Origin of the sequence: Amycolatopsis sp. NPDC050768, assembly GCF_040654155.1 — a bacterium.
In the GTDB taxonomy this organism is placed as follows: Bacteria; Actinomycetota; Actinomycetes; order Mycobacteriales; family Pseudonocardiaceae; genus Amycolatopsis.
Window position 1 is genome coordinate 1 of the sequence record NZ_JBFAHL010000009.1, and the last position, 55,351, is coordinate 55,351.

55 protein-coding genes, 1 tRNA gene and 2 pseudogenes (1 of these 58 cut by a window edge) are annotated in these 55,351 nt (G+C 69.3%); 16 read left to right on the top strand and 42 right to left on the bottom strand.

Features of this window, described 5'->3' with window-relative positions; genetic code table 11:
- Positions 1-396 precede the first annotated feature (396 nt).
- The 4 genes and pseudogenes from AB0H62_RS25605 to AB0H62_RS25620 form a co-directional block, all read right to left on the bottom strand.
- Entirely contained in the window at positions 397-1,494 is a 1,098-nt protein-coding gene (locus AB0H62_RS25605; protein ID WP_360588642.1) for a hypothetical protein, read from the bottom strand.
- A 684-nt stretch (positions 1,495-2,178) separates the two neighbouring features.
- Positions 2,179-2,562, bottom strand: a pseudogene (locus AB0H62_RS25610) (hypothetical protein); the annotation flags it as partial.
- Positions 2,563-2,651: 89 nt separating this feature from the next.
- Positions 2,652-2,728: transfer RNA gene (locus AB0H62_RS25615), tRNA-Leu, on the bottom strand.
- A gap of 31 nt (positions 2,729-2,759) precedes the next feature.
- Positions 2,760-3,368 carry a TetR family transcriptional regulator gene (locus AB0H62_RS25620; protein WP_220244257.1) on the bottom strand — a complete coding sequence of 203 codons (609 nt, stop codon included), beginning with the start codon at positions 3,366-3,368 and terminating at the stop codon, positions 2,760-2,762.
- 50 nt (positions 3,369-3,418) lie between these two features.
- On the opposite strand from AB0H62_RS25620, the gene AB0H62_RS25625 reads away from it, so the two are divergent.
- Positions 3,419-5,185, top strand: coding sequence for a multicopper oxidase domain-containing protein (locus AB0H62_RS25625; RefSeq protein WP_220244258.1), 1,767 nt, complete (start codon positions 3,419-3,421; stop codon positions 5,183-5,185).
- 60 nt (positions 5,186-5,245) lie between these two features.
- Here AB0H62_RS25625 and AB0H62_RS25630 read toward each other — a convergent pair whose 3' ends face one another.
- The 3 genes from AB0H62_RS25630 to AB0H62_RS25640 form a co-directional block, all read right to left on the bottom strand.
- Positions 5,246-6,571, bottom strand: a complete 1,326-nt coding sequence (locus tag AB0H62_RS25630) for an NAD(P)/FAD-dependent oxidoreductase (RefSeq protein WP_220244259.1) — start codon at positions 6,569-6,571, stop codon at positions 5,246-5,248.
- A gap of 84 nt (positions 6,572-6,655) precedes the next feature.
- Positions 6,656-7,342, bottom strand: a complete 687-nt coding sequence (locus AB0H62_RS25635) for a uracil-DNA glycosylase (RefSeq protein WP_220244260.1) — start codon at positions 7,340-7,342, stop codon at positions 6,656-6,658.
- Entirely contained in the window at positions 7,342-7,998 is a 657-nt protein-coding gene (locus AB0H62_RS25640) for an endonuclease V (protein WP_220244261.1), read from the bottom strand. The genes AB0H62_RS25635 and AB0H62_RS25640 overlap by 1 nt, the downstream gene beginning before the upstream one ends.
- Before the next feature lie 50 nt (positions 7,999-8,048).
- Between AB0H62_RS25640 and AB0H62_RS25645 the strand changes: the two genes are divergently transcribed.
- Entirely contained in the window at positions 8,049-9,533 is a 1,485-nt protein-coding gene (locus tag AB0H62_RS25645; protein WP_220244262.1) for a peptidase S10, read from the top strand.
- A 28-nt stretch (positions 9,534-9,561) separates the two neighbouring features.
- On the opposite strand, the gene AB0H62_RS25650 is transcribed toward AB0H62_RS25645, so the two are convergent.
- The 10 genes from AB0H62_RS25650 to AB0H62_RS25695 form a co-directional block, all read right to left on the bottom strand.
- Entirely contained in the window at positions 9,562-10,425 is an 864-nt protein-coding gene (locus tag AB0H62_RS25650; protein ID WP_360588646.1) for an LLM class flavin-dependent oxidoreductase, read from the bottom strand.
- 43 nt (positions 10,426-10,468) lie between these two features.
- Entirely contained in the window at positions 10,469-11,401 is a 933-nt protein-coding gene (locus AB0H62_RS25655; RefSeq protein ID WP_360588648.1) for a hypothetical protein, read from the bottom strand.
- Positions 11,402-11,582: 181 nt separating this feature from the next.
- Entirely contained in the window at positions 11,583-13,283 is a 1,701-nt protein-coding gene (locus AB0H62_RS25660) for a S8 family serine peptidase (protein WP_360588650.1), read from the bottom strand.
- Between the two features lie 89 nt (positions 13,284-13,372).
- Entirely contained in the window at positions 13,373-14,371 is a 999-nt protein-coding gene (locus AB0H62_RS25665) for a dipeptide ABC transporter ATP-binding protein (RefSeq protein ID WP_220244265.1), read from the bottom strand.
- On the bottom strand, positions 14,364-15,365 hold the full coding sequence (locus AB0H62_RS25670) for an ABC transporter ATP-binding protein (RefSeq protein WP_220244266.1): 1,002 nt from the start codon (positions 15,363-15,365) through the stop codon (positions 14,364-14,366). The genes AB0H62_RS25665 and AB0H62_RS25670 overlap by 8 nt, the downstream gene beginning before the upstream one ends.
- Before the next feature lie 6 nt (positions 15,366-15,371).
- Positions 15,372-16,325 carry an ABC transporter permease gene (locus AB0H62_RS25675; RefSeq protein ID WP_220244267.1) on the bottom strand — a complete coding sequence of 318 codons (954 nt, stop codon included), beginning with the start codon at positions 16,323-16,325 and terminating at the stop codon, positions 15,372-15,374.
- Positions 16,318-17,244, bottom strand: coding sequence for an ABC transporter permease (locus AB0H62_RS25680; RefSeq protein ID WP_220244268.1), 927 nt, complete (start codon positions 17,242-17,244; stop codon positions 16,318-16,320). The genes AB0H62_RS25675 and AB0H62_RS25680 overlap by 8 nt, the downstream gene beginning before the upstream one ends.
- A gap of 95 nt (positions 17,245-17,339) precedes the next feature.
- Positions 17,340-18,962 carry an ABC transporter substrate-binding protein gene (locus tag AB0H62_RS25685; protein WP_220244269.1) on the bottom strand — a complete coding sequence of 541 codons (1,623 nt, stop codon included), beginning with the start codon at positions 18,960-18,962 and terminating at the stop codon, positions 17,340-17,342.
- Positions 18,963-19,128: 166 nt separating this feature from the next.
- Positions 19,129-20,082 carry a Ppx/GppA phosphatase family protein gene (locus AB0H62_RS25690; RefSeq protein ID WP_360588654.1) on the bottom strand — a complete coding sequence of 318 codons (954 nt, stop codon included), beginning with the start codon at positions 20,080-20,082 and terminating at the stop codon, positions 19,129-19,131.
- Positions 20,083-20,106: 24 nt separating this feature from the next.
- Positions 20,107-21,171, bottom strand: a complete 1,065-nt coding sequence (locus AB0H62_RS25695; protein WP_360589041.1) for a lytic murein transglycosylase — start codon at positions 21,169-21,171, stop codon at positions 20,107-20,109.
- 333 nt (positions 21,172-21,504) lie between these two features.
- On the opposite strand from AB0H62_RS25695, the gene AB0H62_RS25700 reads away from it, so the two are divergent.
- Positions 21,505-22,113: a hypothetical protein gene (locus tag AB0H62_RS25700; RefSeq protein WP_360588656.1), complete on the top strand. Its 609-nt coding sequence runs from the start codon at positions 21,505-21,507 to the stop codon at positions 22,111-22,113.
- Between the two features lie 405 nt (positions 22,114-22,518).
- Here AB0H62_RS25700 and AB0H62_RS25705 read toward each other — a convergent pair whose 3' ends face one another.
- The 6 genes from AB0H62_RS25705 to AB0H62_RS25730 form a co-directional block, all read right to left on the bottom strand.
- Complete coding sequence (locus AB0H62_RS25705; protein ID WP_360588658.1) at positions 22,519-23,052, bottom strand: DUF501 domain-containing protein; 534 nt, start codon at positions 23,050-23,052, stop codon at positions 22,519-22,521.
- A gap of 277 nt (positions 23,053-23,329) precedes the next feature.
- A complete protein-coding gene (locus AB0H62_RS25710; RefSeq protein WP_360588660.1) occupies positions 23,330-23,608 on the bottom strand; it encodes a helix-turn-helix transcriptional regulator in 279 nt (92 codons plus the stop codon).
- Positions 23,608-24,099: a DUF2975 domain-containing protein gene (locus tag AB0H62_RS25715; RefSeq protein ID WP_360588662.1), complete on the bottom strand. Its 492-nt coding sequence runs from the start codon at positions 24,097-24,099 to the stop codon at positions 23,608-23,610. Before AB0H62_RS25715 ends, AB0H62_RS25710 begins: the two co-directional genes overlap by 1 nt.
- Before the next feature lie 121 nt (positions 24,100-24,220).
- Positions 24,221-24,583, bottom strand: a complete 363-nt coding sequence (locus tag AB0H62_RS25720; protein ID WP_220244275.1) for a septum formation initiator family protein — start codon at positions 24,581-24,583, stop codon at positions 24,221-24,223.
- 230 nt (positions 24,584-24,813) lie between these two features.
- Positions 24,814-26,100 carry a phosphopyruvate hydratase gene (eno, locus tag AB0H62_RS25725; RefSeq protein WP_220244276.1) on the bottom strand — a complete coding sequence of 429 codons (1,287 nt, stop codon included), beginning with the start codon at positions 26,098-26,100 and terminating at the stop codon, positions 24,814-24,816.
- 99 nt (positions 26,101-26,199) lie between these two features.
- Positions 26,200-26,670: a VOC family protein gene (locus AB0H62_RS25730; protein WP_220244277.1), complete on the bottom strand. Its 471-nt coding sequence runs from the start codon at positions 26,668-26,670 to the stop codon at positions 26,200-26,202.
- Between the two features lie 72 nt (positions 26,671-26,742).
- Here AB0H62_RS25730 and AB0H62_RS25735 point away from each other — a divergent pair, with 72 nt between their 5' ends.
- A complete protein-coding gene (locus tag AB0H62_RS25735) occupies positions 26,743-27,144 on the top strand; it encodes a tetratricopeptide repeat protein (RefSeq protein WP_220244278.1) in 402 nt (133 codons plus the stop codon).
- Between the two features lie 179 nt (positions 27,145-27,323).
- On the top strand, positions 27,324-27,524 hold the full coding sequence (locus tag AB0H62_RS25740) for a hypothetical protein (protein ID WP_220244279.1): 201 nt from the start codon (positions 27,324-27,326) through the stop codon (positions 27,522-27,524).
- Between the two features lie 196 nt (positions 27,525-27,720).
- Here the strand turns inward: AB0H62_RS25740 and AB0H62_RS25745 are convergent, their stop codons facing one another.
- The gene (locus AB0H62_RS25745; protein ID WP_255638456.1) at positions 27,721-28,506 is read right to left on the bottom strand and encodes a murein transglycosylase; all 786 of its coding nucleotides are present in this window, start codon (positions 28,504-28,506) and stop codon (positions 27,721-27,723) included.
- A 353-nt stretch (positions 28,507-28,859) separates the two neighbouring features.
- Between AB0H62_RS25745 and efeU the strand changes: the two genes are divergently transcribed.
- The 5 genes from efeU (at position 28,860) to pip (ending at position 33,731) form a co-directional block, all read left to right on the top strand.
- Positions 28,860-29,708: an iron uptake transporter permease EfeU gene (efeU, locus tag AB0H62_RS25750; RefSeq protein ID WP_220244280.1), complete on the top strand. Its 849-nt coding sequence runs from the start codon at positions 28,860-28,862 to the stop codon at positions 29,706-29,708.
- Positions 29,705-30,856 carry an iron uptake system protein EfeO gene (gene efeO / locus AB0H62_RS25755; RefSeq protein ID WP_220244281.1) on the top strand — a complete coding sequence of 384 codons (1,152 nt, stop codon included), beginning with the start codon at positions 29,705-29,707 and terminating at the stop codon, positions 30,854-30,856. The genes efeU and efeO overlap by 4 nt, the downstream gene beginning before the upstream one ends.
- Positions 30,853-32,109, top strand: a complete 1,257-nt coding sequence (gene efeB / locus AB0H62_RS25760; protein WP_360588666.1) for an iron uptake transporter deferrochelatase/peroxidase subunit — start codon at positions 30,853-30,855, stop codon at positions 32,107-32,109. The genes efeO and efeB overlap by 4 nt, the downstream gene beginning before the upstream one ends.
- A gap of 34 nt (positions 32,110-32,143) precedes the next feature.
- A complete protein-coding gene (locus AB0H62_RS25765; protein ID WP_220244283.1) occupies positions 32,144-32,554 on the top strand; it encodes a PPOX class F420-dependent oxidoreductase in 411 nt (136 codons plus the stop codon).
- A 199-nt stretch (positions 32,555-32,753) separates the two neighbouring features.
- On the top strand, positions 32,754-33,731 hold the full coding sequence (gene pip, locus AB0H62_RS25770; RefSeq protein ID WP_360588668.1) for a prolyl aminopeptidase: 978 nt from the start codon (positions 32,754-32,756) through the stop codon (positions 33,729-33,731).
- A gap of 63 nt (positions 33,732-33,794) precedes the next feature.
- Here pip and AB0H62_RS25775 read toward each other — a convergent pair whose 3' ends face one another.
- From AB0H62_RS25775 to AB0H62_RS25800, 6 genes are all read right to left on the bottom strand, one after another.
- On the bottom strand, positions 33,795-34,340 hold the full coding sequence (locus AB0H62_RS25775; RefSeq protein ID WP_360588670.1) for a hypothetical protein: 546 nt from the start codon (positions 34,338-34,340) through the stop codon (positions 33,795-33,797).
- A 5-nt stretch (positions 34,341-34,345) separates the two neighbouring features.
- Positions 34,346-35,671: a hypothetical protein gene (locus tag AB0H62_RS25780; protein WP_360588672.1), complete on the bottom strand. Its 1,326-nt coding sequence runs from the start codon at positions 35,669-35,671 to the stop codon at positions 34,346-34,348.
- Positions 35,668-36,471 carry an ABC transporter ATP-binding protein gene (locus AB0H62_RS25785; protein ID WP_220247124.1) on the bottom strand — a complete coding sequence of 268 codons (804 nt, stop codon included), beginning with the start codon at positions 36,469-36,471 and terminating at the stop codon, positions 35,668-35,670. Before AB0H62_RS25785 ends, AB0H62_RS25780 begins: the two co-directional genes overlap by 4 nt.
- A gap of 21 nt (positions 36,472-36,492) precedes the next feature.
- On the bottom strand, positions 36,493-37,269 hold the full coding sequence (locus AB0H62_RS25790; protein WP_220244286.1) for a zf-HC2 domain-containing protein: 777 nt from the start codon (positions 37,267-37,269) through the stop codon (positions 36,493-36,495).
- Positions 37,266-37,847, bottom strand: a complete 582-nt coding sequence (locus AB0H62_RS25795) for an RNA polymerase sigma factor (RefSeq protein WP_220244287.1) — start codon at positions 37,845-37,847, stop codon at positions 37,266-37,268. The genes AB0H62_RS25790 and AB0H62_RS25795 overlap by 4 nt, the downstream gene beginning before the upstream one ends.
- Before the next feature lie 165 nt (positions 37,848-38,012).
- Complete coding sequence (locus AB0H62_RS25800; protein WP_360589043.1) at positions 38,013-38,582, bottom strand: helix-turn-helix domain-containing protein; 570 nt, start codon at positions 38,580-38,582, stop codon at positions 38,013-38,015.
- Positions 38,583-38,771: 189 nt separating this feature from the next.
- On the opposite strand from AB0H62_RS25800, the gene AB0H62_RS25805 reads away from it, so the two are divergent.
- Positions 38,772-39,707 carry a zinc-binding dehydrogenase gene (locus AB0H62_RS25805; RefSeq protein ID WP_360588674.1) on the top strand — a complete coding sequence of 312 codons (936 nt, stop codon included), beginning with the start codon at positions 38,772-38,774 and terminating at the stop codon, positions 39,705-39,707.
- On the opposite strand, the gene trpC is transcribed toward AB0H62_RS25805, so the two are convergent.
- From trpC to AB0H62_RS25820, 3 genes are all read right to left on the bottom strand, one after another.
- A complete protein-coding gene (trpC, locus tag AB0H62_RS25810) occupies positions 39,704-40,480 on the bottom strand; it encodes an indole-3-glycerol phosphate synthase TrpC (RefSeq protein WP_354864020.1) in 777 nt (258 codons plus the stop codon). The two genes, AB0H62_RS25805 and trpC, sit on opposite strands and share 4 nt — an antisense overlap.
- 172 nt (positions 40,481-40,652) lie before the next feature.
- Positions 40,653-41,567 carry a MazG family protein gene (locus AB0H62_RS25815; protein ID WP_360588677.1) on the bottom strand — a complete coding sequence of 305 codons (915 nt, stop codon included), beginning with the start codon at positions 41,565-41,567 and terminating at the stop codon, positions 40,653-40,655.
- Between the two features lie 8 nt (positions 41,568-41,575).
- Positions 41,576-42,604 carry a hypothetical protein gene (locus AB0H62_RS25820; RefSeq protein WP_360588679.1) on the bottom strand — a complete coding sequence of 343 codons (1,029 nt, stop codon included), beginning with the start codon at positions 42,602-42,604 and terminating at the stop codon, positions 41,576-41,578.
- Positions 42,605-42,680: 76 nt separating this feature from the next.
- On the opposite strand from AB0H62_RS25820, the gene AB0H62_RS25825 reads away from it, so the two are divergent.
- Entirely contained in the window at positions 42,681-43,094 is a 414-nt protein-coding gene (locus tag AB0H62_RS25825) for a hypothetical protein (RefSeq protein ID WP_360588681.1), read from the top strand.
- Here AB0H62_RS25825 and AB0H62_RS25830 read toward each other — a convergent pair.
- From AB0H62_RS25830 to AB0H62_RS25855, 6 genes and pseudogenes are all read right to left on the bottom strand, one after another.
- Entirely contained in the window at positions 43,078-43,242 is a 165-nt protein-coding gene (locus AB0H62_RS25830) for a DUF397 domain-containing protein (protein WP_360588683.1), read from the bottom strand. The two genes, AB0H62_RS25825 and AB0H62_RS25830, sit on opposite strands and share 17 nt — an antisense overlap.
- Positions 43,196-44,110, bottom strand: coding sequence for a helix-turn-helix transcriptional regulator (locus AB0H62_RS25835; RefSeq protein WP_360588685.1), 915 nt, complete (start codon positions 44,108-44,110; stop codon positions 43,196-43,198). The genes AB0H62_RS25830 and AB0H62_RS25835 overlap by 47 nt, the downstream gene beginning before the upstream one ends.
- Positions 44,111-44,202: 92 nt before the next feature.
- On the bottom strand, positions 44,203-47,766 hold the full coding sequence (gene mfd, locus AB0H62_RS25840) for a transcription-repair coupling factor (RefSeq protein WP_360589045.1): 3,564 nt from the start codon (positions 47,764-47,766) through the stop codon (positions 44,203-44,205).
- 11 nt (positions 47,767-47,777) lie between these two features.
- A pseudogene (locus AB0H62_RS25845) lies at positions 47,778-47,888 on the bottom strand (FAD-dependent monooxygenase); the annotation flags it as partial.
- 33 nt (positions 47,889-47,921) lie between these two features.
- The gene (locus AB0H62_RS25850) at positions 47,922-48,494 is read right to left on the bottom strand and encodes a DUF3558 family protein (RefSeq protein ID WP_360588687.1); all 573 of its coding nucleotides are present in this window, start codon (positions 48,492-48,494) and stop codon (positions 47,922-47,924) included.
- Positions 48,495-49,129: 635 nt separating this feature from the next.
- Complete coding sequence (locus AB0H62_RS25855; RefSeq protein ID WP_360588689.1) at positions 49,130-50,047, bottom strand: LLM class flavin-dependent oxidoreductase; 918 nt, start codon at positions 50,045-50,047, stop codon at positions 49,130-49,132.
- A 77-nt stretch (positions 50,048-50,124) separates the two neighbouring features.
- On the opposite strand from AB0H62_RS25855, the gene AB0H62_RS25860 reads away from it, so the two are divergent.
- Positions 50,125-50,928: a helix-turn-helix transcriptional regulator gene (locus tag AB0H62_RS25860; RefSeq protein ID WP_360588691.1), complete on the top strand. Its 804-nt coding sequence runs from the start codon at positions 50,125-50,127 to the stop codon at positions 50,926-50,928.
- On the opposite strand, the gene AB0H62_RS25865 is transcribed toward AB0H62_RS25860, so the two are convergent.
- Positions 50,870-51,376 (bottom strand): DedA family protein, encoded by a 507-nt coding sequence (locus AB0H62_RS25865; protein ID WP_360588693.1) that lies wholly within the window; start codon positions 51,374-51,376, stop codon positions 50,870-50,872. The genes AB0H62_RS25860 and AB0H62_RS25865 overlap by 59 nt on opposite strands.
- Complete coding sequence (locus tag AB0H62_RS25870; RefSeq protein ID WP_360588695.1) at positions 51,348-51,950, bottom strand: methyltransferase domain-containing protein; 603 nt, start codon at positions 51,948-51,950, stop codon at positions 51,348-51,350. The genes AB0H62_RS25865 and AB0H62_RS25870 overlap by 29 nt, the downstream gene beginning before the upstream one ends.
- Before the next feature lie 147 nt (positions 51,951-52,097).
- Between AB0H62_RS25870 and AB0H62_RS25875 the strand changes: the two genes are divergently transcribed.
- From AB0H62_RS25875 to AB0H62_RS25885, 3 genes are read left to right on the top strand one after another with little or no spacing between them, the layout of a single operon-like run.
- Positions 52,098-53,225: a histidine kinase gene (locus AB0H62_RS25875; RefSeq protein ID WP_266118432.1), complete on the top strand. Its 1,128-nt coding sequence runs from the start codon at positions 52,098-52,100 to the stop codon at positions 53,223-53,225.
- Positions 53,222-53,869, top strand: coding sequence for a response regulator transcription factor (locus AB0H62_RS25880; RefSeq protein ID WP_354863994.1), 648 nt, complete (start codon positions 53,222-53,224; stop codon positions 53,867-53,869). Before AB0H62_RS25875 ends, AB0H62_RS25880 begins: the two co-directional genes overlap by 4 nt.
- A 37-nt stretch (positions 53,870-53,906) precedes the next feature.
- Positions 53,907-55,088 (top strand): PQQ-dependent sugar dehydrogenase, encoded by a 1,182-nt coding sequence (locus AB0H62_RS25885; RefSeq protein WP_360588697.1) that lies wholly within the window; start codon positions 53,907-53,909, stop codon positions 55,086-55,088.
- Here AB0H62_RS25885 and AB0H62_RS25890 read toward each other — a convergent pair.
- Positions 55,085-55,351, bottom strand: the 3' portion of a protein-coding gene (locus tag AB0H62_RS25890) for an SDR family oxidoreductase (protein WP_220244301.1). The gene runs 453 nt beyond the window's last position; the window shows 267 of its 720 coding nt (coding positions 454-720); the start codon falls outside the window, past its right edge; the stop codon is at positions 55,085-55,087. The genes AB0H62_RS25885 and AB0H62_RS25890 overlap by 4 nt on opposite strands.

Here is a 55,351-nt window from a genome sequence, read left to right on the forward strand (position 1 = left end):
GCCGCCGCCAAGAAGTAGCACCGCGAGCCTGCTGACCGAGCTGCCGGCTCGTTGACAACGGACCCCCCGTTCGTCAACGAACCGGCATCAGCCGGACGCGCCGTCACCCATCGCCAACGACCCGCCACCGCCGAGGGATCACGTGCCTCAACCTCAAAGACGAAACCGGCATGACCAACGTGATCGCCTTGGTCGAGCTGTTTCACCGGAGCAGGAGGGTTCTGCAGAACCATGCCGCCGTCGTCGTCCGCGGTATCGCCCAATCGGCCAGGGCACCGTGTCCCTCGTGGCTAACCAGGTCACACCGCTCGATCTGAAGGCTCTGGCGATGAAGTCCAGGGGCTTTCGGTAAGCCGGCAATTGGGTGGCGAGACTTGGCACACAGTGTGAAGGCTCTCAGCCCGGCGGGGTGGCGGCGGTCCCGGTCTCCTCCGCCGGGGTGATGGTCTCTCGTGGTTTCTTGCCACCCTTACGTTTGTCCGCGCGCCACCACAGCACATTGCCCCAGGAGAAGAAGATCACGAGCGCGGCACAGACCACGACGTAGATTCCGAGGACGATGAGCGGCAGCGTGATGCTGTTGCCGTGGAAATACAGCGTGTTGCGGACCAGGTAGAGGCCATTTCTCGGCGGCAGCACGACCCCGATGTCCTGCCAGAACGGCGGCAGGTACGCGACCCCGTTGCCGCCGCCGGTTGAGGGATTGCCGAAGAAGACGACGATGACGACCGTCACCAGCGTGCCGAGCGGACCTATCAGACTCTGCAACGTCGCAGCGAGTAGCGCGACCGCGAAACAGATCAACGCGAACTCCGGCCACAGCTTCCAGAAGTTGCTGCCCACATCGGGATAAGCCCGCAGGATCGGGCCGGCGATCAGGTCGACGACCAGACCGACGACGATCGAGTAGCCGAGCAGTACCGTGACGCGGCGGTGGGCCGCCGCCGTCTTGGTGCGTTGCATCGCAAACGTGGACCCGAGGTAGCCGGCCACCAGCAGAACGAACAGGGCCAGGCCGGGAACAACCCCCTCCGGGTCCTCCGGCGGGAGCGTGTTGATCGGCTTCGCTTGCAGCTTCACACCCTCCTGCCGGGCAGCCTCCAGGTATGCCTGCGGCATCACGAACGGAGCCCACAGGCTCGCCGCGACGTTGATGATCAACGTGTTGGTTTGCGGGACAAATCCGCCGTAGATCTCGGCGTTATTCGCCGCGTTCTCCAGGTCGGCCTGGTTCGCGTACTGGTGGATGTCCAGGCTGACATTCTTCTGCACGTCCGTGGTCAACGATGACGACCCCGTGACCCCCCAAGGCACGTTGTGAGCGACGACCCCATGGTTCGCCGAAATGTAGGTCGTCGCCATGATCGTCGCCAAGACGAGGGCGATGAGGAGGCCGATCAACAACCGTCCCCACTGCGGTGCCTTCGAGTCCTTGACTTCGTCTGATTTCCCGTCCGCCTGCGGGCCGACCCCATCCGGCTGCTCCGACGCCACCAGCTTGCCTCCTCCCGAGGTGAACGACTCCGGCCTGCGTCGTCGGTCGGCTCAAACAGACCGGGTAGCGCGGATGGGCTGACCGCCGGCGTGGGTGAGACGTAGTCCCTCGTGTATCGGAGCCGGTCTCGTCGCAATGAGAATCACCTGATGAAGGTGAGCCGGGCGCCACGTCGCCCTCTGTGAACGGCGAGGTTCACAGGGTTGTGACAGCTGAATGACAATGGGGGGTGACAGCCTTTCCCTCACCGGCAAGTCCTCTCACCCGGTCTACAGCGTGGCAGCGAGATCAACGTGGCGAGGGCCGGTACAGGACAGGCATACAGGGTTCATTGCGCCTCCGGCAGCACCACCTCGGAACGCACTGTCGCGCAGAGCGACCGCGCGGCCGTAGCCCCCACCCCAACTGCTTTCGCAACGTCTCCGTAGAAATTGGACGCCGGTGCGTTGTCCAATGCTCGGCGTTCAGGACGCGGGCTTAGTTCCAGCTTTGCGTCATCAGGCTGAACACGGTGAAGTGACTTTGCGCCGCTTGACACGCTTGGGGCAACAACCGTTTCAATCGGCGGTTTCGGCGTGTGCACGGCAGGCACCTCGGCGGCAGCGGTGGTGGTCCCCGTCTGGCGCGATGATCGCAGCCTCGACTTTCGTCTTCGCCCATTCCTCGACGTCCTGGAGGCCCCCAAGCAAGCCCGGGCCCACTTCCGCCCAGCCGATGAGCAGCAGCGGTCCGACCGCGTCGAATGCCGCCTTGTCCCCTTGACCCGAGCAGACGGGATCGGCGACGTTCAGCGCACGGGTCACAGCGCTGGCCGCGAGCAGCAAACGCCGGGCTGGCTGCACAACACGGTCGGGAGCACAGTGAAGAGCGAGGTGCCGGGTGCCCACCAGCAACCCGAGGACCGTCAGGTCGACCGCCGGAGCAACGAGTGGAGCGACGTACGAGGGGACTCCGATCCGAAGAGCCAACGCCAGGACGTTTCCGAAGCCGAAAAGAAAAGTCAGCCCGATCACGATGCCCATCACCGTGGTCACGAACCCGGTCACGCCCGACGAGGTGCCCAGCATGGCCTCCCGCGCATCGACGAGAGGTCGTATGTGTCTTCGATGACCAGTGTGCCGGTCAGAGGGGGTTCACCACGTGATGATGGTCTGCGTGGTGCCCCCGACGGGGTTCGAACCCGCACTGGGTCGATTTTAAGTCGACTGCCTCTGCCAATTGGGCTACGGGGGCACGAACACCTTAGCGGGACCCCCGCGGCCCGTCAGATGCGCGGCGTGTGATCCGCCACAGCGGACGCCGGCGACAGCCCCGAAGCGCCCGATGGCGACAGCGCGTCCATCAGCAGGTCCAGATACCGCCGCCACCCCTCCGAAGCGCCGGCGGGGAACGACGGCAACGTCCCCACCAGCATCAACACCAGCCGCGGGACGTCGTCCGCCACCAGGTCCGCGCGGAACACGCCCGAGGCCTGGCCGGCGGCCACCAGGGCAGCCACCGGCGAGAAGAAGCGCCAAGCCAGATCCATCGTCAACGCACCCACGTTGTTGGCCGCGGCGAACAGCGGCTGCTCAACCGCCGCCAAACCCACCGCGGCTTCCAACGCGAGATAAACACCGTCGCGCGGAGCCGCGGAAGCAGCCCGCGACAGCACCGGCACGATCACCTCGTCGAACCGCGCCTCCAGCACCGCCCGCACCAGGTCCTGCTTGTGCGGGAACCGCCGGTACAACGTCGCGACCCCGACGCCGGCCGCGGCGGCGATCTCCTCCATCGGCACGGTGACGCCGCCGGCGGCGAAGACCGAGTAGGCCGCGTCGACGATGCGGCGGGCGTTGCGGGCGGCGTCAGCACGCAGCGGCTGCGGGGGCATGCCCTACACTACCAACTGATAGCTCACTATCACTTGGACAGGAACCTCCCATGGCAGAAGGCATCTCCCGTCGACGGCTGTTCAAAGCGACCGCAGCCACGGCAGCCACAGCAGCCACCGCGGCCATCCCGGCGACTGCGGCCCGAGCGCAAACCGACGTAGACCTCCGCACCTTCCCCTCGCCCGACCTCCCGCCCTACGTCGACGAGCTCCCGATCCCGCAGACCATCCGCGGCGACCACCGCCTCGCCATGGCCGAGTCCACCCACCGCTTCCACCGCGACCTCGCCCCCGCGCCCACCTGGTCCTACGGCGGCGCCGAATACCTCGGGCCCACCATCGAGGCCCACGCGAACCAGCGCCTCGAGCTGACGTTCGACAACAAGCTCGGCCGGCACCTCTTCGCGGAAGACGTCGACCCCACGCTCGACGGTGCGTCCGAGGAAAGCCGCGTCAAACCCCACACTTCGGTCCACCTGCACGGCGCCGTCACGCCGCCCGAGATCGACGGCCACCCGATGGACGTCTTCCTCCCCGGCGAGCACCGCACCTACCGCCACGAAAACCGCCAGCCCGCCGCCGGCCTCTGGTACCACGACCACGGCATGGGCCTCACGCGCCTGAACGTCCACGCGGGACTCGCGGGCATGTACCTCCTGCGCGACGAAGGCGACACCGGCGACCGCACCAACGCGTGGCACCTGCCCAGCGGCGAGTTCGAACTACCGCTGATCCTGGCCGATCGCCGCTTCCACGCCGACGGCTCGCTCAACTACCGCACCCTGACCCTCGTCCCGCAGGGTCACTGGGACGGCGGCCAGATCGGCGACCGCATGACGGTCAACGGCAAGGTGTCGCCGTACACGAACGTCGCCCGCGGCCAGTACCGGTTCCGGGTGCTCAACGCGTCGAACTTCCGCGCCTACCACTTGTTCTTCCGCGACCGCCGCCCGTTCCACGTGATCGGCAACGACGCCGGCCTGCTCGACACGCCCGTCGTCACCACCGACGTCCGCCTCACGCCCGGCGAGCGCGCCGACCTCGTGGTCGACTTCTCGGACCTCGAAAAGGGCGAACACGTCGACCTCATCAACGACCAACGCGAAGCCGCGCTCATCGCCCTCGTCACGGGCGCGCAGCCGCTGCCCGACGTCGTGCGTTTCACCAGCACTGGCGCGAAAGGTCACCAGCAGGCGCTGCCGACTCGCCTGCGCGTCACGAAAAAACCGTCGGCGCCCGACCGCCGCCGCGTCGTCACGCTCACCCAGGACCTCAAGCTCACGCGCTGGCCGCCGGTCGGCATGTCGCTCAACAACCTGTGCTTCGAGGACGATCCGATCGCCATGCCGCGCCAGGGAACCACGGAGCTGTGGGAGGTCGTGAACCTCACCATCGAGGACCACCCCGTGCACCTGCACCTGGTGAACCTGCACCTGCTCAACCGACAGATGTTCGACCCGGTCGCCTATTCACTAGCGAACCCGCGCCCGCCGATGCACACGGAGTGGGCGCCGCCGCCGGATGACTTCCTCCTCGGCGCACCCCAGCCGCCCGCGCCGTGGGAGGCGGGGCCGAAGGACACCGTGAACTGCCCGCAGAACACCGTCACGCGCTTCCTCGTGCACTTCCCGACGGCCGACGAGCTCGGCTTCGACCCGGACGCGACGTTCACCCCGGCCCGGCACGCGATGTCCGGCATGACCATGGCCGAGCACGACATGGACATGGACATGGACCTCCAGGGCTACGTCTGGCACTGCCACATCCTCGACCACGAAGACGACTGCATGATGGCGCGCTACCGCCTCGTCCAGTAACCGAAAACGCGAGAAGCCGGACCTCCCGACAGGAGGTCCGGCTTCAGCGGAGGAACGAACTCAGCCCTTCGAAACCCGGGCGAACTCTTCCTTCGGGTTGTTGATCTGCCCGAGCGAGATCACCTCACGGCGGAACAGGCCGCCGAGCATCCAGTCGAACAGGATGCGGGTCTTGCGGTTCCACGTCGGCATCGCCTTGAGGTGGTACGCGCGGTGGAAGAGCCAGGCCGGGAAGCCCTTGATCCTCAGGTTCAGCGCGTCGGCGACACCCTTGTGCAGGCCGAGGCTAGCGACCGCACCGAGGTTCTTGTGGAAGTAGTCCTTCGGCTGGCCACCGCGCAGGACCTTGATGATGTTCTTGGCCAGCAGCGTCGCCTGGCGCACGGCGTGCTGCGCGTTGGGCGGGCACGTGGCCGTCGGGTCCTGCTCGGTACGCGAGAGGTCGGGGATCGCGGCGTTGTCGCCCGCCGTCCACACCTCGGGGTGGCCGACGACCTGCATCGCGGCGGTGGCCTCGACGCGGCCGCGCTTGTCGAGCGGAAGGTCGGAGTCGGCGAGCACCGGGTTGGCCTTCACACCGGCCGTCCAGATGAGCGTATCGGTGTCGAACTCGGTGCCGTCCGAGAGCACGACGTGGCCGTTTTCGAACGACTTCGCCGCCGTCGACAGGTAGACCTCGATGCCGCGCTTCTCCAGCTGCTGCACCGTGTACACACCGAGCGTCTCGCGGACCTCGGGCAGGATCCGCCCGGCGGCCTCGACGAGCACCCAGCGGATGTCTGCGGGCTTGATGTTCGGGTAGTAGTTCTCCACCGCGAACCGGGTCATGTCCTCGAGCTCGGCCAGCGCCTCGATGCCGGCGAAGCCGCCGCCGACGACCGTGAAGGTCAGCAGGCGCTTGCGCAGCTCGGGGTCGAGCGTGCTCGCCGCCTCGTCGAGCTTGGTCATGATGTGGTTGCGCAGGTAGATGGCCTCGCCGATGGTCTTGAAGGCGATGCCCTGCTCCGCCAGGCCCGGGATCGGGAGGATGCGGGCGACGGCGCCGAGCGCGACCACGAGCACGTCGTAGTTCAGCGTCTCGATGTGGCCGTCGGCGGCCTCGACCGTGACGGCCTTGCGCTCGTTCTCGATCTTCGTCACGCGCGCGGTGAGCACGTGGCAGCGCTTGAGCACGCGGCGCAGGGGCACCACCACGTGACGGGGTTCGATCGCGCCGGCCGCAGCCTCGGGCAGGAAGGGCGCGTAGGTCATGTGCGGCTGAGGGTCAACGACGGTCACGGAGGCCTCGTTGGCGCGCAGCATCTTCTGGAGCCCGTACGCCGTGTACAGGCCGACGTAACCACCACCGAGGATGAGGATCCGAGTCGGTTCCGACTTAGCAGCCATGTCTCCATAGTCGCACTTGCCGAGCCGTATCGCTCGGGTACCCCGCCCTGCTGTGACCAGCGTCGCCATGCAGGCGGTAACGATTCAGAAGAGGCCGGCGGCCCTGGCCGCGGAGGCGAACACGTCACACACCATCGCGTGAGTCACACGGCCCGTCTGGACATTACGGGGTGACACGTGGTAGCAGCCGTGCAGCTGTAAGTCACCGAGCTCGACGACGGCCCCGTGGCCGAACGCCGGCCGCGGCGACGGCACCGGCCGGCCCGCCTCGGCGAGCACCGGCAGCAGCGCCTGCCAGCCGAACGCGCCGAGCACCACGACGGCCTTCAAGGTCGGGTGCAGGAGCCTCAGCTCGTCGGCGAGCCAGTGGCGGCAGGTGTCGCGCTCGGCCGGCGTCGGCTTGTTCTCGGGCGGCGCGCAGCGGACGGGTGAGACGAGGCGGGTGCCGCGCAGGGTGAGGCCGTCGTGCTTGTCAGTGGACGTGGGCTGCGACACCAGCCCCACCTCGTGCAGCACGCGGAACAGGAAGTCACCCGACGGGTCGCCGGTGAACATCCGCCCGGTGCGGTTGCCGCCGTGCGCCGAGGGCGCGAGCCCGACCACGGCCAGCGCCGCGTCCGCCGGCCCGAAGCCGGGCACGGGCTTGGCCCAGTACTCGTCGTCGAGGTAGGCGGCCCGCTTGGTGAGCGCCACGTTTTCGCGCCACGCCACCAGCCGCGGGCACGCGCGGCACCCGGTGACGGCGGCGTCGAGCTCCGCGAGCGTGTCCATCAGCGGCCGGCCAGAGCCGCGCGGCACAGGTGGTCGGCCGCGCGCGTCGTCTCGGGCAGGCGGTAGCGCGGGGTCAACGCGAGCGTCAGCCGGCAGGCGTGGTCGAGGCTGATCAGGTGGCCCGCGGACACGTAAACCGGTTTCACACCGGGCCTCGTGCGCACGACGGCGCCGAGCTGCTCGTCGCCGTCCAGCAGCGGCGCGGTGTCGCCGCGTTCCGGGCCGGGCTCCGCGTGCGTGCCGACGAGCCGCGTCTTGCCGACGCCGAAGGCCGGGATCCCCGTGAGCACGCCGAGGTGGCACGCGAGCCCGAAGCGCCGCGGGTGGGCGAGGCCGTGGCCGTCGCATGCGAATACCTCGGGCGGGTGCGTGAGCGCCGCGATGGCGTCGAGCAGCGGCGGCAGCTCGCGGAAGGCGAACAGGCCCGGCTCGTACGGGAAGGTGACCTCGCCCGTGATCACGCGTTCCTCGACCACGCGCAGGTCGTCGAGGGCCAGCGTGACCGCGGCCGCGGCGATGCGCGTGCCGGCCGGGTCGTAGGCGACGTCGAGGCCGGTCACCGTCGCCGGCGCCGGGCAGGCGTCGGTGAGGTCCACGCGGCCGCGGAGCGCGTCCTGGACCTCGCGGGCCTCGGGAATCGTGACGGGCCAGCGCATTCCGCCAGCTTTCCACAGCCGTCCCCAGCCCGGTTGGCTAAGTTGGGTCCATGTCGGACACCACCGAAGAGACCCCCGAAAAGCCGGCCACGGCGGAGAAGCCGCCGGAGCCCGTCGACGACCTCGTGACCACGCACCACACGCTCACGGTCAAACGCCGCAAACTGGCCTACACCGCTCAGGCCGGGCGCGTGGTGCTGCGCCAAGAGGTGCTGAAGGACGGCAAGTCGGAGGGCCACAAGCCCAAGGCCGAGGTGTTCCTCACCGCCTACACGCTCGACGACGCCGAGCCGGGCTCGCGCCCGGTCACGTTCGCGTTCAACGGCGGCCCCGGCTCGTCCAGCATCTGGCTGCACATGGGCCTGCTGGGCCCGCGGCGGGTGCTCTCGGGTGACGTCGACGACCTGGTCGCGCCCCCGTACGGCCTCGACGACAACAGCGAGACCCTGCTTCAGCACAGCGACCTCGTGTTCATCGACCCGGTCTCCACGGGCTACTCGCGCGTGACCGAGGGCGGCGAGTCGAAGGACTACACCGGGTTCCAGGAGGACATCGACTCGGTCGCCGAGATCATCCGGCTGTGGGTCTCGCGCAACGGACGCTGGCTGTCGCCGAAGTTCCTCGCCGGCGAGTCGTACGGCACGCTGCGCGCGGCCGCGCTGGCCGGGCACCTGCAGGACCGCTACGGCCTGTACCTCAACGGCCTGCTGCTCATCTCGTCCGTGCTCGACATGGGCACGCTGCGCTTCCACGAGGGCAACGACCTGCCGTACTCGCTCTACGTGCCAACCTACGCGGCCATCGCGCACTACCACGGCTTCCACGGCGACCGCCCCCTCGACGACGTCCTGGCCGACGCCGAGGACTTCGCGGCCAAGGAACTGCCGTGGGCCCTGGCGCGCGGTGCGCGGCTGTCCACTCAGGACCGCGCGGAGACCGTGGCCACGCTGGCTTCACTGACGGGGCTGTCGGAGTCCTATGTGGACCGAGTCAACCTGCGGATCGAGCACGTGCGCTTCTTCACGGAGCTCCTGCGCGACCGCGGCCTGCTCGTCGGGCGCATGGACGGCCGGTTCACCACGTGGGAGGTCGACGGCGGCCGCGAGCACATGAGCGACGACGCGTCGATCTCGCGCATCATCGGCGCGTACTCGGCCGGCTTCAACCACTACATCCGCGACGAGCTCGAGTACAAGAACGACCTGCCGTACGAGATCCTGTCCGGCGATGTCTTCAAGGCGTGGTCGTACAAGGACTTCGAAGGCCGGTTCGTGTCCGTTGTGGACTCCGTGAGCGCCGCCATGCGGGCGAACCCGCACCTGAAGGTCCACGTCGCGTTCGGTCATTACGACGGCGCCACGGCATACTTCGCGAGTGAGCACGTGCTCGCCCACCTGCAGATCCCGGACGACCTGCGCGACAACATCGAGACGGCCTACTACCCGGCCGGACACATGATGTACGTGCACGAACCGACGCGGATCCAGCAGTCGAAGGATCTGGGGAAGTTCGTGAAGTCGGCTTCGAACCGGTGATTCTTTCGAGTCGTTCGGGTCTTTCGGTCTAGAGGACGAGGTCGGCCAGCCGGTCGACCTCGTCCGGATCGGCCACGGTCGGCGTGAACGTGAGCTCGTTGAGCCCGGCTGCCTCGAAGTCCCGCACGATCGCCCTGATCTTCTCCGGCGTCCGCACGGCTCCGTCGGCGATCGTGTCGGCGTGGTCTCCGGCGTAGGCGTAGTAGGAGCGCAGGTACTCGTCGCCGCTCTCGGGTTGTGCCGCCGAGAAGTACGCCAACCCGAGCAACCGCGGCTCGCCGACCCGGCCGGCTTCCGCCCACGCGTCGCGGATTTCCCTGACCGTCGGCTCCGCCCGCGCCGGCCCACCACCGGCGCCGGTCCACCCGGCCGCGTGCTCGACTGTCCGCCGCACTGCCCGCTTGCTGTGCCCACCGATCAGGATCGGAATCCCCGGCGGCTCCGGCACCACGGCCCTCTTCTCGCCCGGAAAATCGCCGTCGGCCACGGCTTCACCACGCCACGCCTGCTTGAGGTAGCTCAACTGCCGGTCGAACGCCGCCCCGCGCCCGGCGAAATCCCGCTCCGCCGGCAGGTAGTCCGACTCGCGCGCACCCACGCCGAGCCCGAGCGTCAGCCGCCCTTCCGACAACGACGCCACGGTGCCGGCCACTTTCGCCAGGACCGCGTCCGGGTACGTCGGCCCCAGCACGGCGTTGGTGACCAGCCCGATCCCGCTCGTCGCCCCGGCCACGCCGGCCAGCGCCGTCAACGAGTCCAGCGACGGGTACGCCACCCGCCCGATCGTGGACACGAAGGCAAACCCGCGCTCCTCCGCCCGGCGTGCCCACTCGAGCACCAACGGTCCACTCGTGCCGGGCACCGTGTTGGGAATTCCGATACCGATCCGCATGTCGCCAGTGTGCAACCCCGGGCCGTCTGCCGCAGCGCTCGGCTCACGGCACGAAAGCCGCGCCGACGCTCTGGTTGTTGGCCTCGATGAGGAACGAGTTGTGCGCCGCGTTGGCCGTGACCCTGGTGTACACCACGAAGTCGCGCGAACACGTCGCGACGATCGGAACGTTCGTCACCCAGGTGTTGATCTTGAAGTGGTGGACGGTGTTCGTCACGGTCACGCCTGCGAGGGGACCGTTGGTGGTGGTGTTGCAGGGATTGCCGTTCGCGTCGAGCTGGTTCACCACGAGCTGCGTGCCCACCAGCGAGTTCGCGCCGTCCATCCGCGCACCCGCCGAGCGTTGGCACAGACCGTTGTTGGCGTTGTAGCAGACGGTGATGTTCACATCGCCGATCGCCTGCACGACCGTCGCCCCGGCGGGCGCGGTGAACGACACGGAGTTCGCGGTCGCCGCGGAGTTCACCAGCACCTTGCCGTTGAACGTCTGCTTCACGGCGGCGATGGGCCCGTCGACGTCCTGTAGGTACGAGGAGGCGAGCACCGAGATGTGGCCGCTGACGTTCGCCGCGTGGTTCACGAACTGCGCATACACCGCACAGGTGAGCGCGCTGTCCGCCGGCGCGGTCACGAACCCGCGGGTGAGCAACGTCTTCGCGGTGTTCGCGAGCACGTTCTGCCCGCTCACCAGCTGCGCCGCGTTCACGGTCTGCCCCGGCCGCCGGCAGTACACGAGGTGCGAAACCTCTGTGACCTGCGCGGCGTCGTCCACGTTCAGCTTGCTGCTGACGTACCGCGTCTCCCCGGCCGGCACGGTGACCGCCGCCCCGAGCGCCCGCGTGTGCTTCCCCGCGGCCGGCGTACTGGACGGATCACTCGCGTACCCGCCGGGCGCGGAAATCGGCACGGTCGTCGCGGCGTTCGCCGCCCCGGCCCCGGCCAGGAGCCCCGCCACGACCATCCCGGCCACGGCCACCTTGGCCCACCCACCACAACGCACAGCCCCCACCCCCAAGGCGCGGCACTCGACGCGCCGCCCCCATCGTTGGGCGCGCCGGTTTGCGGTGTCAATGCCCCTATTCGCGATTCACCACTTGGCGCGAAACGGCCCTGTGCCAAGGCCGAAAACCTTGACACAGGGCCGTCAACCGCGAGAACTACTGCTTCACGTACTTGGCCCCATGCGTCACAGCCGCATAGGCATCCACCGCACCATGCCCGTAAAACGCGTTGAACGAAGCATTCCCCGTACAAGTGGCCGTGAACGACGCGTCCCGGCCCTCGTCCAGGTAGTCCACCGTCCGCGGCACCGGGCAGGCGACCTGGGAAGCCGTCCCCTCCAAAACGCGCTGCACCGCATCCGGGTCCATGCCGAAGCCGGAACCCGACTTCTTCCCGTACTCGGAAACAATCAACGCCGCCACGCCGGCAGCGTGCGGCGTCGCCATCGAAGTCCCCTGCAGCCACTGGTAGTACCCGACCCGGCCGTCACGAGCGACGGCCTTCTGCACACCCGCGGCGACCCCGGCCGGAGTCACGTTGCCGGCCTCGTCGACGTTCCCCTCGGCCACAGCCACATTGCGCGGGTAAGCCGACAGGATCTCGTTCTCCACCTTCTGGAACCAAGGCGTCCCGAAGCCGTCCCGGAAATACCCACCGGGCGCGGAAACCGAGATCTGCTCGGTCCCGTAATTGGAGTAGTCCGCCTTCGCCTGCGAGGGCCCGAAAGCACCCACACCGATCGTGTGCGGGCCTTCCGCCGGGAGGTTGAAGCAGGACGCGTTGTCGATCTGACGCGGGTGCGCCGAGGTGCTCGGGTAGTCCGGGCTGGTCGCGTCGGGCAACGGCGCGCCGAGGTCCGTGTGCTCGTTGCCGAGCGCGACGACCATCGAAACGCCCTTGCGGTGCGCGTAGTTCAGCGCCCGCGTGGTGGCCTCGATGACGGTGCGCTGCTCGGCCTGCTCCTCGGCGGAGTCGGCCGGGTTCGCGCGGCAGTTGTAGAGCCACGGGTCGGTGTAGAAGCTCATGTTCACCACGTCGATGCCCGCGTCACCGGCGTAGGTCAACGCGTCGACAGTCGACTGCAGGAAGAAGAAGCCCGAGTCCTGGCCGGCGCGGATGTTCACCAGCGAGACGCCCGGCGCGACGCCCGAGACGCCGAAGCCGTTCACCGCCGCACCGATCGTGCCGGCGACGTGGGTGCCGTGGCCGTTGTCGTCGTGGTCCACGGGGTCGACGCAGCCGCGGTACTCGCACGGACCGTCCACCACCGCGCCGTTCACATCCGCGACGATGTCCCGCGTGAAGTTGCGCGAGTCGGCGCGGTCGAAGTTCGGCGCGATGTCCGGGTGACTGGCGTCGATGCCGGTGTCGATGATGCCGACCTTCACGCGCTTGTCACCGGGCTGCACGGTGCGCGCGAGGTCCGACCGGGTGGACTTCAGGCCCCAGAGCTCGTCGTCCAGCGGGTCTGTACCAGAAGCACCACGCTTGGCACCGGAAGCCTTCCCCCGGCCCTCCTTCTCGACCGCGTCGTGCTTCACCTTCTTGCCGTCCCGCGGCGCCGAGCCGATCGCCTTCGACCGGGCCGCGCCGAACACCGCGCTGCTGGAAGACACCCGCGCCACGAAGCCCGAAGCCGGCGCCGAAGCCGTGATCAGCCCGACGGCGTCGTTCCGGGCCACCACCGTCCCGCCGGCGGCCTCGACCGCGGCCACGGCGGCGCCGACGTCCGAACGCGCCAGCACCGTGAACTCCGTGACCGGGCCGGACACCCCCGCCGACGCGACCGGCACGAAGGAAGCCGCACCGAGCAGGGGTACCGCCAACACGGCGAGAAGCAGTCTGGGTCTTTTCACGAGTCCTCCTCCAACGCGAAAACCGACAATGCAACGTACATACCGGACACACGTCGCAGCAATCGTCAGGAGGAGGAACCCGACTAAAGTCAGGGCACCACGGACCGGGCTTCCGCGAAGTGACACGCCGAGAGGTGCCCGTCGGTGCGCGGCGAGAGCTCGGGCACCTCCGTGGCGCAGATGTCCTGCGCCTTCCAGCACCGCGTGCGGAACCGGCAGCCCGACGGCGGGTCGAGCGGGCTCGGCGGGTCGCCCTCGAGCCGGATGATCTGCCGCTGCCCGCGCACCTCCGGGTCGGCCACGGGCACGGCCGAGAGCAGCGCCTGCGTGTACGGGTGCGAGGGCCGCTCGTAGATCTCGTCCTCGGTGCCGATCTCCACGATCTTGCCCAGGTACATCACGGCCACGCGCGTGGCGAGGTGGCGCACCACGGACAGGTCGTGCGCGATGAACACGTACGACAGCCCGAACTCCGTCTGCAGGTCGCCGAGCAGGTTCATCACCTGCGCCTGGATGGAGACGTCCAAAGCGGACACCGGCTCGTCGCAGATGATCACCTTCGGCCGCAGCGCGAGTGCCCGCGCGATGCCGATGCGCTGGCGCTGCCCGCCCGAGAACTGGTGCGGGTAACGGTTGAGGTGCTCGGGGTTGAGCCCCACCACGTCCAGCAGCTCGCGCACCTTCTGCGCGCGCGAACCCTTCGGCGCCACCTCGGTGTGGATCTCGAACGGCTCGCCGATGATGTCGCCGACCGTCATCCGCGGGTTCAGCGACGTGTACGGGTCCTGCAGCACGATCTGGATCTGGCGCCGCAGCCGCCGCAGCTCACCGCCGCTCAGCTTGAAGATGTCGCGGCCCTCGAACGTCGCCCCGCCCGCGGTCGGCTCCTCCAGGCGCATCAGCACCTGCGCGAGCGTCGACTTGCCGCAGCCCGACTCGCCCACCACGCCGAGCGTCTCGCCCGGCGCCAGGTCGAACGAGACGCCGTCGACGGCCTTGACGTGCCCGACGGTGCGCTTGAACAGCACGCCCTGGCGCACCGGGAAGTGCTTCACCAGCTCCTGCACGCTGAGAATCGGCTCAGACACGGCTTTCCACCACCTCTTCGGCGAAGTGACACGCACTGACCCGGCCGAACCCGAGACTGTGCAACGACGGCCGTTCCTCCGAACAGCGTTGCTCCGCCCGCTTGCACCGCGGGTGGAACGGACAGCCCGAAGGGATGTGGAGCAGGCTCGGCGGCAGCCCCTTGATCGTCTCCAGCGTCTGGCCCTTGAGATCCAGGCGCGGCAACGAGTCCATCAGCGCCGCCGTGTACGGGTGGCCAGGTGACTTGAACAGCTCGCGCACGTCGGCCTGCTCCACGATCCGGCCCGCGTACATCACGGCGATCCGGTCGGCGACCTCCGCGACCACGCCCAGGTCGTGGGTGATGAGGACCAGCCCCATCTGCCGTTCGCGCTGGATCTCGCCCAGCAGGTCCATGATCTGGGCCTGCACGGTCACGTCGAGCGCCGTGGTCGGCTCGTCCGCGATCAGCAGCACGGGGTCGAGTGCCAGCGACATCGCGATCATCGCGCGCTGGCGCATGCCGCCCGAGAACTGGTGCGGGTAGTCCTTCACGCGCCGCGCGGCGGCCGGGATTCGCACCAGGTCCAGCAGCTCGATCGCGCGCTTGCGGGCGTCCTGTTTGGACATCCCCTGGCGCACGCGCAGCTGTTCTTCGATCTGGAACCCCACGGTGAACACGGGGTTCAGCGCCGAAAGCGCGTCCTGGAAGATCATCGCGATCTCGGTGCCGCGCAGCTCGCGCCGCCGCTCGGGCGTGGCCGTTAGCAGGTCCTCGCCGCGGTAGCGGATCGAACCGCCGGTGATCACCCCCGGCGGCATGTCGAGGATGCCCATGATGGTCTGCGCGGTCACGCTCTTGCCGGAGCCGGATTCACCCAGCACCGCAAGGGTTTCGCCGGCGTGCACGGAGTAGCTCACGCCGTTGAGCACGTTGGCGACGCCGTCGGACGTGCGGAACTCCACCTGGAGGTCTTCGACCTCGAGCAGCAGTTCGTTCTGTGTATCGGTCATCGGCCGCTACCTCGACTTCGGGTCGAGCGCGTCGCGGATCCCGTCACCGAGCATCACGAACGCGAGCACGGTGATGGTGACGAACGCACCGGGGAACAAGAGCATGTGCGGGTCGGCCCGGAAGTAGTCGCGCGAGTCGCTGATCATCACGCCCCACGAGATCACCGGCGGCCGCACGCCGATGCCGAGGTACGCGAGCGTCGCCTCGGCGCCGATGGCCGCGCCGAGCGCGATGGTGGCGTAGACCAGCACCGGCGCGAGCGTGTTGGGCAGCAGGTGCCGGAACACGATGCGCGGCGTGCTGGCGCCGAGCGCACGAGCGGCCTTCACGTAGTCGAGCTGCTTCGCGACCAGCGTCGCCGAGCGCATGATGCGCATGGCGACCGGCCAGGTCAGCACCGCGATGGAGCAGACCACCTGCACGATGATCGTCACGGCGCCAGGGTTGGAGCCGGGCGCGTTGAACGTCGTGAGAATGACGATCGCGCCGAGCACGAACGGCAGGCCGGCGAAGATGTCGCCGAGCCGCGAGAGCAGGCTGTCGATCAGGCGGCCGTAGTAGCCGGCGAGGATGCCGACCAGCGAGCCGAAGACGACCGTCAGGATCGTCGCGAACACGCCGACCAGCAGCGACGCGCGAGCGCCGTAGATGGTGCGGGTATAGACGTCGTAACCCTGGTTGTCGTAGCCGAACCAGGCGTCGGACGACGGGCCCTGGTTGGCCTTCGTCAGGTCGCCCATCCCGGGGTCACCGTGCGCGAACAGGCCCGGCGCGACCGCGATGAGCACGATGAACACGATGATCACCGCGGAGATCACGAACGCCGGCTTGCGGCGCAGCTGGCGCCAGGCGTCACCCCACAGGCTGCGGGGCTTCTTCGCCTCGGTCGCGGAGTCGTCGATGCGCGACAGCTCCGCCGCGTCGACAGCCGTGCCCCCGACGAGGTTGGGGTCAGTCATAGCGGATCCTCGGGTCGAGAACGGCGTAGAGCAGGTCCACGATCAGGCTCATCAGCAGGTACACGAGCACGAGCAGCACCACGACACCCACGACGGTGGCGCTCTCGCGGTTCTGGATGCCGCGGAAGATGAGCCCGCCCAGGCCGTTGATGTTGAACACGCCCTCGGTCACGATCGCGCCGCCCATCAGCGCGCCCAGGTCTGTGCCGAGGAACGTCAGCACCGGGATCACCGAGTTGCGCAGCAGGTGCACGCCGACCACGCGACTGTTGGGCTGGCCCTTCGCGATGGCCGTGCGGATGTAGTCGGCATGGCGGTTCTCCGCGATCGACGTTCTCGTGAGCCGCGCGACGTAGGCCATCGAGAGGCTGCCCAGCGCGATGCCGGGCACGATCAGCTCGCCGAAGCCCGGGTTGTCCGACACGCTCGTGTCGATGATGCCGAGCTCGGTGCCCAGCACGAGCTGTAGCACGATCGCGGTCACGAACACCGGCAGCGAGATGAGGAACGTGGTGGAGACGAGCACCAGATTGTCGAGGAAACCCTTGCCGCGCAAGCCGGTCAGCACGCCCGCGGTCAGGCCGATCACGGCCTCGATAAGCACCGCGACGAGCGCCAGGCGCAGCGTGATCGGGTAGGAGGTGGCGATCAGCTCGCCGACGGAGGTGCCGTTGAAGGTCTCGCCCCAGTCGCCCGTGAACAGGCTGCCGAGGTACTTGAGGTACTGCAGGATCAGGTTGTCGTTCAGGTGGAACTTCTCGGTCATCAGGTCGACGTAGGCCTGGGGGCAGGCCGTCTGACCGCACTTGCCCGAGAAGGGATCACCCGGGACGGCCCACACCAGCACGTAGATCAGGAAGGTCGTTCCGAAGAACACCGGGATCAGCTGGAGCAGGCGTCGCAGGACGTAGCGAATCATGCGTCAGTTCCTAGGAGTGCGCGCCGGGCGAGCCGCGAACCGTCCTTTTGAGACGGTCCGCGGCTGCCCTGGTGATGGGACGTCTTCTCAGCGCGTCACTTGGTGACCTCGACCGACGAGTAGTCGGCGCGGCGGCGGAAGTCGAGCGTCACGGTCTTGGTGTGCTTGGACTTCGCGGCCACACCCTTCTCGTCCCAGACCGGGATCGAGGGCAGGTCCTTGGCGATGGCGTCCTCGGCCTGCTGGTAGATCTTGATCGCGGCGTCCTTGTCCGGCGTGGAGTCGGCCTGCTCGAGGAGCTGGTCGACGGCCGGGTTGGTGTAGACCGAGTCGTTCGACGAGGCACCCGAGCGGTAGATCGGGTTCAGGAAGTCCTCGATCGACGGGTAGTCGGCCGACCAGTCCGAACGGCCCATGCCGGTCAGCTTGTGGCCCGTCACGATGCTGCGCCACTGGCCGAAGTCCGTGGCCGGCACGAAGTCGCACTCGACGCCGAGCACGTTCTTGATGCTGTTGCACGCGGCCACCAGCGGCTCCTTGCGGCCACCGTCGGCGTTGGACGCGATGGTGAGCTTGCCCTTGAAGCCGGACTTCGCGAACGCCGCCTTGGCCGCGGTCGGGTCGAACTTGCAGAACTCGCACACGGCCGGGCGGTAGCCCTCGATGCCCTGCGAGACGTAGCCGTCGGCCGGCACGTAGGTGTCGTTCATGACGGTCTTGGTGATCTGCGTGCGGTCGATCGCCATGGAGATGGCCTTGCGCAGGTCGAGGTTGTCGTAGCCGGGCACGTAGTACGGCACGGCGATGGTGCTGATGCCGAGCAGGTGACCGATGACCAGGTTGTCCTTGAGATCGGTCTTGTACTTGCTGCCGGCCAGCGCCGAGGGCGGGAGCGTCTCGATGAAGTCGAGCTTGTTGCTCAGCAGGTCCTGGTACGCGGTTTCCTGGCTCGCGTAGATCTTGATGTCCAGGTCCTTGAACTTGACCTTGTCCTGGCCCTTGTAGTCGTCGTTGCGCGTCAGCTTGATGTCGACGTTCGGCGTGCGGCTGACGAACTTCATCGGGCCGTTGCCGATCGGGTGCTGCGCGAAAGCCTTGGGGTCCTTGAAGAACACGTCGGGCAGCGGCGCGAAGGCCGTGTAGCCGATCTTGGTGGCGAAGACCGAGAACGGCGCCTTCAGCGTCACCTGGAACTCGTAGTCGCCCTTCACGACCAGGCCGGACATCTTGTCCGTGGTCGGCTTGGCGTTGTCGTCGGCCGGGTGGACGTCGTCGTAGCCCTGGATGTTCTCGAAGAACGTGCTGTTGATCTGGCCGTTGGGCGAGTAGGCGCCGTAGTTCCAGGCGTCGACGAAGTTCTTGGCCTTGACCTCGGTGCCGTCGTGGAACTTCCAGCCCTGCTTGATCTTGATGTCGAAGACCTTGGAGTCGGTCGTGGTGATCGACTCGGCCATCTGGTTGTAGGGCTGCGCGTTGTCACCCTTGAACGCGACCAGCTCGGCGAACATCGCGTCGACGGCCTTCGAGCCACCCAGCTCGTTGGTGTTCGTGGGGATCAGCGTGTTCTGCGGCTCGGTGCCGTAGACGGTGAAGGTCCCGTTGGGATCCACCTCGCCGGACGACCCGCTACTGCTGGAGCCACCACCACACGCGGCCAGGACCAATGACAAGGTTGTCACCACCGCGGCGGCTCCCCAGAGCCTGCGTGAACGCCGCATCGTTCCCCTCCATCTCGTATTCCCGAAAAGTGAGATGGAGGTTATCGGGCTATTGGCGGTTTGTAACCAGATCGCTCGGTTGCAAAAGAGTGACAACCTTGTCGCTCACCCGGGCAGAGTACGACCAAGGTCTTGTTGATCACTGCGCGTGTCCGCGCTGCTCCGCTCAGGCGAGCGACAGCGCGATTCCGTCGAGGATGTCGTGTTCGCTCACGATCAGCTGGTCCGGACCACCGCGTTTTGCGAGCTGCTCGGCCAGCACCTGCACGATCACCGCGCCCCCGCCGATCACGTCCACCCTGCCCGGATGGATCACGGGGTTGGCCGCGCGGGTGGCCCGGTCGGCCGCCAGCAGGCTCGTCGCGAGGCGGTCGATCTCGGCGTGGGAGAGCTTCGACAAGTGCGTGCGCTCGGAGTCGTACTCGGGCAGCTCCTGGGCGACCGCTGACAACGTGGTCACCGTGCCGGCGACCCCGATCCAGGTCTTCGCCTTTGCCACGTCGACGACGTCGAAGGCCTCGGTGAGGATGGTCTCGGCGGTGGTTTTCGCCCGGGCGATTTCTTCGTCGGTGGGCGGGTCACCCTTGAGGTCGCGCTCGGTGATGCGGACGCAGCCGATGTCCACGGACTTGGCCGCGAGCACCTCGGCGCGCTGCCCGTCCCACGTGCCGAGGACAAGCTCGGTCGAGCCGCCGCCGACGTCGACGACCACGAAGGGACCGTCGTCCGGGTCCTGCTCCCCGACCGCGCCGGTGAAGGACAGCCGCGCTTCCTCGTCGCCGCTGATCACTTCGGCCTCGACGCCGAGCGTCTCGCGCGTCATGGCGAAGAACTCGTCGCGATTGCTGGCGTCCCTGGTGGCAGAGGTGGCGACCATCCTTATCTTTTCGACGCCCTTGCGCCGCGCCGCGATCGTGTAGTCGGCGAGGGCTTTTCGCGTCCGCTCCAGCGCTTCCGGCGCCAGGCACCCGGTGGCGTCGACGCCCTGGCCGAGGCGCACGATGCGCATCTCGCGGTGCAGGTCGCGCAGGTCCACCGTGCCGTCGTGGCGCGGCGTCAGCTCGGCGACGAGCAGGCGGATGGAGTTGGTCCCACAGTCGATCGCGGCTACACGAGGCATGGCGTCGACCTTACTGGGTCGAGGTCAGGACTCTGGGGCGTTGCTCGTCGGGCTCGGTGAGCCGCTGCTGTCGTCGGGCTGTGTGGAGCTCGGCGGGGCGCACGGCGGGAGGCTCGTGGTGGTGGTCGTGGTCGTCGTGGTGCTGCTCGGCGGTGTGCTGTCCTGCGTTGTACTGGATTCGCAGGTCGGCGTGGTGCTGGTAGTGGTAGTGGTGTCGGTCGAGGTGCTGCTGCTGGGGCCGTTCGGCGGCAACGACGTCTGCGGCGGCCCACTCGGCGGCGTACTGGACACCGGTGGCGGCGGCACAGCCGGCGGCGGCGGGTTCACGCCCGCATTGGGCGCCCCGACGGGAATCTGGCTGTCCGGCAGCGGCGCGACGCCGTTGCGGTAGGCCTCGGCCCACAGGATGACGGTGTTCACGTACACGTCGGAGTTGTTGTAGCGGTAGATCGCCGTGCGCAGCTGGTCCGGGTTCGCGACGTCCAGACCGCCGGAGCAGAGGTAGCGCGCCGTGGCCAGCGAGGCGTCGAACAGGTTCTCGGGGTCTGCGGCGCCGTCACCGTTCCCGTCGGACGCGTACTCGCGCCACGTCGCGGGGATGAACTGCGCCGGCCCCACCGCGCGATCCCAGACGGTGTCGTGGTCCAGCACGCCGCCATCGGTGTCCGGGATCGCCGCAAAGGGCCCGGTCCCGTTGAGCTCCGGGCCGAGGATCGGCTCGAGCGCCGTGCCCGCCGCGTCGACGTATCCACCCCGCGCGTGGTTGGACTCGATCCGCCCGATGCTGGCGACCAGCGCCCAGTCGATGTGGCAGATCGGCTGCTCGTGGGCCAGGATGTCCGCCGCGTTGTGATACGCGGCCAAGGCGGTGGTCGGGATGCCAAGGGGCCCGGTGGGCAACTCGTAGGCAGGCAACGGCAGCGGGACGGGGGAGTCGGGCAGGCTGCCGTCGACAGCGACCTTTTCCACCTGGGGGTTCTGGGGGTCGTACCCCTGCTCGAGGGCTACTTCTTTGGTGTGGGTCGTCGGCAGACCGGCCGTCCACGCCCCGATGGCCAGCGTTGCGGCGATCGCCGGCACGACCGCCAGGATCCCGACGGCGATGGAGAACGCGTTCCGGTGCTTCGCGGTGACCTTTCGGCTGCGGTACCGGGCTTTCCTCGTGGCGATCCGCAGTGCTCGCGGGCTGTGACTCGGCGGGGCTTGATCGGGCCTTGACCAGCGGCGGGGTCTGTCTTGGTCTTCTTCAGCGTCAGCGTCAGCCTCAGCTTCCGCTGCTTCTGCTTCGCCCGCTTCGCTTACTTCGGCAGCGGCTCCGGCTCCGTCTTCACCTGCTCCGACCACTTCGCCGACCTCGGCAGCGGCTCCGACTTCGCCTTCTTCACCCGCTCCGGCCAATTCGCCGACTTCGCCTGCTGCGGTTTGAGCAACACCGACCTGCGCTTCTGCCTCGGCATCGGGTGCCACGACCTCGGTTCCACCGGCTACCTCGGCGTGAGCTTCGTCGACTTCGCCCGCTTCAGCCTGGGCCGCTTCGCCCTCCGCGGCGCTCGCAGCTCCGACTCCTTCACCCTGGGCCGCAGCTTCGCCGCGCGCTTCGACTTCAGCCGCGCCACCTTGACCCGCCGCGGCCTGACTTCCTTGCCCTTCGTCGGCTTGCACGGCTTCAGCGGCTTCGACTCGCACTACAGCTTCGCCGACTGCCGCGGTCGCGTCGGCCCTGGCATCTGCGGTGGCTTCGGTCCCAGCCCCCTGCGGCTCGGCGTCGTCTGCCGCCTCAGGTTCGGTCGCTTGAGCTGGTTTGGCTTCGGCGTTGTCGGTGAGGGCTCCGTCGTCCGGTGTATCCGATTCGCGCCGAGCGTCCCCAGCCAAATCTTCAGCCTTGGCTGCGATCCCCGGGCCCTGCGCGTTTTCGCCATCAGCCGCATGCTCGTTGTTGCCGCCTTCGGCTTCTTCGCGGCCCTCATCGCCCGGCGGTTCTTCGTCGTCCACGTCTGCGATCGCGGCGTGTTCACCAGCGCCCAGCTCTGACTGGGCTTCCTCGGTCGAACTGTCGGCCTGGCCCGTGATCTCCTCGGCGGGAGCCCCACTGGCGGCCAGCTCGGTCGAGCCCTCGTCGGCGGTCTCCGCATTGGAGGGTTCCTCGCCGAGGTTCTGGCCGCGACCGTCCACATCGCTCGCCTCGACTTCGGCCGAAGCCTCATCGCGAGGGGCGTCGCCGTGGGGTCCATTGCGGAGCTTCCGGGCGATGTGCCCGAGTCCGCGTGGCGCCCGCATGGTCCGAACCCTCCTCGGGGTCACCCGGTGATGAGCCCGATGGTTGCCTACGTCGTGTGAAGATTCCGTACTCAGCTTGGCGGCGGGTCACCCGTACGGGAACCCACAGATGCAGTAACTGCCCGCCTGTCCGGACTATCTGCACACGAGACGGAAGCGTTACCCCTCTTCGGCTGCGGCGCACTCGCCCGAGGGCCAGCCCTGGGTGTGGAGCCAGGCGAGGGTCTCGTCGCCGAAGGGGTTGACGCCCGGGCCGGCGGCAAGGGTGTGGGCGAGGTGGACGTGGAGGCACTTCACGCGCCCCGGCATGCCGCCGGCGGTGACCTGCGTGCCGAGGGACTCGATGGCGTCGCGCTCGGCGAGGTAGGTCTCGTGCGTGCGCAGGTACGCCGCGGCGAGCTCCGGGTCGGTCTCGAGCCTTGCGGTCATCTCCTTCATCACGCCGGACGCCTCCAGCGTGCCGACCAGCGACGTCAGCCGCGGGCACGTCAAGTAGTAGAGCGTGGGGAACGGGGTGCCGTTCTCGAGCCGCGGGCTCGTCTGCACCACCGACGGGTGCCCGCTCGGACACCGCGCCGCCACGGCCCGCAACGCACGCGGCGGCCGCCCGAGCTGCTCCTTGATGATCTCCCGGTCTGCATCGGAGACCGGCTCGAAGCGGGGGGTTTCCGTGCTGCTGTTGCTGCTGTTCACGCCCCCCAGGTTAGTGCCGCCGACGCCCGGCCCCTCCGCCACCTCCGCCTGAACCCCCGACTTATCCACAACTCGACTCCCCTGTGGACAACTCGGCCCCCCACGTCCTCGACCGCCGTTTTCGCCGGCCCCCGCCGGTAGAATGGGATGGGGACGCCCCCCTTGGGAGGGCGGGGGCCTGTGGTCCCGGCGGCGGCGTCCGATAAGTGCCCAAGCGAGGCCAGACGCGGCGGGGATCGCGGGCGTTATGGCGCGTCCACGCGATCCCCGCGCCGTGTCACAACCCACTGACACCAGGCGTTTTCACGCCCACCCGAGACACCTCCGCCCCCGCGTCGTCCTCCGCGTCATCCTCCGACTCCCACCGCAGCAGGTCACCCGGCTGGCACTCCAGCACCTCACAAAGCGCCGCCAGCGTCGCGAAGCGAACTGCCTTGGCGCGGCCGTTCTTCAGCACCGCCAGGTTCGCCGGTGTGATTCCCACGCGGTCCGCGAGCTCGCCCACCGACATCTTCCGCCGGGCCAGCATCACGTCGATGTCGACGGCGATGGGCATCAGATCACCTCGTCGAGCTCGGCCTGCAGCTGCTTCGCCTCGACGTCGCGCGCGACGGCCCGGGCGAGGAGCATCCGCAGGACCAGCACGATGAGCGCGACGCCCAGGATGGCGACGCCGATCCCGCCCATGATGAGGGTGACGCCCGGGTCGTCGCGCTGGCCGGGTGCGTTGATGGCCGTGACCGCGAACCACACGAGGGCCGCCGCCACGATCGCGCCGATGACGGTGTCGACGTAGCGGAAGGCGGCGTGGGTGAACACGATGCCGCGGCGCACCATCGTCACCAGCCGCCACACGCTGACCACGGCGACCTGCACCGTCACCAGGCCCAGGATCGCGAGGAGGCGAAACGCGGTGAGCGGCAGCGTCCCGTCCTCCGGGTCACTCCCGGTGACCAGCACCCACACCATCAGCACCTGGATCAGCACGGTTCCGGTGAGCACCACCGCGAGCACCGTGCGCAGCGCGTTCACTGCCAGCTTTCCCACAGGCCAACCTCCCATCGAGTTACGATGGGAATCTATCGATTTTCGATAGCCTAGGCAAGCCGCAAAAGAGAAACGGCGGGGTACCCGAAGGCACCCCGCCGCTCAACCCAAAACCAGACCGTCACCCACCGGAAACCGAGTCCCACAGCTTCTCGTACCAAGACCCCTGCGGAACCGCCGCCGGGTTGGCCGCGGGAGGCGGCGCGGAAGGCTGGTCCTCCGGCAGCTGCACGATGTACGGCGTCTCCCCCGGCTTCACGTACCGCAGCCGACGGCGGGCCTCCGCCTCGATCTGCGCCGGGTCGCTCAGCTGGGCCTTGCGGTCGCGCAGGACGTCGACTTCCTTCTGCAGCTGGGCTTGCTGCGCCTCCTGGTCACGCACTTCCGACCGCTGGCTCAGATACGTCCGCAGCGGCACCGCGACGGTGAACGCCAGCGCACACACGACGATCGCCACCACGGCCGCGCGCCGGGTGGTCGACATGCCGAGCACTTTGGCCGCGCCCGACGCGCGTTTCGCCGCGAGGCCACGGCGTAGCCGAGCCCTCGTCGTCTCCGCTGACGAAGCCTCCGCCGTCCGACGCCGGGCCGACGCGGGGCGACGGGCCCGTGTGGACCCGCCTCCCTCGGCGCGCCGCGTCCGAGTGGACCCGGCGCCGTCGGCTCGGCCTCCGCGGCGGCTGCGCGCCCTCCCCCGGTCGGCCATGGAAACCCTCAGGCCTCCGCGGTGAACCGCGGGAAGGCGAGGTCGCCGGCGTAACGCGCGGCGTCCGCCAGCGTCTCCTCGATGCGCAGGAGCTGGTTGTACTTCGCGATCCGCTCGCCGCGTGCCGGGGCGCCCGTCTTGATCTGGCCGACGCCCGTGGCGACCGCGAGGTCCGCGATGAACGTGTCCTCGGTCTCGCCGGAACGGTGGCTCATCATCGACTTGTAGCCGTACGACGTGGCCAGCGACACCGCGTCCAGCGTCTCCGACAGGGTTCCGATCTGGTTGACCTTCACCAGCAGCGCGTTGGCGGCGCGGCGGGTGATGCCCTCCTCGAGGCGGTCCGGGTTGGTGACGAACAGGTCGTCGCCCACGAGCTGGACCTTGTCGCCGACCTCGGCGGTCAGCTGGACCCAGCCGTCCCAGTCGTCCTCGCTCAGCGGGTCCTCGATGGACACGAGCGGGTAGTCGCGCAGCAGTTCGGCGTAGTAGGCCGACATCTGCTCGGCGCTGCGCTTGGTGCCCTCGAACGTGTAGGCGCCGTCGGCGAAGAACTCGGTGGCGGCGACGTCCAGCGCGAGCGCGACGTCGCGGCCCGGCGCGTAGCCGGCCTTCTCGATGGCCTGCAGGATCAGGTCGAGCGCCTCGCGGTTGTTGCCGAGGCTCGGCGCGAAGCCGCCCTCGTCGCCGAGGCCGGTGGACAGGCCGCGGCCCTTCAGCACGCCCTTGAGCGCGTGGTAGACCTCGGTGCCCCAGCGCAGCGCCTCGCGGAACGACTCGGCGCCGATCGGCGCGATCATGAACTCCTGGATGTCCACGTCGGTGTCGGCGTGGGCGCCACCGTTGAGGATGTTGAGCATCGGCACGGGCAGCACGTGCGCGTTCGGCCCGCCCAGGTAGCGGAAGAGTTCCAGCTCGGCCGACTCGGCGGCGGCCTTCGCGACGGCCAGCGAGACGCCGAGGATCGCGTTGGCGCCCAGGCGCGACTTCGCGGGCGTGCCGTCGAGGTCCACGAGCTTCTGGTCGACGATCCGCTGATCCACGGCGTCGACGCCGACCAGGTCCGGACCGATCTCGTCGAGCACCGCGGCGACCGCGCGCTCCACGCCCTTGCCGTTGTAGCGACCGGTGTCCCCGTCACGCAGCTCGACTGCTTCGTGCTCGCCGGTGGACGCACCCGACGGGACAGCGGCCCGCGCCAGCGTGCCGTCGTCGAGCGCCACCTCCACCTCGACGGTCGGGTTGCCACGCGAGTCCAGAATCTCGCGCGCGCCTACCTGCTCGATGAGAGCCACGCCATGCTCCTCAGTGGGTCGTGCCTGCGGTGACGCCGCCCAGAGTAGCCGTCCGCGGCTTTCACCCGTTGGAGGCACGGCCATTCCGCTCAGTGCCCGTCAGTGGGCTTCCGAGCCCTCCGGCCGCACTTCACGCCACCCGGACGGCAGCTCGACGATCTCCGACGTCTGCTGCCAGAACGTCCAGCTGTTGCCCCCGGGATCCGCCACCGTGAACACGCGCGCGCCGTACGGCTGGTCCTGCGGCGGCTCCGGCTCGGCGTCCTCGCCCAGCGCCGAACGCACGCGCTCGTACTGCGCGTCGACGTCGGTCACGTAGATGATGTTGAGCTGCCCGACCGGTCCCTCGACGCCCTTGGCCGCCCAGTACTCGGAACCGACGCCGGCGAGCTGGACCGTTCCGGTGCCCGCGCAGAGCGTCGCCTGGAAGACCTCCCCGGACGCGTCCTCGAACCGCACTTCCTCCCGGAAGCCGAAGACCCTGGTCAGCCACTCCAGCGCCGCCGTCGCGTCGGTGTAGTAGAGGTAGGGCGCCAGGCCCAGGTAGCCGGGTTCCTGTCCGCTGCTCATGGCAGGACAGTCCACCACGACCCGTCCGCCGCCTCGTGCGAGGCCCTCCGGAGCGGTATCGTCGGAGTGACCATGACGGACGCCGCAGCAGCACCAGAGCCCACCGGCGAAGACCGTTTCCGCGCCTTCCGCCAGGCCGAGGATCTGGTCGAACGCCACCGCCCGCTCGACGCGCTCAAGGCGCTCGAACCCCTGCTCGACGAGACGGACAAACCGAGCGTCCAGCTCCTCGCGGGCCGCGCGTACTTCCACTCGGCGCAGCTGCGCCGGGCGGAACGCGCGTTCACACGAGTCCTCGAGCTGGATCCGACGGATCACTACGCCCGCTTCGTCCTCGGGCGGACCCTCCAGCGCCTCGGCCGGTTGGCCGAGGCGCTGGCGCAACTGCGGATGGCTTCGGCGATGAACCCCGTGCCGGAGTACCTGGAGGCGATCGCGGAAGTGACGGCGCGGATCACGTTGCAGGATCGCTGACGGGCTGTTCGGGCTCCGCGCCTTTCCCGATCGGCGCTGTCGGGCTCGGTCTTCTGGCCGGTCAGCGGTTGCGCGGGTGTGGCCTTTCGGCGCCGCCGCTCGGCCGGTCGGCTGATCCGGCGGACCCTCCTCGTGGGCGAATCTTGAGTCATCACGGAGAACGACCCGAGGAGCTCGAGATGAACGTCTTCACCTTCATCGCCGTCTACGCCGGCCTTGCCGTCCTGCTGCTGGCGGCGCTCTCGCCGGTGATCGTCGAGCTGGACGCGCGGTTCCCGGCCGGCCGCCGCCAGCGCGCCGCCGCCGCTTCGCCCGCCACTCCCGCCGCGCCGCGTCCGGCGAAGGCCCTCAAGGGCACGCGGATCACCGCCCACGCCTGAGGCGCCAGTGACGCGCCGCTCTGGCACGGCGCGAGTGCGGCACCCTGCCAACTCGCCGACTTATCCACACCGTGACTCTCGCCCGCGAGGTTGTCCACAGATTCCGCGAAACCCGTTGCCGGGCCGCTGACCTCGGTAGACTGGGTTCGGGGACGCCCCCCTCGGGAGGGCGGGGGCCTGTCTTCCCGACCCGCTGTCAGGGAGCGACGCTCGCCGCAGCGTACGAGTCCGCGGCGGAGAACACGCTCTGCACGTAATCCACCGAAGCGTTGTAGAACAACATCGCGCGCCACCAGCCCGTGGGAGTGCCGAGGTCGTCGCCACCGGAGCAGAGGTAGCGGGCGGCCGTGAAGGCGGCGTCGTCGATGTTCTGGGGGTTGGCGGGTTTGCCGTCGCCGTTGGCGCGTTCGGCGTACTTCTTCCACGTCGCCGGGGTGAAGTGGAGCGGGCCGAGTTCGTGGTCGGCTTTGCGGTCGCCGTCGAGGGCGCCGGAGTCGGTGTCCGCGCCGACGGAAGCGCCGACGACAGCGGGAGTCATGTCACCCGAGGAAGACACGGTCAGCGAAGGCGTGGCCAGATGGCCGATGCCGGCGAGGGTCGCCCAGGACAGGTGGCAAGCCGGTTTCTGACGGCGCATCCACATTTCCGCGCGGCCGTACGCGGCGAGAACCCGAGCGGACAGCTGAGTCTTGCCCGCCACGCGCGCGGCCCACGCGTCCAGCTCCGCCTGGTCCGATTCCGTCGGACGGTCGGGCGGGGCGGCCAAACCGGCGCGCGGAGCCGTAGCACCCGATTGGGGACGCTGCGGTGGCACCGAGAACGACGACGTCGCAGCAGGAACGGGCGGAGCGGCCGAAGGAGCCGGGTTACGCACCCCGATCGTCACCACCAGCACGATCCCCGTGAGTACCAGCCCCAGCGACAACGCGATCCGGCTGACGTAGCGACGAGGCGGAGACGTCGTCTGAGTGGTATCGGCCACCCGGACAGGTTACTTCTCCCACCTTCGCGTGACGCCACATCGGGTGATCACGAAACGCCTCGCGCCAGGCGTCCCGAGCCGGACACGGCCAGGCCCCGATCGAACACTCCCCGATGCCGTTCCGCCTCACAAAAGGCAAGCGGACGGTTAACTCCCAGCCCCAGCCGCCCACATCACACAATTCGTTATGGATCCGCCGTTCACCCCGCTGACCTGCGGTTACCCTAACCTAACCCGACCGGGTAGTCCGTTTTGTCCGATCACTCAGGGGTTCCCGGGCGTACGCTCCTCTGGACTTACAGGCAAGCCTTACCTAAAAACATCAGGTCAGGTATGCGGAGGAGGGCTGAGCAGTGGTGTTTTCGAGCGCGCTCATCGGGTTGCGCGAGGGGCTCGAAGCCGCCCTCGTGGTCAGCATCCTGGTGGCGTTCCTGGTCAAGACGGACCGGCGCCACGCGCTGAAGTTCGTGTGGCCGGGCGTGGGTGCCGCGGTGCTGCTGTCGGTCGCCGTCGGCGCGATCCTGACCTACAGCACCGCGCAGCTGAGCTTCGAGCACCAGGAGCTGCTCGGCGGCAGCCTCTCGATCGTCGCGGTCGCGTTCGTCACGGCGATGATCTTCTGGATGCGCAAGGCTTCCAAGCAGATGGCCGCGGAGCTGCGCGGCAAGATGGAGGACGCGCTCAACGTCGGCCCCGCCGCCGTGCTGCTGCTGTCGTTCCTCGCCGTCGGCCGCGAAGGCCTCGAGACGGCCGTGTTCTTCTACTCCGCCGTGCAGACCGCGCAGTCGGACACGATCCAGCCGCTCATCGGGTTCGTGGTCGGCATCGCCGCCGCGATCGTGATCGCGTACCTGCTCTACCGCGGCGCCGTGCGGTTCAACCTCGCGAAGTTCTTCACGGTCACCGGCGTGCTGCTGGTGTTCGTCGCCGCCGGCGTGCTCGGCTACGGCCTGCACGACCTTCAGGAAGCCGGCTTCATCCCGGGCCTGACCACCCTCGCGTTCGACGCGTCGAGCGCGCTGCCGGAAACCTCCTGGTACGGCGCGCTGCTCAAGGGGATCTTCAACTACTCACAGCAGACCACCGTGCTGCAGGCGATCGCTTGGGTCGCCTACGTGGTGATCGTGCTCCCGCTCTTCCTCAAGCCCACCAAGAAGAAAACCGTCACGGCTGAAGCCGCTGCGGCCGCTGTCAAGGAGTGACCGTGCCCCTTTCTCCCAGAACCCCACTGGCCGTGCTGGCCGGAGTCGGCGCCCTCGTGGCCCTGTCCGCGTGTGACAGCACCGATTCCGCGTCGAGCGGCTCCGGCGCGGCGGGCCCGATCAAGGTCGAGGCCTCCGACAGCACGTGCGCCGTCGCCGTGAATACCGCCAACGCGGGCAACGTGACGTTCGAGATCACCAACAAGGGCACCAAGGTCACCGAGTTCTACCTCTACGCCGAGGGCGACCGGATCATGGGCGAGGTCGAGAACATCGCCCCCGGCCTCAACCGCCGGCTCATCGTCGAGGTCCCCGAAGCCGGCAAGTACCAGACGGCGTGCAAGCCGGGCATGGTCGGCAACGGCATCCGCGGCGACTTCACCATCACCGGCGGCGCGCAGAAGCAGACCGACACCAACGCGCAGAAGGCCGAAGCCACCAAGAGCTACGCCACCTACGTCGCCAACAACACCGCCGCGCTCGAGACCGAGACGCAGAAGTTCGTCGACCTCGTGAAGGCCGGCAAGGTCGACGAGGCCAAGGCCGAGTACGCCACCACGCGCGTGTACTACGAGCGCATCGAGCCCGTCGCGGAGAAGTTCGGCGACCTCGACCCGCTGATCGACGTGCGCGAGGCCGACCTCGAGTCGGGCCAGCAGTTCACCGGTTTCCACCGGCTGGAGAAGGACCTGTGGGTCACCGGCCTGCAGCCCGACAGCCCGCAGGTCGCCGACAAGCTGCTCACCGACGTCAAGGACCTGGTCACCAAGACCAAGACGCTGCAGCTGAGCGCGCTCGACCTCGCCAACGGTGCCAAGGGCCTGCTCGACGAGGTCGCCACCGGCAAGATCACCGGCGAGGAAGAGACGTTCTCGCACACGGACCTGTGGGACTTCCAGGCCAACGTGGACGGTTCGAAGGGCGCGATCGCTTCGCTGCGCCCGATCCTGCAGGAGCGCGACCCGGCTCTGGTGTCCACTCTGGACAAGCAGTTCGCCAACGTTCAGTCGCTGCTGGACAAGACGCGCGTGGGTGACGGGTTCAAGTACTACAACCAGCTGTCGCAGGACGAGATCAAGGCGTTCGCCTCGGCGGTCGACGCGCTGAGCGAGCCGCTGAGCAAGGTCGCGGAGGTTGTGTCGAAGTGAACGAAGAGGGCACCCGCGTCTCCCGCAGGAAGCTGTTCGGCCTGGCGGGAGCGGGGGTCGCCCTGGCCGGCGCGGGAGCGGCGGCCGGGGTCGGCATCGACAGGATGGGTGGCTCCACCGCACAGGCCGCGGTGACCACTGTGGACTTCCACGGCGAGCACCAGGCCGGCATCGTCACGCCGACCCAGCAGAACTTGCACTTCGCCGCGTTCGACGTGACGACGACCGACGTCGGCGAGCTGCGGCAGCTGCTGCGCACGTGGACTTCGGCGGCGCGGCGGATGACGGCCGGGCAGGAGGTCGTGCCCAACGGAGCCGTCGGCGGCGCGGCCGAAGCCCCGCCCGGCGACACGGGCGAGGCGCTGGACCTTCCGGCGTCCGACCTGACGTTGACGATCGGCTTCGGCCCGTCGCTGTTCGACGGCCGGTTCGGGCTCGCGGCGAAGCGGCCGGCGCAACTGATCGACCTGCCGCTGTTCCCGAAGGACAAGCTCGACCCCGCGCGCACCGGCGGTGACCTGTGCATCCAGGCGTGCGCCAACGACCCGCAGGTCGCCGTGCACGCCGTGCGCAACCTCGCGCGGCTCGGCTTCGGCGTCACGGAGGTGCGCTGGTCGCAGCTCGGCTTCGGGCGCAGCTCGTCGACGTCGCGCGAGCAGGCCACGCCGCGCAACCTGTTCGGTTTCAAGGACGGCACCAACAACATCAAGTCCGAGGACACCGATTTCCTGCGCGACGATGTGTGGGCCGTGGCCGGTGACGGCCAGACCTGGATGGCGGGCGGCTCGTACCTGGTGGCGCGGCGGATCCGGATGCACATCGAGACGTGGGACCGCGAGCCGCTGGAGGGCCAGGAGCAGATCGTCGGCCGCACCAAGGGTTCCGGCGCGCCGCTGGGCCAGACGGCGGAGTTCGACGAGGTCGACCTGGGCGTCCGCGGCGAGGGCGGCGTGCCCCTGATCGCCGACGACGCGCACATCCGGCTGGCTTCGCACCAGACGTTGAACGGGACCCGGATCCTGCGGCGTGGCTACAACTTCGTCGACGGTTCCGACGGCGTCGGCCACCTCGAAGCCGGACTGTTCTTCCTGGCTTTCAACCGCGATACGCGCAAGCAGTACGTGCCCATGCAGCAGGCGCTGTCGTCGAAGGACGCGATGATGGAGTACGTGCAGCACACGGGTTCGGCGCACTTCGCGGTTCCGCCGGGCCTCACCCCCACCTCGAACTGGGGCGACGGCCTGTTCGCTTGACTTCAAGTTGGGTTGAACTTGCACGGTGGAGTGCATGTTCACCTCAGCAGAACTCGACTACCTCGCCACGCAGGGTCTCGGGCGGCTCGCCACGCAGCAGCCGAACGGGACCCTGCAGGTCAGCCCCGTGGGCTTCACCTACAACGCTGACGCCAAGGCCATCGACATCACCGGCTACCACCTGACGCAGAGCCGCAAGTACCGCAACGTCGCCGCCAACGGCCGCGCCGCCTTCGTGGTGGACGACCGTCCGTCGCTGAACCCGATGCGCGTGCGCTGCCTGGAGATCCGCGGCCGCGCGGAGGTGCTGACCGACGTGTTCGCGCCGGACGGCCACCTCGACGGAGCGGTCATCCGGCTCCACCCGGAACGCATCATCAGCATGGGCATCGACAACGCCGATGTGCCGCCGTTGGAGATGAAGCCGAACAACCGCAACGTCTGAGGGCGCTACCGGATCGTCGGCCAGAACCCGCTCCGGTGCTCGGCCACCGCGTCCACCGGCTGGATCGCGAGGGGTGCACGGGGCCGGCGGCGGGGGTTCAGTGCCGGGGAATCAGCGCCGGCGTCGCCCGTCCTCGACGTCGAACGGTGCGTTCACGCTTCCGCCCCCGCGCAAGGCACCGGTGCGCGATCATGCTTGCATGGCGACCAAATCCGAGGACGGGCGTTATCCGTCGACCGAGCCACACGAGTCGGGCACGCTGGAGGTCGGCGACGGCCATTCGCTGTATTGGGAGGTGTCGGGCAACCCCGACGGCAAGCCGGCCGTCGCGCTGCACGGTGGTCCCGGCTCGGGGAGCTCTCCGGGAACGCGGAGCCTGTTCGACCCGGACCGTTACCGCGTGGTCGTGTTTGACCAGCGCAACTCCGGGCGCAGCACCCCTTCGGCGACCGACCCGGTCGTCGACCTGTCGGCCAACACCACCCAGCACCTCGTCGCCGACATCGAGGCCCTGCGGGTCCACCTGGGAATCGAGCGCTGGCTCGTGTGGGGTGGCTCGTGGGGCGTCACGCTCGCTCTCGCCTACGCGCAGGCACATCCGGAGCGCGTGACCGAATTGGTGCTCGCGGCCGTGACCAACGGCGACCGCCGCGACACCGACTGGATCACTCGTGACATGGGCCGCGTTTTCCCGCGCGAGTGGGAAAAGTTCCGCGATGGCGTACCCGCCGCCGAACGCGACGGCGACCTGTCAGCGGCCTACAGCCGGCTGCTCCACGACCCCGACCCGGAGGTCCGCGCCAAGGCCGCACACGGGTGGTGCGAGTGGGAGGACACGCACATGTCGCTGGCCCCCGACGCCGCACCGCGCCTGGCGATCGCCGACCCGGCGTTTCAGCTGACCTTCGCCCGCATCGTGACCCACTACTGGTCCCACGGCTGTTTTCTGGACGACGGGCAGCTGTTGCGTGACATCGAGCGGCTCCACGGGATTCCCGCCGTGTTGATCCACGGGCGCTACGACGTCAGCGGTCCGCTCAGCACAGCCTGGGCGCTGCACCGGGCCTGGCCCGGAAGCGAACTCGTGGTTCTCGACGACACCGGTCACGGCGGCGGCAGCATGACCACGGCGATCATCGCCGCCACCGACCGCTTCGCCCGCGATCAAGACCAGTGATCGTTGCGGCCTGGAGCCGGTTGCCGTACCCGCCCCCCGTGCGGGTACGGCAACCGGCGGTTCTCAGCGGCGGGCCCCCGCCACCGCGTAAACCCCCGTGCCCAGCAGGAACAACGTGCCAGCGAGCCACCAGGACACAGCGACGTCCGCGGGCTGCAGCGGCCACGCCACCACCTCGTACAGGCCCTGTGGATCATGCGGTGCGAACAACGCGACCACGATCCACAGCAGCGGGAACGTCCACCCGAACTGGCCGCCGAACGCGAAAGCCGCCAAGCCCGCCAGGCCGACGAGGCCGAGGCCGTCGCGCAGGATCACGGCGGCCGGGATCGCGGACGCCTGCACCGCCAGCAGGACTCCGACGGCGAGGGCGCCGAGCACGACGAGGTGCACCAGCCGCCGCGGGAACCAGCCGAACGCGGCGGTGCGGTCGAGGTCCACGTCCTGGCCCGACAATCCGGTGGCCGCGACGGCGATCGACGCGCCCAGCGCCAGCGAGGCGAACACCACCGACCAGTCGGCGCCGGCGAGGACGCGGATCACCGCCGGACACAGGACCAGCGCCGCGAGAGACGCGGGCAGCCGGCGCGAGCGGGCGTAGAGCGTCATCCACCTCATCGCGACGCTCCGGTCAGCAGCGCGTACGGGTCACCGGAGCAGGTCTGCTGGGCCTGGCGTGCCGCGGCGACGCGCGTGAGCTGCTCGGAAGCGGGCAAGGCGCGCAGCTTCGTCCACGCGTCACGCATCGACGTGGTCATCGAGGGGCCGTAGATGTCGGCGTGGGGCGGGGTGACCAGGTCGCCGAGCAGCCACGAGGCGACGACATAGCGGGCCGCCGAGTCGGTGACCGCACCGGAGCACACGGGGGCGCTCGCGAGGATCTCGTACTCGAGGGTCCGACCGGTTGTGCCACGCAGGAGGTAGCTGTCGCGGCGCACGACGAGCGCGGTCGGGTCACCGGGGCCGTGGCTGACGTACTCGGAATCGGTCGTCTCCACGATGTGCGTCGGCGTAGAAGGCAGCTTTGCCAGCCGAGCCAGGGCGTCCTTGCCCGGACCGGCCACAGTGGACAGCCAGTCGGCATGCAGGGTGGTGACGCACACCGGACCGTCGCACACGGGCTTGCCCGCGCCGGTGCTGTCGGTGAAATTGTCGGCGGCCGAGGCCGGGAAGAGCGGAAGGGCGACGGCCAGCCCGACGACGGCCGGCAGCACCGCGGACCAGCGCCGCGCGGCCAGCACGAGGAACCCCGTCGCGGCCAGGCCCAGCAGCCAGCACAGCTGGCCGATCGACACGGCGAGAACCGGATCGACGAGTGGGCTGCTCGGCTGCGTGATCGTGGGCGAGAGCAGCGCGATGCGATTCGGCACCGCCTGCTCCACCGAGCTGCCACGTTCCCCGGCGATCTGCAGCACCACGCCCACCACAAGCGCCACGACCCCGGCGGCCGGGGCCGTCAACGGGTGCGGCAGCAGCCGGCCGACGGCGAGCCCCACGGCGACACCCGCGACCACCGAAGCGATACCGACCAGCAGCGGCAGCACCCACGTGAACGTGAACCGCCCGTCGTTCGCGATCACCTGCCCGAGCCCGACCGCGACGATCACGAGGTAACCGACCACAGCGGCCAGTCCCATCACGAGCCCGACCTTCGCCGTGCGCCGCCCGACGGGTAGCGGGGTCGTGGTCAGCAGTTCTTCCATTCCGGACCGCCGGTCGCGCATCCCCTGCAGCGCCGCGCCGCACACGATGATGGGCCACAGCAGCGAAAGCAGGTAGCGCGACCACAGCACCGACGGTGTCCACTGCAGATCCCAGGCCACGGCGTCCCTCGACCACGGCCCGCTGAACAGGAAGAAGAACCCCAACCCTACGGCCAGGAGCACGAACAGGAGCCAGGGCGCGATCGTCCGTCGCGCCTCGGTGCGCAGCACGCTCACCAGGAACCCCTCCCCCGGTCGTGGTTGAGCAGCGCCGAGTAGCCGCGTTCGATGGGGCTGTCGCCGATGTCTTCGGGAGTGCCCGCGGCGGCCAGCTGGTCGGGCGTGCCCTGGAAGACGAGCTTGCCCTCGGCGAACAGCACCACGTCGGTGCACGCCGTGGCGACGTCTTCCACCAGGTGCGTCGACACGACGACACACGCGTCCTGTCCGAGCTGCGCCATGAGCTCGCGGAACCGCACGCGCTGCGCCGGGTCGAGACCCGCGGTGGGCTCGTCGAGCAGCAGGATCTGCGGGTCATTCACGATGGCCTGCGCGATGCCGACGCGGCGGACCATGCCGCCCGACAGGGTTTTGAGCTTGTCGTCGGCGCGGTCGGCGAGGCCCACGCGCTCGATCGCGCGCTGCACGGCGGCGGGAATGTCCTGTTTGGACATTTCCTTCAGCCACGCCAGGTACTCGACGAACTCCCGCACCGTGAACCGCTTGTAGTACCCGAACGTCTGCGGCAGGTATCCGATCCGTCGGCGCAGGCGGCGCTGGTCGATGTGTCCCCCGACCGACTCACCGAGCAGCGCCAGCCCGCCTTCCGCCGGCCGGAGCACTGTCGCCAGGGCTCTGATCAGCGTGGTCTTGCCGGCCCCGTTGGGCCCGAGGAGGCCGTGGACTCCCTTGCCCAGGGACAAATCCAGGCCATCGACGGCCATTTTCCGCCGCCCCACCCGTACTTTCAGCGCTTCCGCCTGGATTTCCCAGGCATAGGTCGACGGAGCGACCTCAGCGGCTTCGACTGCCCGCATGTCCATTGTCCCCTTCCTCCCTCAGTGGTGCGCGCTGAGCCGAGTGAACGCGCTCCGGCGGAGCACCACCACCACGGCCGTCAACGCGAAGATCCCGCCCCAGACCGGGAGCGATCCCGGTTGCAGTGCGAACGAAGACCCCTTGGCCAACATCGGCAGCACCAGCACGGCGATCCACGCGGCCACTAGCACCGACGCCGCGCGGCTCACGCCGATGAGCCCGCCCAGCGCCAGGGTTCCTGTGGTGAACGCGAGGCTCGGTAGCAGCGCCAGCCCCAGATTCGTGCCGGTGAGCCAACCCGCGACCAGCAGCACGGGAACCACGGCCACCAGCACCGCCGTGGTGCGGCGAAGAACGAGGTCCAGACCAGCCCGCGGGCTGGCGGCGACCAGTTCGTACGCCGGGTCGAGGCCACGTGACCACGACGCCGCGACGCCCAGCACCGGCAGCACCGGCGCGAAAATCTGGACGAACGACAGGTTGCCCTGGAATCCGCGGTCGAGCAGCACGGCCACGACCGCCACCAGCACCGTCATCACCAGCCACGGCAGCATCACCGGGGTCGCCCAGCTACGGGTCCTGAAGCGGCTGGGTACGCGTTGCGGCTTGGTGGTGAGCTGGGCCTGGAGTCCATTCCAGACGTCGGTGATCAGCGGGTCCGATGTGGACAGTTGTGCGAGCCGAGCGCGGCAGACGGCACACGTCTCCAGGTGGGCCTCGGCGGCCCACTCCTCGTCGCCCGGCAGCGTGCCGCCTTCGAGGTAGCCGGTGAGGAGTCGATCCGGGACGTGTTTCATGTCAGTGCCTCTCGCATGGCGATCCGCGCGCGGCGCGCCCGCGTCTTCACAGTTCCTTCCGGCAGCCCGAGCAGCACGGCGGTCTCGCGGACGGACAGCCCGTCGAGCACCATCGCCTGCAGGACCTGCCGCAGCTCGGGGGCGAGCATGCGCAACGCGTCACCCACCTCGTCGCCGACGGTGGCCTTGAGCGCTTCCTCCTCCGCCGCCGGCGCGGTGACGTCGACCTGCGTCACGGTCGGCACCTGCGCGTGCTGCGCCCTCCGCCGAAACGCGTCAACCAGCCTTCTCACGGCGATCGTCCACACCCACCCGACCGCCGACCCGCCGGCCGCCGCCCCCGCGAACGACCCGGCCGCCCGCCACACCGCCAGGTACGTCTCCTGCATGACCTCGGCGACAACCTGCTCATCCGCACAGCGGCGCCTCAACCGCACCGCCAACCACGGCGCCGTGCGACGGTAGAACTCCTCGAACGCCGCCCGATCGCCCCGCGCAGTCCGGCGGACGAGCTGCTCCTCGTCCACCTCTGGCGCGGGCTTCTGGTGCTTCACATCAGGCAAGACGCCGCGAATCATCCCACGGTTCTCGTGGCTGTGTGGTTTGGGTCACACCAGTGGGTGCAGAGGCAGGCGAGCCGCCGGCGGGAGCGGCGACAGCTGCGAGGTGGCGCGAAAGGCCTGGACCGCCAGCACGGCGAAGCGACAAGAAGCAGCAACATCCGTCGACCAGCGCCGCCGTGGTCACACCACCGGGTGCAGAGGCAGGCGAGCCGCGGGCGGCAGTGGCGACAGCTGCGGGGTGGCGCGGAAGGCCTGGATGGCCAGGGCGGCGAAGCGCCGTGAAGCCGCGACGCGCGCGGCGGGCGAGGTGGCGTGGATGCCGTTGTTGGCCATGAGGACCAGGACGAGGTCGTCGACCACGAAGTCGGGGCGGAGGTGGCCCGTGGTTTTGGCGCGGCGGGCCAGTTCGGCGATCGAGGTGAGGGCGGAGTCGCGGGTGGTGGTGAAGTCGAAGGCGCGCGGGAAGCGCGAGAGGAAGGCCGCGGTGAAGCCGCGGTCGCGGGCGTGGACGTCGAAGAGTTTTTCGATCACCAGGCAGAAGCCGAGCCAGGGGTCGGGGGTGGCGAGGCCCTCGTCGACGATCTGCCGGCAGACCTGAAGCTGATCGGCGAAAGCCGCGCCCGCCAGGTCTTCCTTGGTCGGGAAGTGGCGGTAGAGCGTGGCAGGGCCGACGCCGGCGCGGCGGGCGATTTCGCGCATCGGAACGTCGAGGCCTTCGGCGGCGAAGACCTCGCGGGCCGCGGTGAGGATGCGGTCGCGGTTGTCGCGGGCGTCGGAGCGGAGGGTGCGCGAAGCATCCGCGGGCGAAGCCTCACCCCCCGAGACCGCGGAGTCGGGGTGCGAGGTCTGAGGCAAACGAGCCGTCACGCTCTCACTTTAGCCGAAACGGACGCCCCCGTCCGTTAGCGTCGGCGGCGAGATCGAGAGGAGAACACGCAGGTGAAAGCAGTGGCGATTCAGGAGTTCGGGCCGCCCGAGGGGTTGCGGGTCATCCAGGCAGCGGAGCCCACGCCCGGGGCAGGGCAGGTGCTGATCGAGACCGAGGCCATCGGGGTCGGCGGGGTCGACGCGGTGATCCGGCGCGGCACGCTCGGCAGTTACGGCTTCAAACCCGGTCACATCCCCGGCAGCGAAGTCGCCGGGACGGTCGTCGCGGTCGGGGCGGGCCTCGACGAGAGTCTGAAGGGCCGGCGGGTGTGGGCGTTCACCGGCACGGGCGGCGGGTATGCCGAGAAGGCGGTGGCCAGCGATTTCCTGCCGATCCCCGAGGCCCTGACCAGTGAGGACGCCGTGGCCATCGGCACATCGGGAGCCGTCGCGCACTTCGCGCTGGCGCACGCGCACTTCGAGGCCGGCGAGTCCGTGCTGGTGCGCGGGGCGGCGGGGAGCATCGGGGTGTCGGCGGTTCAGCTGGCGGCAAGAAACGGCGCCAAGAACGTGGCCGTCACGACCTCGAACCAGAAGCGAGGTGAGCGCCTCGAGAAACTCGGCGCGACGGAAGTCCTGGACCGCGCGGCGACCGGCGAAGGCAGGTACGACGTCATCGTCGACCTGATCGCCGGCCCGAACCTGCCGGACTTCTTCGACAAGCTCAACCCCAACGGCCGCCTCGTCGTGGTCGGCGTGGTCGGCGGGATGCCACCCGGCGATCTCGCCGCGAAGCTGCTGCAGAACTTCCAGAAGTCCCTGTCGTTCATGACCTTCAGCGCCGACACCGTGCCCCGCGAGGCGCTGCAAAAAGTGCGCCTGGAGCAGTTCAACGACGAAACGTTCCAGGGCGTCGTCCACGAAATCCTGCCGCTCGACCAAGCCGCACTGGCCCACCGGAAGATGGACGACGGTGAGGTCTTCGGCCGGATCGTCCTGAAGCCCTAACCCTGGATGAAGTCGCGGACGGACGTCACCGGGTCGCCCGAGCGCACCAGCGCCTCGCCGACCAGGACGACGTCCGCGCCCCAGCCGCGGTACTCCGCGACGTCGCCCGGACCGGCCACGCCCGACTCCGCCACGCGCACACGGTCGGCCGGGATCTGTGGGCCGAGCTCCTTGAACACGGTCCGGTCGACCTCCAACGTCGTGAGGTCACGAGCGTTGATCCCCAGCACCTGCGCGCCACAAGCGACCGCGCGCTCCAGCTCACCGGCCGTGTGCGATTCGACCAGCGGCGTCAGGCCCAGCTCCACCGCGAGGCCGTACAGGTCGTCGAGCAGCGAACCCTCCAGCGAGACCACCATCAGCAACGCCAGATCCGCCCCGAACGCCCGCGCCTCCCACAGCTGGTACGGCTCCACGATGAAGTCCTTGCGCAGCACCGAAACGTCCACCCGCGCCCGCACGGCTTCGAGGTCCGCCAGCGACCCGCCGAACCGGCGACGCTCCGTCAGCACACTGATGGCCGCCGCGCCGCCCTGCTCGTACTGGCCCGCGAGCGCGGCCGGGTCGGTGATGTCGGCGAGCGCGCCCTTGCTCGGGCTCTTGCGCTTCACCTCGGCGATGATCGACACGCCGGGCGCGCGGAACGCCGGCAGCGGATCCCGCGTCGGCGGCAGATCGCGTACCCGCGCCTGCAGGTCGGCCAGCGACGTCGATCGCTTGCGGTCCTCCAGATCCTCGCGGACACCCTCGAGAATCCCGTCCAGCACGCTCATACCCAACTCCTCCACCGACGACCGGCCAACCACCATCGTCGGTCCACCCGGGACAGAAGGCACGCGGGAGTGCGCGCGATCACTGCGTGACGTACCGCCCAGGGCACACAGCGTGGCCGAACAGGCGCCTACCGCACCACCGTGTCACCCAAAAAGAAGCCCGAAATGCCCGTTACGGCCAGAACTTGCGCCAGCCGTCCGCTTCCAACGTCGACGGTTCCACGCCCGCGTCCCGCGCCGCTTCCTCAGCCGCCCGGATGTCACTCGCGAACTGCTTCGCGACGGCCCGCAGCTCGCCCTCCGGGTCAGTGCCCGCCCGGCGCGCGGTGGCGGCCGTTCGGAACAGCTGCGAGGCCGGGTCCGAGCCGGCCGGGAACAGGTCCAGCGGAATCCCCGCCCGCCCGCTGCGTTGCCCGAGCTTGGCGGCCAACGCGATGGCGGGCTGGCCGAGCGCGATACCGTCCACAATGGAGCGACGCTGCTTCTCCGCCTGCTTGAGCTCTTCCCATTTCAGGTTCTGCTGGTCGACCGTGGCCACCTTCGCCGCGTCGGTGAACACGTGCGGGTGCCGCCCGACGAGCTTCGCCGTCAACGCCCGCGCGACGTCGTCGATCGTGAACGGATCCTCGGCGTCCTCCGCGGCCAGGCGGGCGTGGAAGAGCACCTGCAGGAGGACGTCGCCGAGCTCTTCGCGAAGGGCCTCGCGGTCGTTCTCCTCGATGGCGTCGAGCAGCTCGTAGGTCTCCTCGACCAGGTACTGGCGGAGCGTTTCGTGCGTCTGCACCGCGTCCCACGGGCAGCCGCCGGGCGAGCGCAGGCGGTCCATGACCTCGGCGGCTTCCACCAGCGGCGCCACCGGGGCCTCGATCACGCGCGCACCCGCGGCCACCAGCGCGGCAGCTTCCGGCGATGACGACGAAGCCGTGATCAACACGCGGTCACCCGTTATTCCCGCCGGAACCGGTGTCACGCCGAACTGCACAGCGTCAACGTCCGAAGCCGCGTACACAGCGGCGCCACGCACCAAACCGACCGCTTCGGCCGGCACCGTCGCCCCGTGCGCGACGACGACAACCGACCCGCTCACTGCTGAGTTCACTGCTGAGCCGGAGCACTACCCCGGACCGGCAGCACGATGCCCTGGAAGCTGTTCGCGTTGGCCGCGAGGTCCATGCCGACCGGGTCCCACACGCCGTAGCGCGGGTTGATCTTGTAGTCCACGTCGTTCACGTACGGCTGCAGCAACCGCACCCCGATCGCCCCGATCTGGTCGGGCGTCGGCTGCTGGACCTGGTCAGTGGCCACCGGCTTGTCGGTAGCGCGCTGCCGCACGATGGCCGTGACCCACCACGTCGGCGCCGACGTCGGGTTCGGCTGGAATGCGATGGCCGTGTTCGCCGGAACGCCGAACAGCACCGTCGCGGCGTCCTCCGGCGACGAAAGCGCCGGCGCCTGCTGCCCGACGTTGCCCTGCGCGCCGCCCTGGATCTCGGTCTGGATGGCGTTGGGGTTGGCCGCGTACTCCTGGGCCTTCGCGATGGCCTGGCTCCGCGCGGTCGCCGCGTCGATGGCCGGCGCTTCGCTGTCGGACGTCGGCGCACCGATGCTCGTGTAGTCGAAGTTCACCGACAGCGTCGGCAGGTACTTCGCCGCGAGCTTCTGCTCCAAGTACTGGTCGGTGATCGCCTCGCGGTGGTCACGCACGCGCCAGACGAGCTGCGTCACGGCCGCGGGCTGGTCCTGCGCGAGGTTCTCCGGCAGCACTCCGGCCAGCGGATCGCCCTGCGACATCGCTGCGGAGATGGCGGCGTCGTCGGTAGACAGGCCTTCCTTCTGGGCGGCCTTGCGCACCACGGTGTGGAGCAGTTGCTGGCGCACGATCTCCCGGCCCACGAGGTCGAGCTTGTGCTGCGCGGCGAGCTGCTGCGCGTATGGCTGCTCCTGGACGGCCTTGTCCAGCAGGCCCTGCACCTGATCGATCGTGGTGACCTGGCCGTCGATGACGGCCGCGGCGCCCACCTGGCTGGGCCCGGCGCCGCACCCGGCGAGCAGCAGGCCACTGGCAACAACACCCACCAGCGCGCTTGACCGTTTTTTCGAGCCGAGGCGCCCCATGATCCGCATCACAAGCCATACCCTCTCACACCGCCGCCCCCGAAACGCAACACCATCGGGGTGCGCGAAGCGTTATTGTCGACAAATGGACTCGTGGTTGTCGATCGAGGTTCTCGACGGGGAGTTCGCAGCGCACAGCTGGCAACGCGCGCACGGCGACAACCTCACCGAAGCCGCCCTGACCCATGGCGCCGAACAGTGGACGTGGCACGTCCACCGCTGGGGCGTCACGCTCGAGATCGAGTTCGCCACGGAGGCACAACGCGACCGGTTCCGCGGCCTCCCCGCGGTGACGGCCGCCCTCGACGCCGTCCCCGACCCCGAACACGGGTTGTTGGTGTACCCCGGCCGCGGCGGCGGCTCGGGCTCACGCGTGCCGCGCCACCCCCGACCCCTACCGATGGCCGACGCGGGCGCGGTGCCTACGCCGAAAGAGGAAGTCCGTTTACAGCTGGCAACAGGTGAGCCGCCGATGTTCCAGCTCAGTTCAACCGGCTGAGAAGCTCCTGCCAGGCGACCGCGGGGACGGTGATGTGGCCGGCCTCGCGGTCCTTCGTGTCCCGGACGTGCACGTCGCAATCGGTCGCAACCTCCACGCAGTCACCGGCATTGGGACTGTAGCTGCTCTTGCGCCATTCGAGGGACATGCGACTGCTCTCCTGGTGAGTAGAGCTCGGTGGCCATGTCGGCTATGAGCTTCCTCGATTCTGCCTCACCGAGCGCAGCGCTACCAAGGCGCTTAAGAACACCTCGATAAGCCTTGATCTCCTCAGGTTTCTCCAGGAACAGCGAAGCCACCTCGCTGTCGATATACGCAACCGGCCCGAAGTCCTCCGAATCGATCAGCTGGAAGTGACCTGCCACCGCAGCGTGACCACCGACCGCTGCGGGCATGATCCGGATCGAAACGTTCGGCCGAACCGCCAGCTGCAAGAGGTGGTGCAGCTGCCCCGACATGACACTCTTGTCAGTCCTGCCCACCTCAAGTCGCAGAACGAACTCATGCAAGAAGAAGTCGAACTTGATGAGAGGCTGCCGGCTCAGGAGCGTCTGCCGCGACATGCGCGCGAAGATCAGCTGATCAAGGTCGTCGCGGTCAGGCACCGTGCCAGCTTCCTCGGCCAGCGCTCGTGCATAGGCCGGAGTTTGCAGAAGGCCGGGCACGATCATCTCTTGGTATGCAGCGATCGCGCTCGCGCGCTCTTCGTGCCATACCAGCGTTTTCACCTGCGCTGGCAAGTTTGGATAGGTCTCCAGCAGGCCTGGCTCATCGAGGTCATCGCACAGCGCATATACCTCCGCAGCCTCGTCACCGATCACGCCCATGAGCGTGAGCATCTTGACCACGTCGATGTACTTGCTGCCACGCCGCGCATTGAACATGTTGGAGATGCGGGTGGGCGGCCAGTCCAACCGGCGCGCCATTTCCCGCACTCCCCAGTGGTGCTCTTCCATCAGCTCTCGCAGGCGGACACCGAGCTGGCGGCTGCGCACGGTCGAATAGCGGTCATGCATGGCAAGGAGCGTACGGCCGCAACCGCTTCCGTGACAGCGTTTCCGCTGGTAGTTCGCCCGAAGAGGCGTGGTGTCCCGAGCCCGGCACAGCGTCACACGGGCGCGGGGGTTTTCGTGAGCTGCGCCAGGAGCTTCGTGCACCACTCGAGCAGTTCGACATCGCGCAGTGTCGGCGCGCCCATGCGGCCGCCGGCCGGGCCTTCGGTGGGTTTGGGCACGGAGACGGTGTTGGTCACCGCCTTGTACAGCGCCTTGGGGTACAAGCGTTTCAGCCGCACCATTTGCGAATCGGCGAGCGGTAATGGCGCGAAGCGGATGGTGTTGCCCTGCACGGCAACCTCCGTGACGCCCGCCGCGCGGCAGGTGTGGCGGAAGGCAGCCACCGCAAGCAGACGGTTGACGGGGGCGGGCGGCAGGCCGTAACGGTCGATGAGTTCTTCGCGCACGGCGTCGAGGCCCGCGGTGTCGGGCGCGGCCGCGATTTTGCGGTAGGCCTCCAACCGCAACCGTTCGCCTTCGACGTAGTCGTGGGGGATGTGGGCGTCGATGGGGAGGTCGACGCGGACTTCGGCGAGTTCCTCCTCTTCGCTGGGCTCGGCGCCGGCGTGGCGGCGGAAGGCTTCGACAGCTTCGCCGACCAGGCGCACGTACAGGTCGAAGCCGACGCCCGCGATGTGGCCGGACTGTTCGGCGCCGAGGATGTTGCCCGCGCCGCGGATCTCCAAGTCCTTCATCGCGACGGCCATGCCCGCGCCGAGCTCGGTGTTCTGCGCGATGGTCGCGAGCCTGTCGTGCGCGGTCTCCGTCAACGGCGCTTCCGGCGGGTACAGGAAGTAGGCGTAGCCGCGTTCGCGGCCGCGGCCGACGCGTCCGCGCAGCTGGTGGAGCTGGGCCAATCCCAGTAGGTCGCCACGTTCGACGATGAGGGTGTTGGCGTTGGAGATGTCCAGGCCGGTTTCGACGATCGTGGTGCAGACGAGCACGTCGTACTCGTTTTCCCAGAAGCCCTGGATGATCTTTTCGAGCTTGTCCTCGTTCATCTGGCCGTGGGCGGTCACGACGCGCGCTTCGGGCACCATCTCGCGGATGCGTTTGGCCGCCTTCTCGATGGAGGAGACGCGGTTGTGGACGTAGAAGACCTGGCCGTCGCGCAGGAGCTCGCGGCGGACGGCGGCGCCGACCTGCTTGTCGTCGTACCCGCCGACATACGTCAGGATCGGGTGCCGGTCTTCCGGCGGGGTGAGGATGGTGGACATCTCGCGGATGCCGGCGAGCGACATCTCCAGCGTGCGCGGGATGGGGGTGGCCGACATCGTGAGCACGTCCACGTGGGTGCGCAGGGCCTTGATGTGTTCCTTGTGCTCCACTCCGAAGCGCTGCTCCTCGTCGACGATCACGAGGCCGAGATCCTTGTACCGGATGCCGGTCTGCAGCAGGCGGTGCGTGCCGATGACGATGTCGACCTCACCCTCGGCGAGCTGCTCCAGGACCTGGTCGGACTCGGCCTTGTGCGTGAACCGCGAAAGGCCCTTGATGGTGACCGGGAACGACTGCATGCGCTCGGTGAAGGTGTTCAGGTGCTGCTGTGCAAGCAGCGTGGTCGGCACGAGCACGGCGACCTGCTTGCCGTCCTGCACCGCCTTGAACGCGGCGCGCACGGCGATCTCGGTTTTGCCGTAGCCGACGTCGCCGCAGATCACGCGGTCCATGGGGACGCCGCGTTCCATGTCGGCCTTGACCTCGTCGATGGCGGCGAGCTGGTCGTTGGTCTCGGTGAACGGGAACGCGTCTTCGAGCTCGCCCTGCCACGGCGTGTCGGGGCCGAAGGGGTGGCCGGGCGCGGCCTGGCGGGCGGCGTAGAGCTGCACGAGCTCGGCCGCGATCTCCTTGACGGCCTTTTTGGCGCGCGCCTTGGTGTTCTTCCAGTCGGAGCCGCCGAGCTTGTTGAGCGTGGGCAGCTCGCCGCCGACGTAGCGGGAGACCTCGTCGAGCTGGTCGGTCGGCACGAACAGGCGGTCGCCCGGGTGGCCACGCTTGGAGCTCGCGTACTCCAGCAGCAGGTACTCGCGCGTGGCGCCGGCGACGGTGCGCTGCACCATCTCGACGAAGCGGCCGATGCCGTGCTGGTTGTGCACCACGTAGTCGCCGGCCTTCAGGGCCAGCGGGTCGACGGCGTTGCGCCGCCGCGACGGCATCTTGGCGTTGAGGTCCTTTGTGGACGTTCCGGCGTTGGCGCCGCGGCCCGTGAGGTCGGCTTCCGAGAGCACCACGAGGGCGCGCTCGGGTGAGACGAAGCCGTCGACAAGGGCTCCGCAGGTGACGGTGACGACGCCGGCTCGCGGGGCCTCGGTGATGCCTTCGCCGGCCAGCGCGGCCGGGACCTCGGCCGCGGTGAGCTGCTCGACGGCGCGGCTGGCCGTGCCGTGGCCCGCGACCACGAGCACGCCGGTACCGCCGGCGGCCACATGGGCGCGCAGGTCGGTCATCGCGCGGTCGAACTCGCCGCGGTAGGCGGGCGCGGCCTCGACGCCGACTCGGTAGACGTCGGGGTCTTCGCTGCTCAGCTGGGTGATCGTCCACCAGGCGCGCTTGGTGTCCTGCGCGTGCTCGGCGATCTCGGCCAGATCGCGGTAGGCCGAAGCGCCGAGGTCGATGGGTGCCTGCCCGCCCGCCGCGGCCGTGGTCCACGAGGCTTCGAGGAACTCCTGGCCGGTGCGCACGAGATCGTGGGCGCGGGCGCGGATCTTCTCCGGGTCGGCGAGCAGCACGTGACTGCCGCGCGGCAGGGCGTCGGTGAGCAGGGTGAGCTCGCCGGCGCACAGCACCGGAATGAGGGCTTCCATGCCTTCGACGGGGATGCCGTCGGCGAGCTTCGTGAGCATCTCGGCCAGCTGAGCGTCTGCCTCATACGTGACGGCGAGCTCGGCGGCCTTGGCCTTGACGTCGGCGGTGAGCAGCAACTCGCGGCACGGCGGCGCGGTGACGTGCTGGATCTCGCCCGGCAGGGAGCGCTGGTCGGAAACCGCGAACGCGCGGATCTCGCTGACCTCGTCGCCCCAGAACTCCACGCGCACGGGGTGCTGCGCGGTGGGCCCGAACAGGTCGAGGATGCCGCCGCGCACGGCGAACTCGCCGCGCTTCTCGACCATGTCCACGCGGGTGTAGGCGAGCTCGACCAGGCGCTCCAGCAGGCCTTCGAAGCTCTGCTCCTCGCCGACGGCCAGGTCGACGGGGTCGAGCGAGCCGAGGCCGGGGGCCATGGGCTGGATCAGGCTGCGGACGGTGGAGACGACGACCTTGAGCTCGTCGTCGCCCGTGTGCAGGCGGTGCAGCACCTCGAGGCGGCGCCCGACGGTGTCGGCGCGCGGCGAGAGGCGCTCGTGGGGCAGCGTCTCCCACGAGGGGAAGTCGACGACCTTCTCGCGCCCGAGCAGGGCTTCGAGGGCGGCGGTGAGCTCGTCGGCCTCCCGGCCGGTGGCGGTCACGGCCAGCACGTGGCGGCCCGCGCCGCCTCTGGATTCGTCTTCGGCGAGCGCGGCGGCGACCAGCTGACGTGCGGTCACGGCGCCCTGCAGCTCGAGCAGCGGGGCGCCGGCGCGTTCGATGACGCCGCGCAGGGCGGGGTCGGGGAGGATGGCTTGGAGGAGTCCGGACAGTGGAGCGTCGGTCACGTCTTCCAGACTACGTCGGGGCACCGACAGTCCGGGGGCGACCTAGCGACGAGGGCGAGTTTCCAGCCGAGGTTGGTGGCGTCGCCGAGGCCGACGTTGAGGCCTTGGCCGCCGTGCCCAGCGCGATGGAGGCCTTCTCGTCAGCTCAGCCGGTGGATGATCGCCGCGGCGAAGTTCTTGCCGACCGTGAGCGGGTCGGGTCCCGGTGCGCCGGGACCGAAGCCGACCGCGGAGAGTCGGATCGACTGGCCCGGGCCGGTCATGACGAAGATCATGTAGCCGGTGTCCGGGCCGTGCGTGATCTGGCCCAGCAGCGCGCGGTGCCCCGCGATCGTGCTGACGGTGAGCTGCTGGACGCCCGGGTCCCGGGTCTTGTCGGTTGTCGGGTAGGCGGTCAAGGTGACCAGTGCGCCTGGTGCACCCCACTGGCAGGCATTGCCGCTCGGGTCGGGGACTTCCGCGCCGTCGATGACCACGTTCAACCGGACGGCGTCTTCGTGAGCCAGAGCCTGGCAGGGATGATCGGCCAGGCCGGCGATCGTCGGCTTCGCCGCGGCGGTCGAGGGGGTGGTCGGTGGTGCGGTCGGCTTTGGGGTCGGGTTTGCGGTCGGCTTTGTCACCGATGACGCTGTTGGGCTCGTCTGCCGATCGGGCACGCCGCAGGCGACGACACCCATTAACACCAGCGCGAAAGCCACCGTGAGCCGCTGCATGCGTCGCACCGTACGTCCGGCACTCGGGACCGGTCCCGGCAAAGGCGCCGCGCTGCTTACTGCTTGATGCAGCGTCGCGACGTTGGCTGATTCCGAGGATCACACTTTCGGGGCGGGGTGTTGCGTACTAGCCCGCACTCGTCGGGCGCCTTTCGTGTGCCGCTCGGTATCTGCCCCAGAACCCCTACAACCCCCACGACGCAGAGCCCACCCTCCCAAAGGCCACCCTGGATCCATTCTACCGGCGCACACCGACAAAACCGGCGGCCTGCGGGACCTTGTCCACAGCCGAGCGCAGTTGTGGACAACCGCGGACAACTGCCGGGCAACGAGGGGACAGCCGCGGCGCAACGGGTTCGGCAGGGCGTCACAGGCCCGCGTGAAAAGCGTTGCGCCGCAGGGGGTTCGTCGCGGAGGGGCGGATAGTCAAGGCCGGCTGGGGTGGCCGGCCGCCGCGCGGCGAACCCCGAGGAGAGGGTGCGGCTTAGCCGGCGGTGACTGCGCGGCGGTTGATGTTACGGGTGGTGTCGCGGTTCCAGTCGGGGTCTCCGGTGATCTTCATGGCTTTCCTTTCGTGTCAACGGATCCCCCGGGTGGGGATCCATTCACGACACGGATGGAAGGCGCTCGGGGGTTCAGTGTTGCGGAAAATTGGTCGGCAAGAGTCCGGACAGCAGGTGCAGCTGGTCGGCCACCACGTCGGCGTCCAGGGCGGCGATGCGGATCAGAATGTGGTCTGCACCAGCGAGTTCGTACTCGCGCAAGCCGGCCGCGACGGTCTCGACCGGGCCCGTGAGCATCGTCTGGATGGTGCCGATCGCGGACAGCGGGCGGCCGTACGCGGCTTGGCAGTAGGTGTCCAGCGACCGGCGGCCGCGGACGGGGTCGTCGGCGATGAAGGCCGTCGCGAAGAGCGCCGGGGTGATGGGGCGGTCGGAGAGGGAGCGGATGGTGGTGAGGCCGCGGGCGTAGTCGGCGGGGTCGGGCGGGTAGGGCAGCCAGCCGTCGTAGAGGTCGGCCGTGCGGCGGAGGGCGGACGGCGTCGCGCCGGCGAGCCACAGCGGGGGGCCGCCGGGGCGGGATGGCGCGGGGACGTCGGGGAGCCAGTCGTGGTGGAGGACCTTGCCGTGGAACGAGCGGGGCGTGCCGGTCCAAAGGTCGCGCCAGAGGCGGGCGACGTCGTCGAGGTGGGAGAAGCGCGTCTTGAACCGCACACCGACCAGGTCGAACTCCGGCTCGCTGAAGCCGGGGAACCCCGCGCCGAGGCCGAGCACGAGGCGGCCGCCGGAGAGCTGGTCGAGGGTCGAGATCGTCAGGGCCGCTTGCACGGGCTGACGGAACGCGGGCAACAGCGCGGCGGTCCCCACCGTCACGCGCTCGGTGGCCTGCGCGACAGCGGTCAGCAAGGTGAGCGGCTCGGCCCGCGCGCGGACGAGCGAGTCGCCCGCCCAGACGGAGTCGAAGCCGAGGCGCTCGGCCTCGCGCGCGAGCTCGACGACGGCGGTGACGGGAAGCTGGGCCTGCCCGGCGGGCAGGAGAAGTCCGTAGTGCATGCGGTCGAGATTGTTCCGCCGCGCGTCCGGCGGCAATTCCCTTGAAGGAATGGCGCGGGTTCTGCTTGCCTGGCCCCATGGACCCGGCCTTCGCCACCGCGCTGCGCGACGCCCGCACCCGCCGCCGCCTCAGCCAGCTCGACCTGGCCCTGGCCGCCGGCACCACGCAGCGGCACGTGAGCTTCCTGGAACGTGGCCGTTCGGCTCCCGGCCGCGGCATGGTCGTCCGCGTGGCCGAAGCCCTCGGCCTGCCCCTGCGCGAACGCAACGCCCTGCTCCTGGCGGCCGGCTTCGCCCCGCGCTACGCCGAGACGCCACTGGACGACCCCCGGCTGGCCCCCGTCCTCGATTCCTTGACGGCCCTGCTCGACGGCCACCACCCGTACCCGGCGCTGATCATCGACCGCTACGGCACCCTGGTCTCCGCGAACGACGCCTTTACTCTCCTGACGGAGGGCGTCTCGCCGGACCTGCTGGCGCCACCCGTGAACGTCCTGCGCCTCGCCCTCCACCCCGACGGCATGGCCCCGCGCATCCACAACTTCGCCGACTGGGCGCAACACGTGCTCGAACGCCCCCGCCAGGGTCTGCCGGATCCGCGTCAGGCCGAGTTGCTGGCGGAGCTGACGTCGTACCTACCCGCGCCTTCGCCGCCTTCGCCGGACCACCTCGGCTTCGCGGTCCCCCTGCAGCTGTCCACCTCCCTGGGCGACCTCCACCTGATCACCGCCATCACCCGCCTCACGACGGCCGTCGACGTGACGATCGCGGAGCTGAGCCTGGAGACGTTCCTGCCGGCGGACGCGAAAACGGCGGCTTTGCTTACGGCGCAACCCACCCCGCCAACTGCCCCGCCAGCAACTCCACCCCCGCCCACATGACCGCGGCACAAACACTCCCCACCACAAACCGCCGATAAGGCAGCCCAGCCGACCCGGCGACGCGGGGCACCAACGTCCGCACCCCCGCCGAACACCGGCCCAAAACCACCGCCGGCACGCCGAACCGCACGATCACCGACTCAGCCCGGTCCCAGCGCGCCGCGCCAACCCGGCGCCCCAGCCGCGAAGAGCGCAGCCGCGGGCCCAACATCCGCCCCTCCCAGTACGCGACCTGGTCGCCGAGAACAGCGGCACAAACGCACACCACCAATGCCATCCACCAGGACAAGGTCCCCCGCTGCACCAGGAAACCCATCAGCAGCAAAGTGGACAGTGTCGGCAGCACGATTCCCGGTAGCAGAGCCGTTTCCGCCGTGATCACCAAGGCACACACGACGTAGACGACCACCGCGGGTGCGTCAAGAAGCGGGTGCAGCAGAGCGTTCACGGGAAACCCCGGCGGAAACCGGCAAAGCGGCCCGATACACGAACGCCGGCGGCAAGTTCCGCCACACCACTGGAGTCCGCTCGACCACGAAGAAGCGGCTGCGCAGCAGGCGGGCGAAGCGGCGGGCCGGCGGTGTCCAGGCGGTGTGCGCGTAGGCGAACGTCGTGAAGCAGCCGCGCGGGGACAGGATCGAGCAGGTCGAGTCCAAAATCTCCTGCTGTCGCGAAGACGGCATGGCGGTCCAGGGCAGGCCGGAGATCACGACGTCCGGTGGGGCCAGCCCCAGGGAACCCACCGAGGAAGCCGAGCCGGACACCACCGAGACCGAGGGGAACCGCGAACGCAGCGAAGAGGCCAGCCGGGGATTGATCTCCACAGCCGTGAAGGACGCAGACGCCGGCAGCAACGCCAGCACCGCCGACGTGAACACCCCCGTCCCCGGCCCCAGCTCGACGACCGAAGACGCGCCCTCGAGACCCAGGCCTCGGGTCATGGCCGTGGCCAGGAACCCCGAACTCGCCGCGACAGCACCCGTCAGCATGGGGTGCCGGAAGAACTCCGTGGTGATCGACATGTTCCCGAAACTAGGGACGCCGGGTGTGGCCGCGGATCGGCCGATCGGGCCGCGTGGGTCGTCCCATCGGAGGAGGCGAGGCATACCGCGGAAGGACGCGGCGAGCGGCCGACGAGCGTTACGTTCGGAGACGTGCGAGCACTGGTGATGTGGGTACGCAGGCAGCGCTGGACGCTGGACCTGCCGCTATACGCCGTCTTCGTGCTGCTCGGGCCGAACATCGCGGCCGGCGACTGGTCCCTGCGCCTGGTGCCGCTGGCGTTCCTGCTGCCGTTGCTCGTGCGACGGCGGTGGCCGCGGACGACGGCGGTGCTGATCATCGCCGGGGTGGTGGCCGTCTACACGAACGAGGTGTGGGCGTTCGACCGCGGACGCAGTGAGCTGGCGATGGCGGTGGTGCTGTTCACGCTGGTCAAGAAGGGTGACCGCCGGTTCGCGGCGGTCATCGCGGCGGCCGTGCTGGGCCTCGACTGGATGTGGGGGGCCACGTGGGGCGTCGCCACGCAGTACCCCACGTTGACGATCGTCGGGGTGCTGCCGCTGCATATCGCGGCGTGGGCGCTCGGCGAGTTCTTCCGCGCGAAGGAGCAGCTGACCGACGAAGAACGGCTGCGCGCTGACCTCGCGGTGTCGGAGCGGCAGGCGCAGGCACGCGCGGCCGTCGCGGAAGAGCGCACGCGCATCGCGCGCGAGCTGCACGACGTGCTCGCCCACAGCATGAGCGTGATCGTGCTCAACGCGGAGGGCGCGAAGCTCGCGCGGCACCAGGACCCGGACGCCGTGGACCGCACGCTCGACACCATCAGCCGCACCGGGCGCGGGGCGCTCGCGGAGCTGCGGCGGCTGCTCGAGGTGATGCACGCCGGCGAGCCCGCGCGCACGCCGCAGCCGACACTCGACGAGCTGCGCACTCTCGTGGAACAGTCCGGGCGCGACGTCGAGCTCGAGGTGACCGGTGATGCCACCGACCTGCCCACGGGCGCCGCGCTGCAGGCGTACCGGATCGTCCAGGAGGCGCTGACCAACATGCTCAAACACGCTCCCGTCGACGCGTCCGCCCGGGTGCGCGTGGAGTTCACGCGCACCGAAGTGCTGGTCGAGGTGACGAACACCGGGGGCCGCGAGCCCGTGGCGGCCGGGCTGCCGTCGTCGGGGCGCGGGCTGGCCGGGATGGCGCAGCGCGTGGAGCTCTACCGCGGCAAGCTCGAGACGGGCCCGCTGCCCGACGGCGGGTTCCGCGTGCTCGCGACGCTGCGGACAGGCGCGGCGCGATGACGTCCGTGCTGATCTGCGACGACCAGGAGCTGGTGCGCGTCGGGTTGCGGATGATCGTGGACAGCCAGCCGGACCTCGACGTCGTCGCGGAGGCGGGCGACGGCGAGGAGGCCGTGCGGATCGCCCGCGAACGACGACCTGACCTGGTGCTGATGGACGTGCGCATGCCGGTGCTCGACGGCGTCGCCGCGACCGAGCGCATCTGCGCCGCCCTGCCGGACGTGCGGGTGCTGGTGATCACGACGTTCGACCTCGACGAATACGCCTACTCGGCCCTGCGCGCCGGCGCGAGCGGGTTCCTGGTGAAGGACGCGCCGTCGGACGAGATGCTGGTGGCCATCCGCGGCGTGCTGCGCGGCGACGCGATGGTGTCGCCGTCGGTCACGCGGCGGCTGCTCGACCGCTACCTGGCCGGGCGGCCCGTCGAGTCGGCGAAGCTGGATTCGCTCACCGAGCGGGAGAAGGACGTGCTCGGACTGATCGCGCGCGGGCTGTCGAACGGCGAGATCGCGGGCAAGCTGTTCATCGGCGAGACGACGGTGAAGACCCACGTCGGGCGCGTCCTCGCCAAGCTGGGCCTGCGCGACCGGGTGCACGCGGTGGTGTTCGCGTACGAGTCGGGGCTGGTCCGGCCCGGCGATTGAGACGCGAACGTCGCATTTGTCGGGCATGCTGGGCGGTATGCGCCTGCCCGGAGTCGTGCTGCTCGCGTCAGTCGCGGTGCTCGCTGCCGCTTGTTCGGGGGCGGCGAGTGCGCCGCCGCCTTTGACGAGCGCGCCTTCGGCGGCGTCTGCCACCGGGTTTCGTGTCGAGGAGGTGGCGGGCGGGCTCGAGCACGGGTGGGACGTCGGGTTCCTGCCGGACGGTTCACTGCTGGTGCCGCAGCGGCCGGGGAAGCTGGCGTTGATCCGGGGTGGGCGGACCACTGAGGTGCGCGCCGATTTCTCCGACGTCCTCGTGCAGGGTGAGGGCGGGCTGATGGGGATGGTGCTCGCGGCGGATTTCGCTTCGTCGCGGGAGTTCACGACGTGTCAGACGCATCAGGAGGGCGGCCGGGCGGTCGACGTCCGGCTGGTCACGTGGCGGCTCGCGCCCGATGGGGCCAGTGCGTCGAAGGTGCGGGATCTGCTGACGGGACTGCCGGTGAACCCCAGCGGCCGGCATTCCGGCTGCCGGCCGACGCTGGCTCCGGACGGCGCGCTGCTCGTCGGGACCGGGGACACGGCGCGGTCGACGATCGCGCAGGACCGGCACAGCCTGGGCGGGAAAGTGCTGCGGATCAACGCGAAGACCGGGGAAGCGTTGCCGGACAACCCTTTCTATGCTTCGACGGATCCGCGTGAGCGGCGGATTTACACCTACGGGCACCGCAACATCCAGGGCGTCGCGATCCGGCCCGGGACCGGGCAGGTGCTGACTTCCGAGCACGGGCCGACGTTCGACGACGAGGTGAACTTGATCCGGCCCGGCGCCAACTACGGGTGGGATCCGTCGAAGGGCGGGACGGATTCTTCGTACGACGAGAGCGTGCCGATGACGGATCTCACGCGCTTCCCCGACGCCGTCCGTCCACTCTGGACTTCCGGGGAGATCACCGAGGCGACCTCCGGTGACGCGTTCCTGACCGGACCTCAGTGGGGTGCCAATGAAGGTGCGTTGGCCGTGGTGGCGTTGAAGGGGCAGAAACTGTTGCTACTGCACCTGGATGCCGCGGCGAATGTCACTTCGGTGACGCTGCCGCCGGAATTCGACGACCGGTTCGGGCGGTTGCGCGCCGTCCGTTCGTCGCCGGACGGTGCGCTTTACGTGACCACCTCGAACGGATCGGATGACAAATTGCTCCGCGTCACCCCGGGCACTTAAGAGCCCTGGTAGGCGCCGCCGTTGACGTGGACGACCTGACCCGTCACGTGGCCCGCGCCGGGACCGGCGAGGAACTCCACGACTTCCGCGATGTCTTCCGGACGGCCCTCTCGTTTGTTCATCGTGGTGGCGACCAGCCGGCCGCGGCGTTCGTCGGTGAGCTTGCCGTGGAAGAATTCCGTGTCCACGATCAGGCCGGGCGCGACCACGTTCGCGGTGATTCGCCGCGGCCCCAGAACCCTGGCGACATCCGAGTTCCACGC

Excerpts from the sequence above, each read along its gene's own strand:
- AB0H62_RS25730 (WP_220244277.1), bottom strand. The coding sequence starts at position 26,670 with ATGAGCAGCGGACAGGAACCCGGCTACCTGGGCCTGGCGCCCTACCTC.
- AB0H62_RS25690 (WP_360588654.1), bottom strand. The coding sequence starts at position 20,082 with ATGCCTCGTGTAGCCGCGATCGACTGTGGGACCAACTCCATCCGCCTG.
- AB0H62_RS25795 (WP_220244287.1), bottom strand. The coding sequence starts at position 37,847 with ATGATTCGCGGCGTCTTGCCTGATGTGAAGCACCAGAAGCCCGCGCCA.
- AB0H62_RS25640 (WP_220244261.1), bottom strand. The coding sequence starts at position 7,998 with ATGCGCTGGCCCGTCACGATTCCCGAGGCCCGCGAGGTCCAGGACGCG.
- AB0H62_RS25850 (WP_360588687.1), bottom strand. The coding sequence starts at position 48,494 with ATGCAGCGGCTCACGGTGGCTTTCGCGCTGGTGTTAATGGGTGTCGTC.
- AB0H62_RS25735 (WP_220244278.1), top strand. The coding sequence starts at position 26,743 with ATGACGGACGCCGCAGCAGCACCAGAGCCCACCGGCGAAGACCGTTTC.
- AB0H62_RS25835 (WP_360588685.1), bottom strand. The coding sequence starts at position 44,110 with ATGCATGACCGCTATTCGACCGTGCGCAGCCGCCAGCTCGGTGTCCGC.
- AB0H62_RS25790 (WP_220244286.1), bottom strand. The coding sequence starts at position 37,269 with ATGAAACACGTCCCGGATCGACTCCTCACCGGCTACCTCGAAGGCGGC.
- AB0H62_RS25635 (WP_220244260.1), bottom strand. The coding sequence starts at position 7,342 with ATGGACACGCTCGCGGAGCTCGACGCCGCCGTCACCGGGTGCCGCGCG.
- AB0H62_RS25740 (WP_220244279.1), top strand. The coding sequence starts at position 27,324 with ATGAACGTCTTCACCTTCATCGCCGTCTACGCCGGCCTTGCCGTCCTG.
- AB0H62_RS25620 (WP_220244257.1), bottom strand. The coding sequence starts at position 3,368 with ATGCCCCCGCAGCCGCTGCGTGCTGACGCCGCCCGCAACGCCCGCCGC.
- AB0H62_RS25680 (WP_220244268.1), bottom strand. The coding sequence starts at position 17,244 with ATGATTCGCTACGTCCTGCGACGCCTGCTCCAGCTGATCCCGGTGTTC.
- AB0H62_RS25630 (WP_220244259.1), bottom strand. The coding sequence starts at position 6,571 with ATGGCTGCTAAGTCGGAACCGACTCGGATCCTCATCCTCGGTGGTGGT.
- AB0H62_RS25830 (WP_360588683.1), bottom strand. The coding sequence starts at position 43,242 with ATGTCCCTCGAATGGCGCAAGAGCAGCTACAGTCCCAATGCCGGTGAC.
- AB0H62_RS25685 (WP_220244269.1), bottom strand. The coding sequence starts at position 18,962 with ATGCGGCGTTCACGCAGGCTCTGGGGAGCCGCCGCGGTGGTGACAACC.
- AB0H62_RS25650 (WP_360588646.1), bottom strand. The coding sequence starts at position 10,425 with ATGCGGATCGGTATCGGAATTCCCAACACGGTGCCCGGCACGAGTGGA.
- AB0H62_RS25625 (WP_220244258.1), top strand. The coding sequence starts at position 3,419 with ATGGCAGAAGGCATCTCCCGTCGACGGCTGTTCAAAGCGACCGCAGCC.
- pip (WP_360588668.1), top strand. The coding sequence starts at position 32,754 with ATGGCGACCAAATCCGAGGACGGGCGTTATCCGTCGACCGAGCCACAC.
- trpC (WP_354864020.1), bottom strand. The coding sequence starts at position 40,480 with ATGAGCGTGCTGGACGGGATTCTCGAGGGTGTCCGCGAGGATCTGGAG.
- AB0H62_RS25670 (WP_220244266.1), bottom strand. The coding sequence starts at position 15,365 with ATGACCGATACACAGAACGAACTGCTGCTCGAGGTCGAAGACCTCCAG.
- AB0H62_RS25820 (WP_360588679.1), bottom strand. The coding sequence starts at position 42,604 with ATGCGGATCATGGGGCGCCTCGGCTCGAAAAAACGGTCAAGCGCGCTG.
- AB0H62_RS25785 (WP_220247124.1), bottom strand. The coding sequence starts at position 36,471 with ATGCGGGCAGTCGAAGCCGCTGAGGTCGCTCCGTCGACCTATGCCTGG.
- AB0H62_RS25880 (WP_354863994.1), top strand. The coding sequence starts at position 53,222 with ATGACGTCCGTGCTGATCTGCGACGACCAGGAGCTGGTGCGCGTCGGG.
- AB0H62_RS25720 (WP_220244275.1), bottom strand. The coding sequence starts at position 24,583 with ATGTCGACCACCCGGCGCGCGGCCGTGGTGGCGATCGTCGTGTGTGCG.
- AB0H62_RS25855 (WP_360588689.1), bottom strand. The coding sequence starts at position 50,047 with ATGCACTACGGACTTCTCCTGCCCGCCGGGCAGGCCCAGCTTCCCGTC.
- AB0H62_RS25710 (WP_360588660.1), bottom strand. The coding sequence starts at position 23,608 with ATGCCCATCGCCGTCGACATCGACGTGATGCTGGCCCGGCGGAAGATG.
- AB0H62_RS25825 (WP_360588681.1), top strand. The coding sequence starts at position 42,681 with ATGGACTCGTGGTTGTCGATCGAGGTTCTCGACGGGGAGTTCGCAGCG.
- AB0H62_RS25875 (WP_266118432.1), top strand. The coding sequence starts at position 52,098 with ATGTGGGTACGCAGGCAGCGCTGGACGCTGGACCTGCCGCTATACGCC.
- AB0H62_RS25885 (WP_360588697.1), top strand. The coding sequence starts at position 53,907 with ATGCGCCTGCCCGGAGTCGTGCTGCTCGCGTCAGTCGCGGTGCTCGCT.
- AB0H62_RS25645 (WP_220244262.1), top strand. The coding sequence starts at position 8,049 with ATGTCGGACACCACCGAAGAGACCCCCGAAAAGCCGGCCACGGCGGAG.
- AB0H62_RS25765 (WP_220244283.1), top strand. The coding sequence starts at position 32,144 with ATGTTCACCTCAGCAGAACTCGACTACCTCGCCACGCAGGGTCTCGGG.
- AB0H62_RS25775 (WP_360588670.1), bottom strand. The coding sequence starts at position 34,340 with ATGACGCTCTACGCCCGCTCGCGCCGGCTGCCCGCGTCTCTCGCGGCG.
- AB0H62_RS25860 (WP_360588691.1), top strand. The coding sequence starts at position 50,125 with ATGGACCCGGCCTTCGCCACCGCGCTGCGCGACGCCCGCACCCGCCGC.
- AB0H62_RS25675 (WP_220244267.1), bottom strand. The coding sequence starts at position 16,325 with ATGACTGACCCCAACCTCGTCGGGGGCACGGCTGTCGACGCGGCGGAG.
- AB0H62_RS25870 (WP_360588695.1), bottom strand. The coding sequence starts at position 51,950 with ATGTCGATCACCACGGAGTTCTTCCGGCACCCCATGCTGACGGGTGCT.